The following is a 53,738-nucleotide window of genomic DNA, read 5'->3' as shown; positions in this document are numbered from 1 at the left end:
TAAAACCTTTGCGCACCTTGCGGTTAAGCACCTCAATCTTGGATTTCAAAATTGGAATTTAAAAAAATTTATCGCAAAGTTCGCAAAGTGTTTTTTTATTGGTGTGTTTGTGCTATGTTTTTAAGTTCGCAAGGCTTTATGAAAAAAAAAATACAAACCTTGCTTAATTCCTTTGCGCACCTTGCGGTTAAGTACCTCAATCTTGGATTTCAAAATTGGAATTTAAAAAAATTATCGCAAAGTTCGCAAAGTGTTTTTTTTATTGGTGTTTATGCTGTGTATTTAAGTTCGCGAGGCTTTATGAATAAAAATTTGCGCACCTTGCGTAAAACCTTTGCGCACCTTGCGGTTAAGCCCCTCAATCTGGGAATTTATTTTTTTGATTTATCAAAAAAAAGCATGACGTTTAAGTCATGCTTCATCTTGGTTATTATAGTTTGGTTTATAAATTATCTAATTTCTGCAAAAGTATCTCCCTGGTTAATGTCACCGGTTTTAAAACCTTTTTTAAACCAGTACATTCTCTGCTCTGATGATCCGTGTGTAAACGAATCTGGAACTACCTGTCCGCTCATTTTACTTTGAATGGCGTCATCTCCAACGGCATTGGCAGCGCTTAAAGCTTCGTCGATGTCATCGGTATCTAAGTTTTTCTGATTGTAGTGTGTCCATACTCCGGCATAAAAGTCGGCTTGTAATTCTAACGCAACGGAAAGTTTGTTTGCTTCGGTCTCACTTTTTCCCTCCTGAGCCTGACGCATTTTTGCTGACGTTCCAAGTAATGTTTGAACGTGATGGCCAATTTCGTGCGCTATAACGTACGCAATAGCAAAGTCCCCACCTTTGGCACCAAATTTAGTTTTTAGTTCCTCGAAGAAGCCCAAATCCATATAAACCTTTTGATCGCCCGGGCAATAAAAAGGCCCTGATGCAGATGATGCCCCACCGCAGGCAGTTTCTACCGAGCCTCTAAAAAGTACCAACTTCGGATTTTTATAGGTTATGCCTTGTTCTTCAAATATTTTGCTCCAGATGTCTTCGTTATCTGCAAGAATCACTCTCACAAAATCCCCCATTTCTTCATCTTCCTTGCTCAATGGAGCAGCGGCTTCAGTTTGCTGTTGTCCGCCCTGCATTTGTTCTAATGCTGATCCTACAGTTTGACCTGTTTCGCCACCAAAAACGTTTAATAACAAAATAATGATACCAATAACTCCGCCTCCAAGAGCGACTTTTCCTCCGGAAACACCTCTTCGATCTTCAACATTATCACTTTGTCTTCTGCCTAACCATTTCATAATACTTTGATTTTAAACTTTTTTAAGTTTTCTTTCATACGAATTTATGTATTTTTTAGCAATTACACATTAACAGAAACAATTTAGTTTAAATTATTTTAACCATTTCCGAATAGCTTCTTCAACAGTGCCTCTTATAATAGGCTTTGAGATATAATCATTCATTCCGGCTGATAAACATTTATTTCGTTCTTCTTTTTCAGCTCCGGCAGTTACGGCAATTATTGGTATACGTTTCCCTATTTCAGTAATTCTGATTGCTTTTGTAGCTTCGTAACCATTCATAATTGGCATTTGAATGTCCATAAAAACAAGATCCGGATTGATATTTTCAATTTGTTTGACGGCTTCATATCCGTTTTCGCATTCAAAAATAATAGCATTCAGGTTTAAATTTTTGACAATCGTTTTTAAAAGAAGCATATTTACTTTGTTGTCTTCTACAATCAAAATGCTTACTTTTTTTCGATTAGAACTATAACTTAAAGCATATTCGGGATTATTTTGTTTAGAAATTTCCTTGAATTTTTCATTAATGCTTTCATGGCTGGTTTTTAAGTTCAGATCAAAATAAAAATTACTGCCTTCGTTTATTTTGCTCTTAAGCTGTAAACCACTTTCCATTAAAGCTAACAATTGATTTGAAATGGTTAATCCTAAACCGGTTCCTCCAAACTTTCTTGTTGTGGAGCTATCTTCCTGAGAGAAAGCCTTAAATATTTTTTTCTGGTTTTTTTCTAAGATTCCAATTCCAGTGTCTTTGACAGAAAAACGAATGATATAATTCTCATCTGACTTTTTATCTAAAACAGTTACACTTAGTTTGATCGATCCTTCGTTTGTAAACTTGATTGCATTGGATAAAAGATTGATTAAAATTTGTTTCAAACGTACAATGTCTGTCCAGATGTATTTTGGAACTTCAGGATCGAGATTTAATTCGAGTTCAAGATTTTTTTGATTCGATTCGTAAATAATCAAATCAAATATTTGTCCTAATATTTTTTGAACATCATACAGATCAATAAAAAGCTCTAGTTTTCCGGCTTCAATTTTAGAGAAATCAAGAATATCATTGATGATTTCAAGAAGCGAATGTGCAGATTGATTGATGGTCGTCATGTACTTTTCCTGAATCTCTTCAAGATTTGTCTTCATCAATAAATGAGTAAATCCAATAATACCATTTAGAGGAGTCCTGATTTCATGTGACATATTGGCCAAAAAATCAGACTTGGATTTATTTGCAGCTTCTGCCAGTTCTTTGGCTTTAATCGCATCTTCACTTTCTTTAATTTTGGCAATATTTCTGTTTCTGTCTAAGGCAGAAGAAATGTTATTGGCTAATGTCTGGAAAATATAAATTTCATCATCGGTCCATTTTCTTTCTTTAGTACAATCATCGAAACCTATAAAACCAGAAAAAATATTGTTGGTAAACAGTGGTAATATTAATATGGATTTAATATTGTTGGCTATTAGTAATTGCTTGAAAAACGTGTCTTCCAGATCCCGGGTTCTTGTATTTAGTACTTTTCTATTTTGAGAATGAAGGATGATTTCTTTTAAATTGTCTTCGGTAAAATCTTGTAATTCGGTTATCTGATGTGCGATTCCGTCTCTCGACCATTTATACTGCTGACTTATAGTATTGGTCTCGAAATTTTTATCATGATAAAAAATATGATCTACTTTTGAAGCTTTTCCAATAATATCGAATGTCTCCTGAAACATTTTTTGCAGGCTCTTACTCAGCAAAAACTTTTCGGTACACAAAGCCAATGCCGATAATAAGTCACTTTTAAGCTCTAATTTTTTCTCTGCTTTTAGTCGCATCTGCGAAGAAATAGCCAATGAAATGACATCAGAAATAGTTCTGGCATAGTTGATGTCTTCATTGTCCCAATCTCTTTTCTCTCCTGTACTTTCAAAACAAACTACACCGGCCAATTGTCCATTTGAAAAAATAGGAACATCAAGCATCGACTTTATTTTATTCTTTTTGAAATAAATTTCCTGAAATTCAGAGGTTTCTAATTTGTCAAAAACATCCGGAGCGTTTATTATGGCTTTGTTTTTTAGTGTTTCAAAATAAATAGGATAAGATTCCTTGTCCAGAATGTTTTTATCACTTAAATTTTGATCATCACTGCTGAATAAATTTTTGCAAATAATAACATCGCCCGTAAATTTCCAGAAACTCACTCTGTTTGCTTTTGAAATGGTCGCCGCTTCTTTAATTATGGAATCAATTACGGTTTGCAGATTGTTATATTCCCGAAAATCTGTTGTCGATAATTTTTTGGTCGAATTATTATAGGCTTCAATTTTTTCTAAACGTCTTTTTTTCTCATTTTCAATATTTTTCATCTCCGTAATATCCCGGGCTATACCAGCAAAACCAATGATTTCGTCTAAATCATTTTTACGAACGATTACTTTTTGTGAGATCCATATTTCGCCTCCGGCTTTCTTTATAATCGGAATTTCGATTGTGGGATAATTGTTGCCATTTTTTTCCAGATTTTCATAGAAATCAACCGCATTTCTAATATAATCTTCGTGAATAAAATTAGAATAATGTTGTAAAATTACTTCATTTTCAGCATAGCCTAAAAGTGAAAAACCAAATTCATTGATAAAGGTAAAATACCCGTCAGCACTTATTTCAAAAATAATATCGGTCGCAGTCTGAATAAGGTTTTTGTATTGATCCTGTACAATAATTTGCTCTGTTACATCCTGACCGATACTGATAATTAAATCTTCTGAGAATTTTTTATCCTTCCATTGAATGTATTTAAATTCTCCGTTTTTATTTTTTAATTTTCTAATATATAATTTATTGTCGATGTAATTTTTCTGGTAATTTTCGCTATCAAATTCCTGGTCTTCTGTTAGTTTCCAAAATTCCATTCCTTTAACATCTTCTGGCTGATAGCCTAAAATTGAAGTAATGGTCTCACTGCAAAAAAGCAATTCTCCATTTTCATTTGTAGCAATTGTCAGGGAATTACCTTTATGAACAATTTCATTAGTAAATCTAAAGTTGTCCCTGCTGTTTAATAAAACAGCATACTTTACCTGATTGATAACGAAGGTCAGAATACTAAAATTGATTAGTAAAACAGATGATTTAATTGGAATTAAATGAAATACAATAGTTACAGTCAGAAAGGTAAAGGTGAGTGCAACAAATGCCCAATAAATTTTAATTGGTTTTAAAATGTTGTAAGAAAAGAAAAAGGAAATTAAAAAAGTAATAATAGGTACAACATCATTTGGGAGATAAATAATATTGCGGGCAACGTAACTTATATAAATGAAAAAGGAAACAATAAAAATTTCCTGAATTCTATCGCGGAGTACTTTTATTTTATCTGTAAGAGCGTAAACTATCAGTACTAAAACACCAATACAAACATTAAGTAGTAAAAGACTTTTTGGTCTGATTCTAAAGATTTCGTTAATGATTTCAATTAGAATAACGGCAATACCAAAAAATAAAATATACAACTGATACTCATTTCTTGCAGTGTCGGTTTCTCTTTTTTTCTCAATAAAACTACCAATTTTCGCTTTAATTCTAAAAAACTGATAAACCAGAATGCTTAAGAAACCAAAGAGCGATAACCCTAAAACAATGAACTTTGGATTATTGTAGAAAATAATTTCGGGATTAAACACATACCAATTTGTAATAACTGCTTTCAGGGTACTACCAAAATGGGTAATTCCTGAAAGCAGTGAATTATACAAACTATAGTTTGCTACCATAGTATTTGGGGTATGTTTGGTTTAGTAAATAGCGTTTTGAATTTTCTAAACAGAGTAGGTTAGGCTCTTTATTTATTTAGAATCTTCGTTTTATTCTAAATCCGACTGACCTATCGTGTCAATTGGATCTTCTTCTTCCATATTAAAAATTCCATAATAAGTCGCGTAGGTCATTGATGTATTAAAAGCAAGCGTGAAAATTATTCCAATGCAGCATCCAAAGAAACCGATGAAAGAGCCAATAAAACCAATAACAACCAGGGCAAAAATTATTAACGGATTTTTACTAATGATGAGTAAACATGATTTCAAGGCATCTAATGCCTTTAGATTCCCGAAAATTACCAGTGGAATAACCAAATAGGTAAGATAGGATATGATTAAATTTAATAATAATGACATTCCGATTATGCCCATTTCATTGAAATAAGCCCCTATAACTGTTGAAATTGCACCGCTAATAATGGCGATGATAAAACCAACTGTAAATATTTGTGAAAAGTGATGTGTTTTATAATAAGTAAAAATAGTCGCAACATTAAATTCCTCATCCTTGTCGGCACAGTCTGCCATTTTAAGAAAACCGGCACTAAAAGGAGCAACAAGACCACTTATTACCGAAGTAGCAAGTAGAGAAATAAGCATTTGTACAGAGGTTTGTTTCTGACTATCGAAATTTTCAAAAAAATCTTTACTCATACTTTCCACTCCATAGTAAGCAAAAAGTACACTAAAAAGGGCGAAAAAAAAGATAACTGAAAAAACTAGAATTATAAGCCCAAAATAAAGAGCTATTTTTTTATAATTTTCGAATGCATGGTTAAAGACAGTTGAGAAATCTAGGGAAAGGCCATGATTTTTAATGTCTTCGATTTGATCAAGTGTAGATTTCATTTTAATAGTAGAATTGTTTTATATTTTTTTTACGCTTAAGTTAATTACAGAAACGTAAATATAATATTTTTAATCAATTACCTATGATAATCTACAAAATATACACAAGGACTTTTTTGTTTGCTTACATCCAGTCTAATAAGCGTTTGAGAGAAACTAATTTATCTTTGTAAGGAGCATATCGCATAGGCAGATCTAACCAATTTCCTTTTTTGACAATAGCTTTATGATGAGAGAAAATATCGAAACTCAATTTGCCGTGATAAGCACCGATTCCGCTATGGCCAACTCCGCCAAAGGGTAATCTTTTGTTTGAAAAATGGACAACGGTATCGTTAATACAACCACCTCCAAAAGAATAATCTGCAATAAGTTTTTTGGCGAAAGAATGATTTTCACTGAAAATATAAAAGGCCAGCGGTTTTTCATATTTACTTATCACGTTATGAATTTCAGCTTCGGTCTCATAAGTAAGAATAGGTAAAATTGGACCAAAAATTTCTTCCTTCATTACAGGACTATCAAGTGCGGGTTCTTCAATTAAGGTTGGCGAAATAAAAAGTTTATTTGCATCCGTTTCTCCTCCAAAAATTACTTTTTCACGCTCGATCATACTGTCTAGTCGAAGAAAGTTTTTAGTGTTGATAATACGGGCAAAATCAGGAGATTTGTCTAGTTTTTTGCCATAAGATTTTATGATTTCGTCAATTAAAAAAGTAATAAAATTGACTTTCATGTTTTTTTGAATCAGAATATAATCCGGAGCGATACAGGTTTGGCCGGCATTGATGAATTTTCCCCAGACAATGCGCTTGGCAGCTAATTTTAAATTGGCAGTTTCATCTATAATACAAGGATTTTTTCCGCCTAATTCGAGCGTTACCGGAGTCAGGTTTTCTGCTGCTGCTTTGGCAACAACTTTACCAACAGCAACACTTCCGGTAAAGAAAATATAATCCCAGCGTTTTGCCAATAATTTATCAGAAACTTCAACACCGCCTTCGTGTACTTCAACGTGATTGATATGAAAAGTTTTTTCAATAATTTTCGCAATGATTGAAGAGGTATTCGGGGTGAGCTCAGAAGGTTTTAAAACCACTCTGTTACCTGCTGCAACTGCTGCTATAAGAGGGCATAAGGCCAATTGAAAAGGATAATTCCATGGTGCAATAACCAAAACGTTTCCGTAAGGTTCTTTGTAAATATAATCGGTAGAGGGAAAGTTGAGAAGGGAAGGGAAAATACGTTTGCGACCGGACCATTTGTAAATGTTTTTGATGGTGTCTTTCAGGTCTGAGATAACATAATTTGTTTCCGTTAATACAGCTTCAAATTCAGGCTTTTTAAAATCATCGTACAACGCTTTTACAATTAAATCTTCGCTTTTTTGTATGTTGTACAATAACTTTTTAAGCGTTTCTTTTCTGTATCCGATGTCGTTTTTATAGTCCATTTTTTGATCAACTTGTTTTTTTACTCTATGCAAGTTAATCGATAAAATTTAAAAAAGTAACAATTAAATCATAAAATCACAATGCATTCCAAATGGTTTCATCAGGAGTTGGTGCAATTATAGTAATTTTTTCTTTAGAAACCGGATGAACAAAAACAAGTTTTCTGGCGTGAAGATGAATACCTCCGTCGGGATTACTTCGATCAAAACCATATTTCAAATCTCCTTTAATTGGCGATCCAATAGCGGCTAATTGCGCACGAATTTGATGATGACGACCGGTATGAAGGTTAATTTCCAAAGCCACATAATTTTGAAGTTCTTTAAATACCGTATAATCTAAACTGGCAATTTTGCTATCCGGAACCTCTTTTAAATGGGCTTTTGAAGTATTATTTTTTTCATTTCTTTTAAGATAATGAACTAATTTGGCAGTTGTTTCCTGAGGTTTATTCTTCACAACTGCCCAATAGGTCTTTTGCGTTTCACGATTGCTGAACATTTCGTTCATTCGTGTTAAAGCTTTACTTGTTCTGGCAAAAACAACAATTCCGGTTGTAGGTCGATCCAAACGATGAATCACACCCAGAAATACATCACCAGGTTTGTTGTATTTGTCTTTAATATATTCTTTAACAACATCAGATAAAGGTTTGTCTCCGGTTTTATCACCTTGCACAATATCGCCTACACGCTTATTAACTACAATAATGTGGTTGTCTTCGTGCAGAATTTGGAGGTTATTTTTATCTGAAATTATTTTCATTATAGACTTGCTTAGATTTTTAGACTTACTTAGACTTCTTAGATTTTGGATTGAAAGAATTCGGCTAAAGCCTTTTTATATTAATAAAAAAGTCCTCCAGCTAAAGCTGGAGGCTATTTATTTTAAAACCTTTGAATCTTAGCAACTTAGAACCTTAGTACCTTAAAAATTAATACTGTTCCTTCTCGTTCGGAAAATCACTCGACTTAACATCAGTAACATACTGACCAATTGCAGAAGTCATTTCCTGATATAAGTTTAAATAGCGACGTAAGAAACGCGGACTGAATTCATTGTTCATTCCCAACATATCATGAATTACCAAAACCTGACCGTCAACACCACCACCGGCACCAATTCCGATAACGGGAATCGAAATACTTTTGGCTACTTTTTCCGCTAAATCAGCAGGGATTTTTTCAAGAACAATAGCAAAACAACCTATTTTTTCTAGTAATTTGGCATCTTCAATTAATTTTTCGGCTTCCTGATCTTCTTTTGCACGAACACTATAAGTTCCGAATTTATAGATAGATTGTGGTGTTAAACCCAAGTGTCCCATTACTGGAATTCCTGCGTTTAATATTTTTTTGATTGATTCTTTAATTTCTTTTCCGCCTTCCAGTTTTACAGCATGTCCGCCACTTTCTTTCATGATTCTTATAGACGAACGTAAAGCTTCTTTGGGATCAGACTGGTAACTTCCAAAAGGTAAATCTACTACAACCAAAGCTCTGTCGACAGCACGAACTACAGATGAAGCGTGATAAATCATTTGATCTAAAGTAATTGGTAAAGTCGTTTCATGACCTGCCATAACGTTTGATGCAGAATCTCCCACTAAAATTACATCGATTCCAGCAGTGTCAACAATTTTTGCCATCGTAAAATCGTAAGCAGTAAGCATAGAGATTTTTTCTCCGTTACTTTTCATTTCGATTAACGATTTTGTAGTTATTCTTTTATAATCTTTTTTAGCGACTGACATTTTGTTTTTTGTTTATTTTTTTGAAGATGTAAAAGTATTGAATAATTATAGATTGAAATCAGCAATAGAAGAATATTTCAGCAGAAAAAAGCTTTCTGTCTTTAAATACGCTTCTAAGTATACTGTCTTTTTCAATAAGGATATGGGGTTTTTATAGAAGTTGTGTTTTTTTTGCCACAGATTACAAGATTAGTGCAGATTACGAAATCTTTTTAAATCTTGTAATCTGTGGCAATATATACTTAGTATTCTAACAATCGGCCATATTTACGGCAATTGCCAATCCGCCTTCAGAGGTTTCCTTGTATTTGGAATTCATGTCTTTAGCGGTTTGCCACATTGTGTTAATTACTTTATCTAAAGGTACTTTTGCATTTTTAGAATCGGTTTCTAAAGCTAATTCAGCTGCATTTATGGCTTTTATAGCGCCCATTGTATTTCTTTCAATACACGGAATCTGAACCAAACCGCCAATCGGATCGCAAGTCAAACCAAGGTGATGTTCCATTGCAATTTCGGCAGCCATCAATACCTGAGCAGGACTTCCGCCCATTAACTCGCACAGTGCCGCCGCAGCCATTGAGGATGAAACACCAATTTCGGCCTGACAACCACCCATTGCTGCAGAAATAGTTGAACCTTTTTTGAAGATACTTCCAATTTCTCCGGCAACCATCAAAAATTGTTTGATTTCTTTTTCTCCGGCATTGTGATTTTCAATTACCAGATAATACATTAAAACAGCCGGAATTACACCAGCGCTTCCATTAGTTGGAGCAGTAACAACACGGCCTAATGATGCGTTTACTTCGTTCACGGCCAGTGCAAAACAACTTACCCATTTTAAAATCTGACGAAATTTAACTTCGGTTTTTCTAATTTCTTCCAGCCAGGATTGTGGATCTTTATAATTAGATAAACCAATTAGATTCTGATGCATATCAAAAGCTCTTCGGCGAACATTTAATCCGCCGGGAAGAATTCCTCCCGTATGGCAACCAATATACATACATTCTAACATCGTATTCCAGATGCGCATTAGTTCCGAATGAATTTCTTTTTCAGTACGCATCGATTTTTCGTTTTCATAAACAATCTCTGAGATCAATTTGTTTTCTGAAATCGTATAGTTTAAAAGCTCAACAGCATTTTGAATCGGGAAGGGGAAAGCACATTTAATCTCTTCTTTTATCTTGGCGTTGGTACGTTCTTCTTTAACAACAAAACCTCCTCCAATAGAATAAAAAGTAGATTCATATTCAGAATTATCCGTTTTATAGGCAGTGAATTTTAATCCGTTTGCATGAAAAGGAAGAAAGTCTTTATTGAAAACAATGTCCTGAAGAAAGTAAAACGGAATCGTAAACTGATTTCCTAAAATGATTTCATTGTTCGTTTCGATCGTTTTAATAATTCCGGCAATATTGTCTACCGGAATGTATTCAGGATCCTGTCCACTTAAACCAAGCATAACTGCCAGGTCTGTAGCATGACCTTTACCGGTTAATGAAAGTGAACCATATAAATCAACCCTGACTCTGGTAACTTGTTCTAAAACAGATTCGTTTTTTAACTCTTCTAAAAAACGTTCAGCAGCGCGCCACGGTCCCAAAGTATGTGAACTTGAAGGGCCAACGCCAATTTTAAGCATATCAAAAACAGAGATACATTCTTCCATTGTACAATTTTTATTAAGACAAAGATAATTGAATAATGCAATGATGTTTTAATTTCAATTATAAATCTTGCAGTTTTGTTAAAATAAATATTAAATATTAATAATTTGGCAAAGAAGTAAATTTAATTACTTAATATCGGGCTTTCATAAAAAGTTCGGGATTTTTTTAGGTATTTTTGTAAATAAGCTATTACTAGAAGAAACTGATCTTTTTAGTTTTTAATAATCGAAATAAACTGCAACTTTGGGTATTTTGTCTGAATGCTGAAAACGTCTTTCTTAGGACAATTAATATACCACACAGGAGCTAAAACCACATTATGATAGAATTTTTCAGAAATTTATTAGAAGAGTTTGAACTGCCACTTAGCAATCCAGTATTGATTTTTTCGTTAATACTTTTTATCATTTTATTATCGCCAATTTTACTGAAGAAAATTAATATTCCGGGAATTATCGGTTTGATTATTTCAGGTGTAATTATTGGACCTCACGGACTTAATATTTTGGCTAAAAATTCGGCTGTAGATCTGTTCTCAACAATTGGACTACTTTATATTATGTTTATTGCCGGTTTAGAACTCGATATGAATGAGTTTAAAGCCAACAAGAATAAGAGTTTACTATTCGGTTTTTTTACTTTTATTTTTCCGTTATCCATTGGTTTTCCGGTTTGTTTCTACCTTTTAAAATATGATTTTAACGCCAGTTTTTTAACGGCAAGTATGTTTGCGACGCATACCCTGGTGGCGTATCCAATTGTTAGTAAACTAGGAATTGCCAAAAATCAGGCTGTTGCTATTACGGTTGGAGGAACTATTTTGACAGATACTGCGGTTTTGATTATTCTTGCTGTTATTATGGGAAGTAGTCAGGGCAATCTGAATCAGGCTTTCTGGATAAAATTAGGAGTTTCATTGGCTATCTTCTCTGCCATTATGTTTTTAGTAATTCCAAGAGTTGCCAAATGGTTCTTTAAGAAATTGGAAAGTGAAAAACACGCCCATTATATTTTTGTACTTTCTGTAGTTTTCTTTGCGGCATTTTTAGCGCAGGTAGCAGGAGTAGAGCCTATTATTGGAGCATTCGTTGCGGGTTTGGCGTTGAATCCATTAATTCCGCAATCATCAGCCTTGATGAACAGAATTGAGTTTATTGGAAATTCGTTATTTATTCCCTTTTTCCTGATTTCAGTGGGAATGCTGGTAGATATCAGTGTGATTTTAAGTGGTCCGACAGCTTTAATTGTAGCCGGAACATTGAGTGTCGTTGCAATTTTTGGGAAATGGATTGCTGCATTTTTTACACAAATTGTTTTTAAATATACCAAAACCGAAAGACAGCTTATTTTTGGATTAAGTAGTGCACATGCTGCCGCTACTTTAGCCGTTATTTTAGTGGGATATAAAGCTGAAATTCTGGATGAAAATATCTTAAACGGAACTATTATTTTAATTTTAATTACGTGTATTGTTGCCTCTTTTGCTACAGAAAAAGCAGCAAAAAAAATTGCAATTTGCGAAGAAGAAGTTTCTCATGAAGATGCCCATAAAGATCAGATTTTAGACGAACATATTTTGATACCGTTGGCGAAAACTTCTGCAACATCAAGCTTGCTGGATTTTGCGCTTTTGATTAAAGATAAAAAATCATCAAATCCGGTTACTTTATTGACAATTGTTCCGAATAATGATCAGGCCGAAAAGAACATTTTAAGATACCGAAAAGCTGTTGATAAATTCGTAATTCAGGGTTCGGCATCTGAAGTAAAAATTAACACGATTGCCCGAATTGACCATAATCCTGCTAGTGGAATTGCAAGGACTTCAAAAGAAATTATGTCCGATATTGTGATTGTAGGCTGGCCGAGAAAAACAGGTTTCTTAGATAAAATTTTTGGTGAAAATGTAGATTCGATTATTAATAATGTAGATAAAAGTTTATTCATTTGTCGTTTCGAAAAAACCTTTATAGAAGAAAAAAGACTGGTTTTCATTTGCCCTCCTTTTTCTGAAAGAGGAGTTGGTTTTCATCTTTTGATGCAAAAAATCTCTCGCTTATCGCAGGAATTAAGTATTCCGATTGTAATTTATGCCGAATACAAAACACACCAATCTATTCAGCAAATTGCCAATTATTTGAAGCTGAACGCTAAATTAGGTTTCAAAAGTATTTTAGACTGGGATGATTTCGATGCTATCTCAGACGAAATAAAACCAACCGATTTGATTGTATTTAATTTATCCAGAAAAGGTTCTGTATCTTACCAATCGATCTTTGATAAATTACCTCAAAAATTCGAAAAATCATTCGATGAAAACAACTTGATTTTAGTCTATCCGCAAGACGATAACAAAGTAACTTCCATGGATGCTTATGAAGATTTTACCGCTACGCCATTAACAAAAGGTCTTGAAGCTATTGAGCAGATTGGTCGCGGTTTGGGGAATATTTTGAAGAAGGGGTAAGTTTAAAATTTTATGAGATATTCTAAAATATTATTTTTGGCAGCATTTCTTGTTTTGATTGGTTGTCAGAATAAAAATAAAAAATCTTCAGATTTAAATAAAAAATCAGCAAAAATTGAAACAAGCGAAAAATTTAATCAGTTTAATATACGTTTTCATTCCGATTCTATTTTTCAAATTTCAAGAATTGATTTTCCAATTGAAGGTTTGTCAGTTTCAGGTTTTGACAGGCACAAATGGACTAAAGAGAATTGGGAATTTATGATAATTCCTGTTTCAGAAAAAAATACAATTGATGAGTACGAACATAGTTTGATTAAAAATGATAGTCTGGTAATTGAAAGATTTTGGATTCCTGATAGTGGATTTGAAGTTGAAAGGCAATTCAAACTTATTAGAAACAAGTGGTTTTTAGTTTATTATAATGATATAAATTTATAAAACAGAATTTCAGGTATGAAGGCTCTAGAAAAGATAATATCAAAATATAGTTTTCCGAAAAGAGATGTATACGCAACTAGTAATGTAAATGATGTTGAATTGTATTCGAAGTTAAAACTTCCTGAGGATTACATTTTTTATCTCGAAAACTATCATGGAATCGATCAGTTTATTGGTGTTGAGTTTATAAATCTCTGGAGTTTAGAAGAAATTATTAAAACCAATATAAGCTATAATATTGTAGAAGAATTACAGCAGACGATCGGAATTGGATCAAATGGAAGTGGAGAATTTATTGGAATAACATTGGATCAAAACCAGAATGTGAAAATAATTCTTTCCCCTTTTATTGATTTGAATAGCAAATATCATATTGAAATCGGTACTTCTTTTACAGATTTTCTTGTTCGTTTGGATAATGGAATTGATTGGTTTTCTTAATTTTACTAAAAACTTCCTGAATTTTAAAGCTAAAAAAAAATGCAACATAAAGCTAAATCCATCCGACCATTCATAGGAGCTAAAGATTTTGAAATCTCCAGAAGTTTTTACCGGGATTTAGGATTTGAAGAAACGGTTTTAGATCCCAAATTTTCTGTTTTTAAAACCGATGAAATTGCTTTTTATCTTCAGGATTATTATGCTAAAGAATGGATAGAAAATACCATGATTTTCTTAGAAGTGGATGACGTCGATCGTTATTATCAAGGACTTTTGGCTTTAAATCTAACCGAAAAATACGGAGTGAAATTAACACCAACACGTCATTTAGATTGGGGAAGCGAATGTTTTTTACACGATCCTTCCGGTGTTTTATGGCATTTTGGAAAGTTTAAGTAAAAAGAAAAAAACTATAAATAGAAATCAGCCAGACTAATTGTTTTACTTTCCCGCTGATACCAATCATTATAGACTAATTCTAATTTAGTAACGGTAAATTCTCCAAAATTGCAATCTCGAAATTTTTCTGTAACGGCTATTAATTTCTCTGGATTTTCTAGTTTTTCCTGAAATCTCACAACGGTAGAATGTGCAGTTGCAATGGCATAACGGCTGTCGATACTCTGTTGTAAAGTTGATTTTTTGAAATTTTCGCGTAATGTATTTCTTAAATTATTCATAGATTCATCCGTTGGAAAACCCTGAATCATTATTGCCGAAGGTGAAGCTGTAATGCCTTTCAATTCAATTTTAATTTTATCTACATCAAGTAAACTTTTTTGAATGATTTCGATATATTCTTCAGTCTTAATTTTAGCCAAAGTAAAGCCTTCATAACAGGAAATAATCGACATTACCGTAATATGAATGTCTGAATTAGGATAGTAGTATTGTTTAGAATCAATTGCTCTCAGTTCGTTTAAAAACAACTGAATTTTAGCTTTGACTTCATCGTTTGGACGAATCAATAGTGTAATGCCGAATCGGGAATCCGATGCGTCATTAATCTGGTTATCAACTTTAGAATTTCCTTCTAAAATAGCTTTTGAAGATTTTGTATAAAGTTGACTATAATGTTCTTGTAAATTCATTGCTTTTATTTCTTTTTCGCTTTCTCCAGATTCTGTTTCACTCTGAATTTTACAATTTTTGTAATTAAATCAAATGGCATTGGTTTGTTCAAAGGAAATTGTACAGAACCTTTTCCGGATTTATATTGAGAAAGTTCTGCTGCAAAAGCTTCGTGACCACTGGGTAAAGCATACAAACCAATATGGTTTTTAAAAGCGGCAAAGTAAACTACAATTCCGTTTTGCTCAAAAGCCGGCATAGCATAACTGATTTTTTCTTTGGCATCTGGTGCAGCTTGCTGAATCGTTGCCCTGACTTTCTCCAAAATTTCCTGAACGTCATTTGGAAAAGCGCCAATGTATTCCTCAATATTTGCTGGTTTTTTTGTTTCCATTGTTGTTAGTTTTTTTTTGTTTCAGGTTTCAGGTTTCAGGTTGAAACGAACTTGAAACCTGAAACCTGAAACTTTTTTTACGCAAGTCCCTTCGGAAACCTGTCCAAAACTAAATTCAATAAAATATGATGTTCTAAATAGGCTTTTGCACCCGCCAAAACCAAGGTAAAACCTTCAGTTGAATTGCGAACCTGATCAATTATTTTATCTGAATCTCCTTTAAACCCAGAATTGGTGATGCTCACAAAGGTTTCATTTTCGTTTAATGGAGTAAAAACCCATTCCACCAAAGTGCTTTCTTCCGGGCCTCCCCATTCGATTACAATTTTTTTATTTTCCTGTAAAACATGAGTGGTGACCGTTAAGGAAAAACCATACATTTCCCAGGTCCATTCCGTTTTTTTATCTTGTTTTAATTTGCCTGAGCCTTTTGTAAACCAAAATTTACTTGTGATTTCCGGATCAGTAAAAGCCTGAAAAACTTCTGAAACAGGTTTTCTAATAAGCATTTCGGCTTTCGCGTATTTATTATTTTCTGTTTTCATCTTTAATTGTGAATTGTGAATTGTGAATTGTGAAACTTAAAACTTAAAACTTGAAACTTGAAACTTGAAACTTGAAACTTGAAATAATTTTTTTCGGGTAACTAATTTAAGAATAATACTTTACACTTCATCCTTATCAATCCATTTTCCAACTGAAGGTGGCGTATAATTTCTCATTTGATGTAATAAATCGGGAATAGTATCACTAACCAAAAGCATTTTTTGATTTGCTTCTTTTAGTAAACCTTTTTTAGTCATGTTTTCAGTTAATTTGATTAAAGAATCATAAAAACCATTGATGTTTAGAATCGCGATTGGCTTTTTATGAAGTCCCAATTGTGCCCAGGTTAACATCTCAAAAAGTTCTTCCAATGTTCCAAAACCACCCGGAAGCGCAATTACACCATCACATAAATCATTCATTTTGGTTTTGCGTTCGTGCATGCTTTCGACCAAAATCAATTCGGTTAAACCGAGATGCGCAATTTCTTTTGATCTTAAAAAGTTGGGTAAAACGCCAATAGCTTTTCCGCCATTATTTAAAACACCATCTGCGACAGCGCCCATCAAACCTACATTTGCGCCGCCGTAAACCAGTTGTATGTTTTCTTTGGCAAATGTTTGACCAAGTAAAATCGCTTGTTCTGTATAAATTGCTTCGGTTCCAGAACTTGAACCGCAGAAGACAGTAATTCTTTTCATTAGTTTTTTTTATGTGAAATGTGAAATGCAAAAAGTAAAGTATCAAAGTTTTTTGATCTTCATCTTAAGAATCTCTCATTTCTTTTTCAATTCATATTCAAAATACGGCACGTCAACACCATTTATAGTAAATATCACATCATTTATTTTTTCTGCTCCAAGCTTCAAAACGGCTTTTTGCGAACGAAAATTTTCTGATCCGATATGAAAAAGCACTGAATTAACATGCTGAAAAGCATAATCTATCAATAATTTTTTATTTGATTTATTATATGGCCCTCCCCAATATTTTCTTGTAATAAAAGTGTAGCCAATTCCAACGCTCGATTTTTCGGGATTGTAATCGTAGAAGCTAGTTGTTCCCATAACTTCGCTGGTTTGTTTATCGAGAATTAAAAAACCTCCTTTTTTATTAATTATAATGTCAAAATAAGTTTTAAAACCTTCTTTTGTGTATCGGTCTTTTGAGGGATTCTGTTCCCAAATCAGGGGGTCAGAAGCTGCTTTAAACAACACTGCAAAATGTTTTTCTTCTAACGGAATTAACTTTGTGATTTCGTTTTCTAAGAAATCGGGTTGTAAATTGAAATTTGTAGTTATCATTTTTGAAGTTTTAAATTTGTATTTGATTACTGGCATTTATCAAGTATGTCATTTCGACGAAGGAGAAATCCCCGCAAGTAGCTCTGCAAAGATTGTCCGCCTTTCTGTGTGGAGTTACTTGCGGGGATTCCTCGTGCCTCGGAATGACAAAAAATAATAAATACTATAATTCTGGCGCAATTTGGTTATATCCTTTTAACCTGAACACAAGAAACGTTTTCCATTTTAATCTCGTTTCCAATTTTCCTTAGCAAACCTGTTTTTTCGTTTCTTTTAAAAACGACAACATTTCCAGTTAATACATTACTGGCAACAAGAAATTTTCCACTTTCATCCAAAGCAAAAATTCGTGGATGTTTTCCTAAAGTCGATTGATAACCAATGTTTTTCAGAATACCATTTTCGTCAATAGAAAAAATGGCAATGTTGTTTTCTTTGCCCCGGTTTGTAGCGTACAAAAACCTTCCATCGGGCGAAATATGAATGTCAGAACTTTCAAAACCTTCTGTGATTTTATCAGGATGTGTGTTAATGCGCTGAATCTTTTTTAATGTTCCGTCGTTGTATTGGTAAACACTAATCGCGCCCGCCATTTCTTCAATACAATAACCAAACTTCTGATTTGGATGAAAAGTGAAATGCCTTGGCCCGGCCTCTAAATCTGTTTTGGTAAACGGATTTTTTGTTTCCACCAATGGCTGTTTTTGCGTTTCATCAAATTTATAACAACGTATTTTATCGGCACCTAAATCAGGTAAAAAAAGATAATCATTTTGAGGCGAAAAGACAGCCGAATGCACATGCGATCTGGTTTGTCTTTCTTTATGAACGCTTCCATCTGAATATTGAAAATTCTGCGCAAGCGAATCTATTTTTCCGTTTTTTAAAAGAGGATGAACGGAAACACTTCCTTCTGTATAATTAGCATTCACCAACCATTTTCCGCTTTTGTGAACCGAAACATAAACCGGGTTTTCGCCCCCGCTTTTTTGTTTGTTTAAAAAAGTCAGGGTTTTGTTTTCAGGATTAAATTCAAAACTGCTAACATTTCCGTCATTTGGTGTTTTGGTTTCCGTGCAGGCATACACATATTTTCCGTTGGGAGAAACGGTTAAATAGGACGGATTTATAACATTTTTTGCCGAAGTCACCTTCGTTAGTTTTCCTTTTAAGGTATCTAACTGATATATCTGAATTGATTCGGCATTCTTATCTTTGTTATAACTTCCCAAAAAGACATACGTATTCTGAGAGAATATATTTAAAGTTACCAGAAAGGCAATGGCTACAAGGTTGATTTTTAGTTTCAAGGTTTTTTTAGTTTCAGGTTTCAAGTTTCAGGTTTCAGGTTGGATCAAAAATCTATTTTCTATTTTCTATATTCTATTCTCTATATTCTATATTCTATTCTCTATATTCTATTCCCTATTTTCTAAAACTATCTAACTCCTTTCCACCATTGTTGAAACACTTGATTTTCGTTTTTCAACTCCACTAATTCTCCAATCTTTGGTGTAATCAACGGAATAGGATTTTCTGAATTAGCATTCAATTCGGTTACTTTAATCAAAGGTTCATCCCAGGAATGCAGCGCTAAAGGAAATTTTGAATTATGTACCGGAAATACTCTTTTTGCTTTTAAGTCTTTCATCGCTTTTATTACATCTTCCGGTAAATTGTGGATGTATTTCCAGGCCGGATTGTATTGGCCATTATCGATAAGCGCAATATCAAAAGGGCCATATTTATTACCAATTGTTTCATAGTGAGAATCATAACCACTATCTCCGCCCAAATACATTTTGAAATCTTTGGTTTCTAAAATAAAAGAAGTCCAAAGTGTATTACAGCGTTTGATACTTCTGCCAGAAAAATGTCGTGACGGAGCCGTATAAAGTGTCAAATTCTGATCTAATTCTATTTTTTCATGCCAGTCTTTTTCGATACTATTTTCTTTCGAAAAGCCCCAAAATTCAAAATGTGAACCAACGCCAAGTGCCGTAATTACTTTTTTTATTTTTGGTTTCAGTTCCATAATGGTTTTATAATCTAAATGATCATAATGATCGTGTGTGATCAGCAAATAATCAATTTCCGGAATATCATCATAGGTATAAATATCAGTTCCTTTAAAGGCCTTTGTAGTGCCATAAATAGGAGAAGCGTTGCCGCTGAAAACAGGGTCAATTAAAAAACGTTTGCCTTCAAGCTGAATGAAATAGGAGGAATGTCCAAACCAGATTAAAACATCCTGATTTAAAGGCAATTCTTTTAAATTGGTTTTTACTGAAGGAATAAGATCGGTTGGTATTTTTCGGTCAACCTTTTTAAAGAAAAAATCTTTTAAAACGTCATAATAGCCATAACCTTCTGCAAGTTCCGGAGTAAAACTTTCATTTTCAAATTTTCCATTTTTGTATTGAGGTGATTTTTGTATTAATGCGAGTCTTTCGCCAGAAGGTTGTTTTCCATATCTTGGATGAAATAAAAAATACAATAGGAAGGCTAGTAAAAGTAATATTAGGGTTAGGATCATTTTTTTTTATTTAGAAGGATATAATTTATTCAAATTTTCAACAGAAAGCGAAACCATTTTTTTGAGTATTTCAATATCAATATCAGCTAGTTTTTTGACATAGATACAGCCTTTTGAAGGTTTAAATTTTCCGAATTTCGGAAGTAAATCCGCTCTGTTTTCAGCAGTCAGATGAAGATATAATGATATAGCACCTTTTCTTGGCGAAAAACCTGCAAGTGTCGAATCACCCTCGTGTCCACTGGCATATTTGTAATGATAGCTTCCGAAACCAATAATGCTTGGTCCCCACATTTTAGGTTCAAAACCAGTTACTTTCTGCATTATTTTAATAAGCTCAAAAGAGTCATTTCTTTTTGTTTCATCGTCTACAAAAGTGTTGATAAAATCTAAAACACTGGTTTCTGTTTCTGTCGTTTTATTTTTTGCCATGATTTATTTTTTTGAATGAAGTAAATCGCTTTTAAAAAGAATGTTTCTGATTTTAATTTCCGTGGCATAAAATAAATCCATATCAGCATTAGATTGATTTTCCAATACAATCATACTTAAATCGCTTTTTGGAATATATAGATTAACCGAAGAAAAGCCATCTCCTAAACCGGTATGCCCAACATATTTTATAACATCTTTTTCAATAATTCTGATGCCTAAACCATAACCTTCTTTTTCTCTTCCAAAAAAGCCGTGTTGTGCTGTTATATCGTATTGAAACATTAACTGGTAGCTTTCTGGTTTTAGCAGTTTTCCTTTATGTAAATTTTGATTCCAAATTGCCAGATCACCAACAGTTGAAATAACACCATTTGACGCGATGCTTTCTGTCGTAATCATTGTTTTTTCTACTGGTTCGAAAACATTATTCGTATTAACATAACCGGAAACAACATCTTTCATTTTATCTTTAGAATAGCAAAAAGTATTTTTCATTTTTAATTCTTTAAAAAACGCATTCGCTATTTCTGAGTAACTTTTTTTAGAAGTAACTTCAATTATTTTTCCCAATAAACTATAGCCTAAATTTCCGTACTTAAATTCGGTTCCCGGTTTAAATAAAAGCGGTTTTTCTACGTCAACTATTCCATGCGTGTGATTTAATAATTGATGAACGGTCACAGAATCTGTCCAGCTTTGTTTCAGTTCCGGTAAATATTTTTTGATTGGCGCCTGCAAATCAATTAAACCCTTTTCGACTTCTTTCAAAATTAAAACAGCTGTAATCTGTCTTGTATTCGACATAATTTCAAACTGGCTGTCAAATTGTAAAGGTTTTTTAGTTTCAAAATTTTCAAAGCCATAAGCTCTGTTGTATAACGTTTTTCCGTTTTGAGCAATCAGAATTACACCATTAAATTTAGGATCGGCAACTTTAATTAAACTGTCGATACTGGCGGCATAATTGCCTTTTTTTTGCGCAAATGAATTACAGTTTGAAAATAGAAAAATGATAGAAAGAAGGGAATAGAATCTGGTAATGGCGTTCATTAAGAGGTTTTAGGTTTTTTAGTTTTTTTGTTTCAGGTTTCAGGTTTCAGGTTTTCAGTCTCAGTCTCAGTCTCAGTGACAGTTTTCAGTAACAGTTTTCAGTAACAGTTTTCAGTCTCAAATTTTAGTCTCTGTTTTCAACTGCAAACTGCGACTGCAAACTGCGACTGTTTAACTCCGACTGTAAACTTTTTTAAAAAACTCCGTTTTCGTTAACGGTTACTTTTGGAATCGGTTGTCCTAAATCCCAAAGTTCTACTATTTTGTCTGCTTCAAATCTAAAAATATGCACGACTGCCGTACCTAAATCAGTTGAATTTTGTTTAACACAGGAGTGTACTGCCACCAAATCGCCATCTCTTAAGGCATGATGAATTTTAAAAGTCTTATTCGGATTTTTTCTTGAAGACTCTTCCATGGCTATCATTAAAGTATTGGCATCGCCTTTAAAATACGCATTATGGTGCTTAAAATTCTCGCCTATATAAAGCCGGAAAGCTTCGTGTGAATGCCCATTTGCAGCGAGTTTTAAAAATTCCTGGGCAATATATTTCTTAGTCATGACTCTAAAATTAAAAACAAACTAAGTTATGAAATTTAGAAGTAGGTTTTCAAGGAAATAAAGCGTGAATTGGAAGTTTTTTTACAGGTTTTCTGATTTGATTTGAGAAAGATCAAGACCTAATTTTTCGAATTCTTTTTGACCTGATTCGGTAATATAAAAATGTTTATCAGAAAGCTTTTTTTTGGCAATCCAGCCCTTATCTGCAAAAAATTCTGCAAGCAATTGACCGAGTTTTCCACCAATATGTTCGTAACACATTTTTGCAGGTTTTATTTTGGTGGATTTTTCCATTATGATGTCAATTAAAAGACTGTCTAAATTCTAAAGGCGAAATATTGGTCTTGGTTTTGAATAACTTACTGAAGGATTGCTGATGCTCAAAACCCAATTCAAAAGCAATTTCACTAATCGATAAATCTGTAGTCGAAAGTTTTTCTTTTGCCTTTTCAATCAATTTATTGTGAATATGCTGTTGTGTGCTTTGTCCTGTATGGAGTTTTAATAATCCACTTAAATAATTGGGCGAAACATTTAGATTTTCTGCAATATAATGTACGGTTGGTAATCCTTTTTTTACCAGAGAAGCATCAGTAAAATAATCTTCCAATAGTTTTTCTAAACGTTCCAAAATCTGATGGTTACTTATTTTTCTGGTAATAAATTGTCGGTTATAAAAACGTTCGGCATAGGTCAGAAACAATTCAATTTGTGCAATAATAACGTCCTGACTGAATTTGTCAATATTAGACTGATATTCCTGGCGAATATTTTTGATAATACCAATAAGCATATTTTCTTCCTTATCTGAAAGATGCAGCGCTTCGTGAACGGCGTAACCAAAGTATTCGTATTGTTTGATTTTCTTGGCAAGTGGTGTATTCCACAAAAAATCAGGATGGATCAGTAATGACCATCCTGTATGTTGTAATTCGGCATTGCCTTCTATAGAAAATACCTGTCCTGGCGATATAAACATCAAAACACCTTCGTTAAAATCATATTCCTGCTGACCATATTTCATTTTGGCATTGGAATTTCTTTTTAGCGCAATCGAATAAAAATCAAGCATCAGACTCTTAGGTTCGTCTTCATTAAGATATTTAAGATCTTCAAAATTATAGACGCTAACCAGAGGGTGTTCCGGTTTAGGCAAATCTCTAAATTGATGAAATTCGCTTATCGTTTTAATACGGAGAGGTTGCTGATTTGCCATAGTACAAGTTACTTAATTTTGATTATAAATCGCAGCAAATTCTTTGGCGTAATCTGTCAGTTTCATTTTTCCCATTACAGCAGGTCGGTTATTGTAATAATCTTCACCCAATTGACCATTGTAAAGTCCGGCGTACATTTCGACCAAACCCTGAGCAATTTTTGGCTGCATTCCAATCGAAACCAAACCATTTAAAGTTTCTTCATCACTGATTAATTTCCATTCCAAATCGGGTTTTCCAATAGCTTCTCCTAAAATACGAGCCGTTTCATCACCTGTAACTTCTTCGCTTGCAACATAACGAACTTTTTTCCCGTCAGGCGGAGTTGTTAATTCTTCAGAAATAGCTTCAGCAATATCGTTTGGAGAAACCCACGGTATCATTTGATCTGCGCCATAATTTGCAGCAATAATCCCCGCATTTTTTATCATCGGAATGTAAGCCAGTAAATTGTAATAAAAAGAAGTTGGACGCATAAACGTAATCGACACATCCTGAAGTTGCTTTAAAACGGCTTCAATTTCATTATAACGCTGAATAATCCCGGAATTTTCTTTTAAATGCGCCCCAATGCTGCTCAAAAATACCACACGTTTTATGCCTGATTTTGAAATCGCTTCAGCATAATTATTTCCAATTTTACGTGTAAAAGCATCGAGATCAAGATTTGGATCGAAATAATTCGCACGCGGAATCATGCAATAAACGGTATCTGCACCTGTAAAAGTTGTGGTTAAAAACGTTACATCTTCAACAGATCCAATGGCTGCTTTGGCACCTAAAGCTTCAATCGAAGTTTGTTTTTCGGCATCGCTGGTAATTACCGTAATGTCGTGTCCTTTTTGCACTAACGCTGTGGCTAGTGGCTTGCTAATGTTCCCTAAAGAACCTGTAATTATAATTTTCATCGTATTAATTTTTTGATGTTACAAAGTTGCGCAACATCAAAAGGAGAATTGTAGCCAAATCTACTATTCTCTTAGCCAAAAAAAAGGAGAATTACTTCGCGCTCAGTTGCTTTTCGTTTTCTGTTTGCGGTTTGTCTTTGCCGTTTGGCTGGCCTTTTCCGGTCGTAATTAGTTTTTTTAAACTGTTCTGAATGTAATTGGTCCAGGAATCCCTGCAAATATCATAACATTCATCATCAGGAACTAAACCAACATGTGTAAATCGAAGTGCTGTTTTTCCGTCTTTTTCCGAAATCTCAAAAGTAGGTTTTGTACCTGTCCACTCCGTTTCGTCTTGTGTGAATTTGAAGTAATTTTTCTCCACCAGCCAAACAATTTTCTGATTCGGAATCACCTCAATCAATTTGACTTTGCAGCGATGCACATCTTCATAATGATAATCAAATTCGTCGTTCAATTGGGCTGTATGGCCTTCAATTTGTTCAGACCACCATCCGCGAACATTTGTAACGGCATTAAAAACTTCTTCCGGAGATTGGTCAACTATAAGGGTCGTGGTAAAATCTTGCGCACTCATCGTATATCGTTTTTAGAAAGTTAGATAACAAATTTACGATCTAAAAATCAATATGTTAGGGTATTTGTGAGACAATTATAAGGGGTGAATCAGACAAGTTAGAATTTTAGATTTTTGGAATTTGGAATTTAAATTTTGGAATTTAATTTTCAGGAGCAGAAGAGTCATTTTCATAAGAATGACCTGTCCCGCTGTCCACTATATTCCCAATTAACAAAAACTACGGCTAAAAAGCCTTGTTTTTCTAAATCGGGAGATGCCGTTCCCATCGGGGCTAGATTAGAGGTTTAGTTTTAAAAGAAATGAAAACTTTCTACTCTCTCATAATATCCATTCTGGTTATTTTTTGATCTTGTATTTCAAAAATAACGACTTGTTCTTTTTTCTCATTAATTCCATTTCGTCCATAAACATATTCATGAACGATTGCTTTATTAGTAAAGTAAATGGTTTTTATAAAATCGGCATTCAAATCCGGCGATTGCTCGAATAGTTTCACAAACATTTCCTCACATTCTTTTTTACCATTAATTACTAATTCATGATCTGAAAAAGTATAAATCTTTGTATCCTTGGTATATAAAGACATCATGTTTACAATATCCTTGTTATTGAATGCAGACATTTGTCTGTCAACGATTTCTTCTATTGTCATTTTAGTTTAGTTGAATTAATGTTTTCGAACCTTGCGGTTAAGTTATGTTTTATTGCGTTTAGTTCCTCTCAGCAGTCCAATCAATAAATTAATAATAAAAATTGGCATCCCCATAAAAGTTATAATTAACGATTCTAAAACTAAAGTTATATTTATAACTTGATCTTTATAATTGAGTAAAGGAAAATTAGGGTCAATTACAAACAATTTATCATCGAGAAAAATAATTAACCAATAGCTTATAAAACTTCCAATCAAAATAGTAGAATGAATTATAGTTAAAGGTTTTATAAGCTGCTTTTGAGGCAGTTTTTCAAATAGCAAATATAGTAGTCCCGTCAAAAAGTAAGTAGTAAACAAAACTAATGTACAATCATAATTGGATATTACTAAATAAGTTGAGTGAATATTAATATCTAAACCTGAATTTGGATCATTACTTCGATGCATTCCTATCAATAAAATAAGTATAGAAACAATTAAAAATAAGTGGTGGGCTTTTATTTTTTTAAGAATCATAAGTTATTTAAATTGTAAGAAATTGTAGGTAAATACGAAAATAACAATTTTATATTCACTGCAACAATAAGTACAAAACTTATTTAAGTAAAGTAAAAAACAAATCAGCTTAAATCTGCAAAATCTGCGTGCAACTTAATCGCAATATTTACGAATACGATCAACAACTTCTTCAATCTCAAGAAAATGCCTGCCCATTACTTTTTCTAATTCCAACGTTCCTCCCAAAATCAACATTTCTTTATTTTCAAATCGTTTTCCAAGACGGTCTTCGAGCATAATAGTTTCCATGCTTTGTGCCATATTAATTTCTTCTAAAAACGCGTTTGGATGCCCAGCTGTGCAAATCACAAGACCAAAGGGAACGGTTTTCATTTTTTGAGAAGTTTCATTCTGTCCGTAAGCATATCCAACAGAATAAACCCGATCAAACCAGCCTTTGAGTTTCGCCGGACAATCGCTCCACCAAACCGGATAAAGAAAAATAATGCAATCTGCTTTTTCAATTTTTGCATGTTCATCTAATACGTCATTAGAAATAGGAAGTTCCGTTTTTGCAAAACCTTCTCTTTCATACTCTTGTTCCGACATATCGCTCTGAAAATTCATGCCGTATAAATCGGATAGTTCAAGATTCCAGTTTTGATTTGAAATTTGAGATTTTAAATGTTCCAAAACCTGAAAAGTATAAGACTTTTTACTCGGATGACTGTAAACGATTAAGATATTCATAATTTATATTTTGAAATTAAGGCTTATGAAATTGTCTTTTATAAAACGAAAATACAAATTAAAACAAGATTAAAGATAACTATGCTAAAAATCAAATTCTGAATAAATAATGCAATGTTTTACTTAAAAGAGTATTATTTATTTCGATTTGTAGGTCGTTGTAAAGTTAATTCTTATTTTTAACCATCTACAAATTCAATTCACTTATGAAGAAAACATTTTGCGCCGCAGTATTGCTGTTTATTACTTCTTTTTCTGTTTTTGCACAATTAAAAACACCATCAGAATTTATCCCGAATTACGGAAAACAAATCAGTTACTATCATCAGGTAGAAGATTATTTTACCTATCTGACTGAACAATCTCAGTTTATTAAAAAACAGAAATACGGTGCAACAAACGAACAGCGCGACCTGAATGTCTATTATATTTCGACTCCGGAAAACCTCGCGAATCTGGAGCAAATCAGAAATAATAATTTAGCTGCAATTGGTTTGTCCGGAAATAAAAGCGCCACAGTCGATGATAAAATCATTGTCTGGTTGAGTTTCAATGTTCACGGAAATGAATTTGCCGGAACCGAAAGCGCTTTAACAGTGGCCTACGAACTTTTGAATCCGTCAAACGAAGCCACTAAACAATGGCTAAAAAATACTATTGTAATTTTAGATCCCTGCATCAATCCTGATGGCTATTCGAGATACGGAAACTGGCTTAGAGAAGTCACAGGCAAGAAAAACCACCCCGGTTTATACGACAGAGAACATATGGAAGTCTGGCCAGGCGGACGCTACAATCATTATCTTTTCGATTTAAACAGAGATTGGGCATGGCAAACACAAGTCGAATCACAGCAGCGCATTAAATTATACAATCAATGGATGCCGCAAGTACATACAGATGTGCACGAAATGAGTTATAATTCACCTTACTTTTTCCCTCCGGCAGCAGAACCTTTGCATGAATTTATAGAACAATACCAAAAAGATTTTTATAATGTTTTAGGGAAAAATATTTCGCAAAAATTCGACAAGCAAAACTGGATGTACAATACCAGAGAACGTTTCGATTTGTTTTATCCAAGTTATGGTGACACGTATCCAACGTATAATGGATCAGTCGGACTAACATTGGAACAGGGCGGAATAGGAGCAGGCCGTGAAATAACAATGGAAAACGGAGCGAATGTAACAATTAAAGATCGTTTAACACATCATGCAACGGCGGTGTTGACAGTGGTAGAAAGTGCCGCTTCACAAAAAGATGTACTCTTAAAAGGTTTTAGGGATTTTCATAGCAATGCACGTATAAAGGCAAAAGGCGTTTACAATACTTATGTTTTAAAAGCAAATCCAAAACTGGATCAATTAGCAGAAATGCTAAAGAAGAATGATATTGAATTCAGCTATGCAGACGGTTCAGGAAATGCATCCGGGTTTCATTATCAAAATAAGAAAAACGAAAGTTTTAAAATTGAACCAAACGATTTAATCATTAAAGCCGATCAGCCAAGATCAGTTCTGACACAGGTTTTATTTGAACCCAATCAAAAATTAAACGATAGTTTATCCTACGATATTACTGCTTGGGATTTACCCTTGGCATACGGAGTTGAAGCTTATGCTGTCAAAAACAATCTTTCGGTAAAAACAAAAGCTAAAATAGAAACAGCAGCAAAGACAGTCCCGGCCAGTGTGTATGCATTTTATGTGCCTTGGAATAACAGAAGTTCAGCACAGGTAATTTCACTATTACACCAAGGCGGAATTAAAGTACGTTCTGCTATGAAAAAAGCGGTTTTCGGAAGCATTACTGTCGAACCGGGCGGACTAATTATCAGCCGCGCCGACAATCCTAAAATAGCCGATTTCGAGAAAACAGTTTCTGATATTATTAAAATCAAAAGCGATTATAGTTTTATCACAACCGGATTTTCTACCAATTCTAAAGACATAGGCGGAGAGAATTTTGTGCTGCTAAAAGCGCCTAAAATCCTGATGTTATCAGGCAAAGGAATTGTTTCAACCGAATTTGGTGCCACCTGGTATTATCTCGACGAAACAATAAGTTATCCGGTTAGTATTGTCGAAACCAGTAATTTTAATAGAGTAAAATTATACAATTACAATACTTTAATTCTATGCGACGGTTCTTATGATTTCTCAGACGATCAGAAAAAACAAATAGACGAATGGATTAAAAATGGCGGAAAAGTAATTGCCATGAGCAGTGCGATTTCGTTATTTCAGGATCGTGAAGGTTATGCCTTGAGTTTGTTTGCGAGTAAAGAAGACAAAGAAAAATCAGAGAAAGAAGAGAAAGAAATCGAACTTAAAAAACGCTTTTTAGATTTCGAAGGATCGGAGCGAAGAGAGATCTCAGGTTCGATTCCGGGCGCCATCATCGAGAATAAACTGGATAAAACGTACCCAATGGCTTTCGGTTTAGGAAACACCTACTTTAGTCTTAAAACCAACGAAAGGTCGTATTCGCTTTTAAAAAGCGCCATCAATGTGGCGTATGTTCCAAAAGGCTATATCAGTTATGGTTTTGTTGGCAACAATATCAAGAAGAAACTCAACGAAACCGTAAGTTTTGCCGTAGATAAAAGAGGCGATGGTTCCGTAATTTATATGATGGATAATCCGCTTTTCAGAGGTTTCTGGGAAAACGGAATCCTCTTATTCAGTAATGCACTGTTTTTAGTCAATTAATAAAAATGCTCTTCTAGAATTATTCAGAAGAGCATTTTTTTATTTTGAAGCAGACTTGTTCGTTTTCATAAGAACCTTCAGTCCCGCTGTCCGCTGTATCTTTTATGGCCTCGTTAAAAAGACGAGGCCATAAAAGGATGCCGCTCCCATCGGGGCTAAGCCAGAACTTTTAGTTTTCATAAGAAACCAAAAAAAGAAATGTAGTAATTTATTGTCGCACAAAATACAAATTAGCACCATCAACGTAAGATAGCCCCAAAATCATTTCTCCTTTATCAGAAATTTCATAAGTCATTTTTGAGCCACCATCTATAATAACTAATGGGCCTTTTTCTTCTGCAGCCGAAGGAGCTCCAGATAGATAGTCAACTTTATATTCGTATTTGAGTGTTTCTTTTTCTCCATTTTCGCTGATGGTCAAAGTATTCCTTGCATCAAAGGTGTAAATAATGTTTTTATCTGAATAATCAGTGATGGATGCCCAAGGAAGTGGATGTTCAGCATTCGGAAATTGTAAACTCGTAGCTTTTACTAATTTCCAGGTTCCAACAACGGGGTTTGCTTTGTCATCATCATCAGTACAGTTTGTAAAAACAAGAAGAATTAAAAGAATCGGAATTATTCTTTTCATGATACTGTTTTGATTTAGTTTTGAAAACTTATTTTGCACGAACATAGACAGACCCAAAACAGTCATTACATTCCTCATTTAGATGTAGTTTATCGCCTATAATTTCAAAAGATATTGCTCCAAAATCTTTAATAGGATTATCACTTACAAGCATTGGTTTTTCACCGCCAAAAATAGATTTTTGAGTTTTGATGATAAACGTAAGATCCGCAGACAATGTTCCATTACTATATTTCTTAAAAGAATTACCTGAAAATTCAATATAAACCACCTGATTGGAAGATTCGGGCGTGCTGGTTGTTCCGGCAAATCCGCCAGTAGATTGAACCCAATTCCACTTGCCATCTAATGATTTGTTTTTAGAAACGCTGGAATTTTTGCTACTGCAGGAGGTTAGGATTATAAAAACAAAAAATAGTAAAGCGTTTTTCATTGGTCATTAATTATATATCTATTTAATAGATGTAAATTTTGTTAAATGGTTGCGTTACTTGTTTTTGTTTTATTAAATAATTACTTTTTAGTGGTATTGTTTCACTTCAGGTAAAAGCATTTTTCTACCTTCCAAAATCATTCTGATACCATAAGAAATGGTTGCAAGAGCGCATCCCAAACTTACAATCACATTTGCAAAGCTCGGAGCTGTGATTTTTTGTGTTATTAAATAAACGCCGATAATGGCAAACAAACAGGTCCATGTTCCCATATAAAGATCAAAAGTGCGTTTGAATATTTTTCCGAGTGGAAAAAAATGTAACCCAACAATCAAAACAAAAAAAGAAATAAACAATTCGTCGTGATTGATATTCATCAAAATATTTTTGGCAATCAAAATTCCAAGCCCTTCCAGACCGAAAACGATTAAAAACCATTTTTCATTCTTTTTTCTTCATCAGTTTTTTCAACGTTACTTTCTGGTAGATTTTTTTGAGCTTTTGTAAATTTCAAATAAAAGTATAAAAAGCTCGAAATGACTAATCCTAAAAGGATACCTACAAGACGTTGGTCTTTATTTTCAAGATAATATTCGGTAATAAAAGCCCAAATAGAGGTGTTTATAATCATAAAAAATAAACCTCCAATTGGTTTATCGATGTCTTGTTTTGTTGGGATATTCATTTGAAGAAAAGTTATATTTATTTTAAAAGATATTTTTGAAAAACGCTGGTTCTGATTTTATTTCCTCAATGGATAAAGTCGCCGGAGTCGGGTCGTTTTCCTTGATTCTCATCTTGCATATTTTTTCAATTTCATATACATTTTCAATTGCTGCAATGTAAATAACATCCGGAATAAATTTATCCGATTCGTTTTTTCTGCTTTGCAGTTTTCCTGTTCTTAATTCATATTCTAAATCGCCAAAATTGTTTTTAGCATTTATTTTTACATTCCCGGAAAACTGTTCCCAATCTGTAATGGTAGATTTTCCATTTCGATACTGAATCATTCGGGTTTGCGTTCCAACAAAATAACCTCCTTTTTGAAAGAACATATAAAAGGCAGAAATCATAAGTCCTATTCCAACAATTACAAATAGGCCTATAATCATGCCCGGTACTACCAACTCGCTTAAATCATCCCAACTTGCCGTTACCGGAACATCGTTGGATGTAAAATGAACTTCTTCATTTTTTAATAAGGGACCAAAGAAAGCGACAACAAAAATACTGACAAATGCACAATAAGCTATGCCGAAAATTAGACGGCCAAATGCTTTACTAAGAGGGTAATTTCGTTTTGCTTTTACAGAAAAATCGATTCTTTCATTTTCAATTAGTTTTTTTAGGTCGATTGGTAATTCGGTTACATTCATTTTTTTTGATTGGGTTATTGATTAGTTTTTTCAAGCTATAAAAGCCAAAATAAATGTATTTTTAATAATAAAAAAATACCTTAATTGGTTGTTGATATATGTTTTGATTAAGTTTATTTTTACTTTTATTTTAGATCAAGTTTTATTTGCAAAAATTATTTATATAATTTCTTACTTCAAATTTTGTATTATTTCCAACAAGATGAAAAATTTCACAAGCTTCCACTTGATTTCCACTTGCTAGGTATGAAATTCCTAATTTCACATAAGCGTTTTCAATTGTTGTTTTGAATCTATTGTTTTTAATTTCAAGTTTCCTTATTTTATTGTAAGTAGTTATGGCATTTTCAAAATTATTATTGCTGTAATATTTGTTACCAAGATCTATGAGCTCCAATAATTCTTTTTCTTTTGGATCAGTTAAGTCTTCAAAGAATTTCAAATTGTTAACTTCTTTTGTAATTAATAGGTCGTATTTAGTATTATTTCTCAGAAATTTTTCTGCTTTTTTAAGTGCATTAATGTAGTCATTATCATATCCTTTTGAAATTGAGTGCAAAACCTTTATATCCCTTAATGTATTATTTTTTGATAAAATAAATTCAACTTGAAAATATAAATTAGGTAAACTTTTTGCTTGTCTATCCGGCTTATTTGAACTTATAAAATCATCAAGTCTTTCTTCCTTTTGAAAATCATAATCGGCAAGTTCATTTGCGACAAGAATGGTATCGTTATCCCTTACATTTTTTTGTAATGTAAATTCAGGGTACTTAGCAATAAAATCATCAGTTTTTAAAAAGTAACTTATTTTATTATCATTTGGTTCTTGAATTTTTAAGTAATTATTTTCTAAAGTATAATTTATAATTCTATAATCATTTTTTATTTGCTTTGTGCTGTAGTTAGCTTTAAAGTATTGATCATTAATTTTTAAAGAATTTGGTGATATAAAATATTTTAATTCAATTGAATATTGACCATTATTTATTTCTAAATCAGTTCCATCCTGGTACACTATTTTATCTAATATCCATTTTCCTTTTAACTCTTGACTTTGAGAATATATTGAATTGATTGAGAGTATAGTAAGTAGTAAATATAAAATCTTCATTTATTGTTTTCTATTTTAAAGCCTTAGATTCATTCTCCAGCATTTTTTCAATATTAAAGTAAATACCGTCTACTTTATATTTTCCTTTTTCAAAGCTTAGATAATCACAATTACCAACTAAGGCTTGAGATTTACTTTCGATTTCAAAAACATTTAGCATTAAATATTCATGCTCAACAAGTATAACATGAAAACCGGTTTCACAAACTTTTCCGTCTCCTGTTGACAAGATTGCGTTTAGAATGCTGTGGAATTTTAAAGAAGCCATTTTAGCCGCTTCTTCGTCTCCTTTTAAGTGATAGATATAACTCAGGAAATTAAGTTGTTTTAAATCAAAAGGAAAATCACTTAGAGAATGATTGGCTAATTTGATGATTTCATCATAATCTGTGCTGCCAAGCTGTTCTTTACCATAAAATTCGCGAAGCTTTTTTTCGTCAGGAGATCTCCAGAATGCATTGTATTTTGGCTGAAAAACATAACCAAGATACAAATGTTGGTACTCTTCATTAGTTAAAAGGGTATCATTTTTCACTAATCTTTCCATTAATTTGGGATAATAGTAAGAGGAATTTTTATCTTTAATTTCTTTTTCGATCGCTTTATAATCCGGAGTTTTAAAATCTGGCCCTTGGGCAAAAGCATTTATTCCGATTAAAAATAATAGTGATAGCAGAATTTTTTTGATCATAATTTGCTGTTTAGTTGGTTGTTTTTGGTTGAGTTAAAATCTTTGTTATTATCATTCTTTAATAAAAATGTTGCATTATTTCAATCGCTCTAAAAGACCTTTGCGTTTGACAATGTTTTTATAATCCCACTGTATATCTATTGCTTTTTTGAGCCAGCGTTCTAAATCTTCTTTGTTGATTTGTTCTGCTGAAGTATAGCGAAATTCCGCTGCTTTAAAAGAACCTTCGTTTAAAAGTTTTTCTTCGTCAAAAGATTGACCACTCCAAAAGAGCAAACGAACATTATTTTTGAGTTTACTATATCCAACGATTGGATTTCCTTCTAAAAACCAAACCGGATGCGCGTGCCAGATTTTGTTTTCAGCATCAGAAAGATTTTTATTTATTATAGTAGCAATCTGATCACAGATTTCTTTATCTGAATCATTTTGTAAATTGTTATAGTCTTGTACGGCTGAATTCATAGTAATATATTTTTTAAAAAATAGCCTGTAAAATTTTTTAATGGTTTAATTCTGAAACTAAAATAGTCTTTTTTTTATTACAAAAAATTAAGAAAAAACACGTTCTTATGAAAACAGGACTGCGTGAGGGATAGGAGTAAGCTACCGAAGTAGCACGGATAGCCCGACAGCATCCCGATAAGACGGCTTATACGCGCAAAGATAATTTGCCCTCTTATCGGGATGGTGGCCCGCCCAAATAAAAAATCCGACTTGCTTTCACAAATCGGATTTTAATATTTTCTTTGAATTAAAATTACAACTGAATTACTTTTCCAGTATGAACATCATAACGCATGGAAACGATTTTTACCTGATGTTCTTTTACAATCGGATTGTCCTGAATTAATTTCACAGAATGCTGAATGTTAGCATTAATTGCACCCAAGTAGTTTGTCGCTTTTGGAGTAGTTTTATCAGCTTCAATTTCTTCATTTTCCTGCGAAATGGTTTCGACAATATTATCGATATGATTAAAATGCTTTTTGTAAGCACCATCTTTATCATTGATATACGCTTTTATAGCACCACATTCGGTATGACCTAAAACAACAATTAATTTGGTATCTAAATGTTCTACAGCATATTCGATACTTCCCATATCGATATCTGAAATTAGATTTCCTGCGTTTCTAATTACAAATAAATCGCCAATTCCCTGATCAAATACGATTTCGGGAGAAACTCTGCTGTCTGAACATGTTATTACAACAGCAAAAGGTTTTTGTCCATCCTGGTTTTCTAAAACTGTTTTCTTGTTTTGACGCGGATGAATTGATTTTCCATTTAAAAATCTTTCATTCCCACTGGTTAATTGTTCTAAGGAATTTAAGGTTTTAACTTCTTGTGGAACACGATGTTTTTTACAACTAATGGCAAAAAAAGAGATTAATGCTACGATTGCGATTCTTGTTTTCATTTTGTGATTTTTTAAAATAAGTGTTATTCGCTGTTCTATGATAGAACTGCGCAAAATTATTTTCCTTTTATACACAAATTAGCCACAAGAAGGTTTTATAATATCAATTAAATCTGTTTTTTGAATGTGTTGAAAGTGGCTGAAATATTGGCTACAAATTCTTTTGTGTATTGTCCGGTCGGATCTAAATCAGGATCTAAAATGGTAATTTCAAGTCCCGATAATTTTTCGCTTTGAAATAAATAAGAGGTAAGTTCATTAAATTCATCATAAGTAAGACCATCAGGTGTACGGCTGTCTACGCATGGCATTATAGCATCGTTTAAAACATCGACATCAATATGAAGCCAAAAACCATCCAGATTTTTTGTTTCAATTTCTGAAAGAAAAGAATTGATGCAGTTTTTAATGCCTTGTTTTCGCAACATTTCAAGACTTAAATAGGTGGCCGCTGAATTCCGAATCTCATTTTCGTATGCTTCATCATATTCGCGATTACCCACACACCAAAGGTTGTCTTCTTTTATGTAAGGTGATAAATTGAGAATATTAGTTAGTTTTTGGTGCCCGTTTCCGGTTACGATTGATGCTGCCATGCCGCCAACGCCTCCAGTTTCAGACAAGGAAACATTCATGAAATCAGTATGGCCATCGAGATAAAATAATCCGTAAGTACCTTTTTGTTTTAATGCCATTGCCGATCCTAAAAGTATGCTGCAATCGCCTCCCAATATAAAAGGAAATTTATTTTGAGTCAGTAAATTATTGATTAAATAAGCTTGTTCTCTAGCGTATTCAACAAGTGAATTTACATTGAGAATTTTTGTTTCGAGGTCCTTACTGTTAGAATATTTTGGAGGATCAAGTCGTATAACATCTTTATGCGGAATGAATTTATGCAAATTGTTTTTCCATAACCAGTCAGGTAATTTTTTTACGCCGGGTTCTTTTCCGGGTTGAGGTTCCTTTAAACCCAAATTTGATGGAAATTCAACAATGTATACTTCTTTCATGACATCTTAATTTAGTTATAAAGTTATTAAAATACTTAGATCCCGGTAAAAAAATAACTTTGTCGAATGAAATGCTGGGTGATATTTTTACTCCAGTTTTTTTGCGAGTTGACTTGTACCTTCTTGTAAACCTTTGTAATAATCGCCTTTTTTTAGTTCTGGAATAATATAAGTAGAAACTATATCTTTTATTTCCTGATCACTCATTTTAGAACGCAATTTATTAACTCCCTGAACTTTAATTTGCCTTAATTGCTTGCTAACTACAATTAAAACAGAGGTGTCTACATTTAATTTAGAAATTAGATATTTATCTAAATCTAATGCATAATCGTTTAGATCGGTGTACGGAGTTATGGAAGCTGTTGTTACAATCATGATTTTATTTTTGCTTTTGGCTTCATTTGATTTTAAAAAATCGGCTAGTGACTTAATTTGATTTGGAGTAAGAATTTTTTCGAAATCATTTACATAACCGTATGACTTTGCAAAAACATTTTGTGAGGTAACTTTTGTTTGTGCAAATAAGTGATGCGTTAAAAAAAGAAAAATGGCTAAAAAGAACGCTATTTTTTTCATGGTAGATTTGTTTTGAGTACTGCAAAATTAGGGCTTTATTATTAAAATGTACTTTTCTCTTTGGTACTATAAATTAATATTTATTGCTATAGAATTGTGCAAACAAAAAATCCGACTTGCTTTCACAAATCGGATTTTTAAATTGAAAATTTTATGTAACCTTAAAATGGTTTTGTATTACAAGTGAATTACTTCGCCATAAGCATCTGCAACAGCTTCCATAACAGCCTCGCTCATTGTTGGGTGAGGGTGAATAGATTTTAAGATTTCATGACCTGTAGTTTCTAGTTTACGAGCTACAACTGCCTCAGCAATCATATCAGTAACACCAGCACCAATCATGTGGCATCCTAACCATTCTCCGTATTTAGCATCGAAGATTACTTTTACGAATCCGTCCGGAGTTCCGGCAGCTTTTGCTTTTCCTGAAGCTGAGAATGGGAATTTACCAATTTTTAATTCGTATCCTTTTTCTTTAGCTTGTTTCTCTGTTAAACCAACAGAAGCGATTTCAGGAGTTGCGTAAGTACAACCAGGAACGTTTCCGTAGTCAATTGGGTCTACGTGTAAACCAGCAATTTTCTCTACACAGTTAATTCCTTCAGCAGAAGCTACGTGAGCTAAAGCTTGTCCAGGAGTCACGTCTCCAATAGCATAATATCCAGGAATATTTGTAGCATTGTAAGCGTTTACTAAGATTTTATCTCTGTCAACAGCGATTCCAACTTCTTCCAAGCCAATGTTTTCAATGTTTGTTTTGATACCAACAGCAGAAAGTAAAATATCAGCTTCAAGAACTTCTTCTCCTTTTGCAGTTTTAACAAATGCTTTTACTCCTGCACCTGTTGTATCAATACGCTCAACAGAAGAGTTGGTCATAATTTTAATTCCGGCTTTTTTCAAAGAACGCTCAAATTGTTTTGAGATATCTTCATCTTCTACAGGAACTACGTTTGGCATAAATTCTACAATAGTAACCTCAGTTCCCATTGAGTTGTAAAAGTGTGCAAATTCAACTCCAATTGCTCCAGAACCTACAATGATCATAGATTTTGGTTGTGTTGGTAAAGTCATTGCCTGACGGTAACCAATTACTTTAACTCCATCCTGAGGTAAGTTTGGCAACTCACGAGAACGAGCTCCCGTAGCAATAATAATATGGTCAGCACTGTATTCAGTAACTTTATTATCTTTATCTGTAACGTCAAGTTTTTTACCTGGTTTTAGTTTTCCAAAACCTTCAATAACGTCAATTTTGTTTTTTTTCATTAAGAACTGAACTCCTTTGCTCATTCCTTCAGCAACACCACGACTACGTTGTACAACTGCAGGGAAATCTTTATCGAATTCAGAAACTTTCAATCCGTAGTCAGAAGCGTGTTTTAAGTAATCAAAAACCTGAGCTGATTTTAATAATGCTTTCGTTGGGATACATCCCCAGTTTAAACATACACCACCAAGGTTTTCTTTTTCAACTACAGCTACTTTAAAGCCTAATTGTGAAGCTCTAATCGCTGTTACATATCCGCCAGGACCACTTCCTAAAACAATAACGTCGTATTTCATTTTTTTGGTTTTTAGTATTTATAACCGAAAATGAGGTTTATAATTCCGAAACTCACTCTTCGATTTTTCTTTTGTTATTTGTGATTGCGAATTTAAGGATTTATTTTAAAAAAATAGTAAGATGTAAAAAAGTAAAAAGTAAAATGTAAAATGTGAAAAGTAAAAAAGGTAAAATGTGAAATGCAGATTAAATAATCCTACATTTCACATTTTACCTTTAACATTTTACTAAAATAATTATACTTTAACGTGTCCCCAGTTTTCTCCACTGGCGATGCGTCTTATTTGCATTTCGCTTACGCCAAATTGTTTGGCGATCATTTTCAAGCGTGTTTTTTGTTCAGGTCTGGATAGGATTTTCTTGATCAACATTACTTTTGTTGTCGTTAATTTTCTTCCGTCCGCTTTTAAGTTGTGTTCGATTAGATTTTTCTTTGCCTGAATTACACGTGGACTTTTGCGGCTGTGTGCCATCATTTCCGCTTTTGTTGCCCAGCGTAAATTACTAACATCGTCATTACTTCTGTTGTAATCTAAATGCAGAACATAAGTTTGCTCTTCAGAATCTTTAGGAAGGAAATATTGGGCTACTAATTTGTATAAAAACAAGTATTTGTTGGCAATTGTATCTTCTTTTTTAACTTTAAATCTGAAGGTAGGATAACCATCGCTTAAACCGCCTTTAAGGAGACGGCCATTTTCAATTTCGTCAGTAAAACTTATTAAACGACCTCTGTTTGAGATGGCGTAACGTAATTGTAATGAAGCGTTTATTTCTATTTCTTTGAATTGTTCGTTTGGGTAAAATCTGTTTTGTGGCATTTTCTTTTACATTTGATTTCTATTATCTCAAAGATAAAAAAATCAAAAGTTAAAGATGTTATATAATTTCGTGTCAACATTACATTTATGATTCCTATAACGCTAATTTAACTTTTTTAAGAACTTTTTTAGCATTTCGCCATCTAGTTTGCTACTGAAAATTGCGAGTCGTATAAATTTTTGTAATAACCTTCTGCCTTATTCAATAATTCCTGATGTGTACCTTGTTCTACAATTAATCCTTTGTCCATTACAACAATTTTATCTGCATTTACAATCGTTGCCAATCGATGCGCTATAATAATCGAAGTTCTTCCTTTTGTGATCGTTTCGGTAGCGCGCTGAATCAATTCTTCTGAATAAGTATCAATAGAGGAAGTGGCTTCATCCAAAATTAAAATACTAGGATTACTCACATACGAACGTAAAAAAGCAATTAATTGGCGTTGTCCGGACGATAACATTACACCACGTTCTTTAACATCAAAATCATAATTATCAGGCAAGCTCATAATGAAATCGTGTACACCAATTTTTTTGGCAGCATTTAAAACCTGCTCACGTGTAATCTCAGGATTGTGTAAAGTGATATTATTATAGATAGTATCAGCAAACAAAAATACGTCTTGCAAAACCACGGCAATTTGCTTTCGTAAGGAGGCTAAAGTATAATTCTCAATATTATGTCCATCAATAAATATAGTTCCGCTGTTAATCTCGTAAAAACGATTCAGCAAATTAATAATCGTCGATTTTCCAGCTCCTGTTGAACCAACAATGGCAATGGTCTGACCAGCGGCGACCGATAAATCAATTCCTTTAATAACTTCTTCTTCCGGAATGTAACTAAAACGTACGGCCGCAAACTCTATACTTCCGTTAAAAATTGGAGCTTCAAGTGTTCCGGTATCCTGAATATGATCTTGTGTATCGATGATATCAAAAACACGATTGGCCGCAATCATTCCTAATTGCATCTCATTGAATTTATCTGCAATCTGACGCAAGGGGTTAAACAACATCCCAATGAACATCGTATACGAGAATAAATCCCCAAACGTCGTAAAATGATCGCCGTTCAGGATTTTAAATCCGCCATAAACCACTACTAATCCTAAAGTGATAGAGGAAATAATATCAGCAATGGGAAAAAATATCGAGTTATATAAAATCGTTTTGATCCATGCAACGCGATGTTTGTTGTTGATTTCTTTAAAGTTTTCGGCCTCAATTTTTTCGCGGTTAAAAAGTTGTACAATTTTCATTCCCGTAACACGTTCCTGTACAAAAGAGTTCATATTGGCAATTTGCGTACGAACTTCTTCAAAAGCAACCTGCATTTTGCGCTGGAAAATTCGGGTAATATAAACCAGAATTGGCATGGCAACAATTACAATCCAGGTCAGTTTCCAGTTCATATAAAACATGAAAATCAGTACCACCAGCATTTTCATCATATCACTGATAATCATGAATAATCCCTGACTGAAAATACGGGCAATCGATTCAATATCTGATACTGACCGGGTCACCAGTTGTCCAACCGGAACCAAATCAAAATATTTCATTCTAAAGCTCAATATGTGCTTGAAAAGTTTGGTACGAATATCTTTTACAATATCCTGCCCTAGCCAGTTAGCCCAATAGACAAAATAGAATTGGGAGAAAACTTCACATAAAAGTACGACTCCCATCAAAATAATATACATCAACAAACCATGTTTGTCGTGTGTCTTAATATAGCCGTCGACCGTTTCTTTTAACAGGTAAGGTCTAAGCGCTGCAAAAACAGAAAGAGAAACCGCAAAAATAATAACGCCATAGTAGCGCCATTTATAAGGCTTTGTATAGGTTAAAATTCGTTTGAATAATCCGGTATCGAATGCTTTTGCTTTCATTTGTTTTTTTAGGAGCTATTTCCTGCTTTCCTTTTCAAGTTTTTCTCAAAAATATGTTTTTGTATAATTTTTATAAAGCTTCCGTTGGTCGCTCCATAAAAATTACAAAAACAATATTTTTTTCAAAAAAGCTTTCCACTGCAATCAGGGCTATTTTATGATGTAATCGTATTTAATTTCGGTTAAATATAATCCGTGTGCAGGAACCGAAAAACCTGCTTTTTCTCTGCTTTTACTGGCAATGATATTTTCAAAATCATCCAGAGCAATTTTATGTAAGCCAATATTAACCAAAGTTCCCACAATACTGCGTACCATATTTCGTAGAAAACGATTCGCCGAAATGGTAAAAATTAATTTACTATTTTCTTGTTTCCAGTACGCTTCAAAAATCGTGCAATCAAATGTGTTGACATCTGTATTTACTTTTGAAAAACACTGAAAATCGGTATGACTCAACAAAATTTTTGCCGCTTCATTCATCAAAGCTACATCTAATTTTTGATTAAAATACCAACTCAATTCCTGCAAAAACGGATTTTTAACAGTGTTGATATGGTATTCATACGTTCTTTTGGTTGCGTCAAATCGGCAATGTGCATCGTCCTGAACCAATATAATGTCAAAAATGGCAATGTCCTTTGGCAGATAGGAATTTAGTTTATGTATCAAGTTCGCAACATCCAATGAAGTTTCAAAATCAAAATGACCATACATTTCCTGGGCATGAACTCCCGTATCGGTTCGTCCGGCACCCATAACATTTATAGGAGCATTCAATAAAACCGAAAGTGCTTTGTTTAAAGTTTCCTGAACAGAAGCCGCATTCGGCTGAAATTGCCAGCCATGGTAATGTGTTCCGTTATAAGCAAATTGAATAAAATATCTCATTTTAAGGTGCAGAGGTTCTGAGGTGCAAAGGTACAAAGGTTTTTTTTAAAAGTTGCTAAGGTTCTGAGATGCTAAGGTTCTGAGGTTTTTTTGAAGATGCTAAGATTCTAAGGTTCTGAGATTCTAAGGTTTTTTTTATTTTTATTGTAGAGGAGCACAGCAGTAGTTCTAACATTAGAAGAGAAAATGTTATAATAATTGTTTTGCAAATTTCTAAAAAGAAAACTTAGTTCCTTAGCATCTCAGAACCTTAGAACCTCCATAATAAACTGTTAAAACCCAAAATACCAATCATAGTTTATCCGGCAAAAAATCGTGTCAGAAATTGACAATTCCAACGATATAAAATCAGTTAAATTTTAACATTTTTTGCTAAAAATCGTCAAACGTTAATTTTGAAAATATTTCATTTTAACAGGAAGTATTTCTCCTATGTTTGTAATCTAAATATCAAAAACTATGAATGAAATTACTTCTTATTGGTGGATAATTTTAATCTTATTCTCCATTATTTTTTACAAATTTATTTTACGCGTTTTCTTTGGGATGGTAATAGTTCCTGAGGATAAAATTGGTCTGGTGACCAAAAAATTCGTTTTATTTGGAACGGATAGATCGCTTCCTGATGGTCGTATTATTGCAACAAAAGGAGAGGCTGGTTATCAGGCTAAAACGCTTGCCCCGGGTTTGTACTGGGGAATGTGGATCTGGCAGTATTCAATCGATATGAGCGGATTTACAGTTATTCCGGAAGGAAAAATTGGATTGGTTTTAAGTAAAGACGGACAGGAAATCCCAACCGGACGAATCTTAGCCCGAAAAGTAGATAGTGATAACTTTCAGGACGCTACTTTTTTCTTAAACAATGGCGGACAAAAAGGACGCCAAACCGCTTTTATCACAACAGGTTCGTATCGTATTAACACCTTTCTTTTTGAAATTGTTATTGCAGACCAAATCAAAATTTATGAGAACATGATTGGTATTGTAACGGCTTTGGATGGAGAACCAATTCCGCAGGGACAAATTGCCGGTAAGTTTGTTGAAGGTCATAATAACTTTCAGGATTTTGATAAATTTTTAGATACTGGCGGAAATCGTGGTTTGCAGCCTCAGGTAATGTTAGCAGGTTCTTATTATATTAATACATGGGGAATTCTGATCGAGCAAAACCCAATGACCGATGTGCCAATTGGATATGTAGGTGTTGTGATTTCTTATATTGGAGAAGACGGACAAGATGTTACCGGAGATACTTTTAAACACGGAAATATTGTTTCAAAAGGACAACGTGGTGTTTGGATGGAGCCTCTTGGTCCTGGAAAATATGCGTTGAACAAATACACAACAAAGTTAGAAGCTGTTCCTACGACCAACTTGGTTTTGAACTGGGCAAATGCCAGAAGCGAATCACATGATTTAGATAAAAATCTTTCTACTATTACCGTTCGTTCAAAAGATGGTTTTCCATTCAATTTAGATGTTGCTCAGATCATTCACGTTCCAGCAGCTGAAGCGCCAAAAGTAATTGCCCGTTTTGGAAGTATGAATAACTTGGTTTCTCAGGTTTTAGAACCTACAATTGGTAACTACTTCAGAAACTCAGCTCAGGACAGCGATGTGATTTCTTTCTTAAGTACCAGAAAAGAACGTCAGGAATCGGCTAAGAATCATATTAAATTGGTTCTTGACGAATACAACGTAAATGCAGTTGACACTTTAATTGGAGATATCGTTCCGCCAGATTCATTGATGAAAACATTAACGGACAGAAAATTGGCAGAAGAGGAGCAGAAGACTTATCAAACCCAAAGAATGGCGCAGGAACAACGTCAGGGAATGGAGAAAGAAACTGCGATTGCGGATATGCAGAAAGAAATCGTTCGTGCCTCACAAAGTGTTGAAATCGCACAAAGAACGGCAGATGCAACGGTTAAAAAAGCAGAAGGAGATGCCACCAGTTTAAAACTGAATGTAAATGCTGAAGCAGAGGCAACAAAAATGCGTGCGAATGCAGAAGCCGAAGCAACAAAAGCAAGAGCAGGAGCGCAGGCAGAAGCTACGAAGTTGAATGCTAGCGCTGAAGCAGAGAGAATCTCGAAAACAGGTTTAGCTGAAGCAGAGAAAATCATGGCAATTGGTAAATCGACTGCAGAATCATACCAATTGCAGGTTAGCGCAATGGGTGGAGATAACTTTACAAGATATAAAGTTACCGAGGAAATTGGTAAAGGAAATATTAAAGTAATTCCGGATGTGTTAATTTCAGGAAATGGTGGTTCTGATGGTTCTATAAGTGGTCTGTTAGGATTAAAACTAATGGAAATGATGGATACAAAAGATTTAAAGGATGGTAAAAATTCTAAGAATTAAGTAAATCTGGATGTTATCTAATAATACCTAACAGGTTTCGAAAACCTGTTAGGATACAAATCCGGTTTGCGAAAGCAAACCGGATTTTTTATATAAAAAACTTAGAACCTTAGCAACTCAGAACCTTAGCAACTCAGAACCTTAGCACCTTAGCACCTTTTAAAAAAACCTTTGTACCTTTGCACCTAAGAACCTCTGTACCTCAAAAAAAATGACCAAAATCCTTCTCCTTTCCGATACTCACAGTCATATTGACGATACTATTTTAAAATATGTGGCGCAGGCCGATGAAGTTTGGCATGCGGGAGATATTGGAGATTTGCATGTTACGGATACGATAAAAAAGCTGAAACCTTTACGTTGTGTTTATGGTAATATCGATGGGGCAGAAGCACGAATGGAATTTCCGTTGCACAATCGTTTTTTATGTGAAAATGTTTCCGTGTGGATTACACACATTGGCGGTTATCCGGGGAAATACAATCCGGCAATTAGGGAAGAAATGACTTTAAATCCTCCAAAGCTATTTATCTGTGGCCATTCACATATTTTAAAAGTAATGTTTGATAAAAAGAATAATTTACTACACATGAACCCTGGTGCGTGTGGGAAAAGTGGTTTTCATCAAATGCGTACAATGTTGCGGTTTGTTATTGACGATGATAAAATTAAAGATCTTGAAATTGTTGAAATAGGAAAGAAATAACGCTCTTAGTTAGTGAGGAAGCGGAATCTTAATTTTAACCATTGTTCCTTCATTGGGTTTCGAATCTACAGTAAAACTTCCTTTGAATTTTTTAATTCTCGCTCTAATTCGGTTAAGACCAAATCCTTCTGCATCTTTTGTTTTTTTAGTGCTAAAACCTTTTCCGTTATCATGAATTGCAATAACGAATTGATTGTTTTTTTCGACTAGTGAAAGTGTAGTTTTTTTTGCTTCACTGTGTTTTATAATATTATTGAAAAGCTCAGAAACAATGAAGTAAAGCTTCATTTCAAATTTTTCGATATATCTTTTTTCTATCGGGATTGTGCTTGAAAATTCAAAAGCAATATTCGAATTCGAATTTCTTTCGCATAAATCTTCCAAAGCATAAATTAACCCAAAACGAACTAAAAGCGCAGGAACAAGATCATGTGACATGTCACGTAAAAGATCATGAGCTTCTGCAAGAATCGCTTTTGTTTTTTTTATTTCTTCTGAGTTAATATTATTTTGGGTAGTGAAAACATTCAAATGTAATCCTGCTGATGATAACAGAGCGTTGACATTATCATGTAAAAAAGCAGCTATTTTTTTTTGTTCCATTTCCTGATTGTCAATTCCGGCATTGATAACATTGATTAGTATTTTTTGCTTGATGTCTTTACGTTTAATTTTCTGCTTCAGTTTATTATTTTGATAAAAGAAATAAAACAGAAAAAACAAGATGATGATTAAAATAACAGACAGGCTAACAACTTTTTTATTTCTTAATTGTTCGTAAGTACGGAGTTCTGCAACAGGATTTTTTTTTGATCTGCAAAATGTTTGAATGGCTTCTTTAGCGTTTTCTTTTTGTTGACTAAAAATTGGATTTCCATTAGAGGAAAGGAAAAAGAGAAGTAAAGTGAAAAATCTGGTAAAAAACATTTAAGGATTAATTAAATTGTTCTTTAAAGCGTATTTAACCAGACCAATAGTATTTTTAGTCTGTAATTTTCTCATAATATTTTTTCGATGGGTTTCGACTGTATTGGTACTAATGAAAAGGCGTTCGCTTATTTCTTTTCCGCTGTATTCCAATGAGATTAAGGTAATAATCTCAACTTCACGTGGACTTAGAATCGGATTTTCAATGTAAATATTTTTATTTAATTTAGGATTGGAGTGTGCAAAAGTATTGAAGATTTTTTCTCTTACAGCATCTGAAAAATATTCCTGATCCTGATAAACAGCTTCTATAGCTTCGATGATATTTTCGCCAGCACATTTTTTGGTCAAATAACCTTTTGCGCCTAATTTCATTACTTCTTTAATGATTTTTAGTTCCTCATAGCTGGATAAAATAATGACTTTACATAAACTGTTATTTCTATGAAATTCCTGCAATACTTTGATGCCGTCTTTTTCAGGCATACTTATATCGAGAACTAAAATATCAGCATCGTTTTGTAGAACATCATCATAAACAGTTGTACCGTTCAATGAATTTCCAACGACTTCAAAATTAGGAACCGTTTGTAATAAATTGGTAAGACCATCGATCAGTACCTGATGGTCATCGGCAAGATGTATTCTTATTTTATTCGTTGTCATTGTTTTGGAAATGAAAATGCAAAATTAAAAAGAAGTTAGGCATCCAATTTACCTCGATAAAGCTACTTTGTGTCATTTTAAGCCACAAAAAAACCCGAATGTAATTCGGGTTCTCTTCGCACAAAAAAATTAAGTTTATAGGTTTATCTCAAACGATCTACAGATTTTACGAGATCTTCATCCTTCTTGATGGCCTTATTAGCTAAAACTAATAACACGATAGCAACAATCGGTAGAAACATCCCAATACCTTTCTCTGAAACAGCGTTAACTGTCTCTCCAGATACATTTAGAGAGCGATATACAAATAATCCTAATAAAATTAAATTTAATATTATGTTCAGTCTGTTCATCACAAACTGATTTTGTCTTTTTTTGAATGAAATAATACTAACAATTGTAAGCATTGTACTCAGACCTAATAAAATGGTATAAAACTGGTCTTGCATAAAATAGAATGCTTTCCCGGTGTTTAATGTCCAAAGCGGAATAAAAAACATTAAAACCCCTGTTACAACAAAGGTAAGAAGTAAATAAACGGTTTGAATTCTTTGTATCATGGTCTAAAATTGTTTTACAAAAATATATTTTCTTTTTTATAAATACTATTGTATGATTAAATTTTATTCGTATTATTGCATCATAATACCGTAAGCACTTCATACTGCGGTCAATTGAAAACAATTATCTACCTATTCTTTTTACAGTATTTCCTTTAAAATAATTAAATTCATAGAATATTCATGTTTGATATTTCTGCATTAAAAGAAATGAAGCTTTCTGAGCTTCAAGAAATAGCTAAGTTAGCTAAAACTATAAAGTTTAATGGCGTTAAAAAAGAGACTTTAATCAGTCAGATTTTAGCACATCAGGAAACGACTGAAAAGCCGCCTGTCAATGTTGCGCCTCAGGCAGAAATAGAAGATGATAAGCCTAAGAGAGCAAGAATTGTTCCGACTAAAAAAATAGCACCTAATAAAAATGCTCCTGTTTTAGAATTTGATAAGGTAGAGGAAACAGCTGAAAAGACAGAGGAGACACCTGAAAAAGTGGTAACACCTAAAATTTCTAAACCAAATGCAAAAATTCAGCCGGCTCCACAAGTTCATGAAGCGGCAGATTCAGCATCAGTAGAGAAAAAAGGACCAAAAATCGTAAAATTTAATAAATCAGCTTACGAGAAAAAGGTTGCTTTACAAAAGGAAAAAGAAGTTGCTTCCGAACAAACAACTGAAGGAGAGATTGAGACAGAAGTTGTAGCTTCTGTATCTGCTGCCGAAAAAGTGGAAGGAGCTGCTCCGGTAAAAAAGATCAATCCAAATCAGAATAAAAATCAAAATCCGAATCAAAACCCAAACCAGAATCCAAACCAAAATGGAAATGGTAACGGTAATGTAAATGGAAACAGCAATAACGGAAATCAAAATCCGAATCATAAAAATAAAAAGAATAATTTCAGGGATTCAGACTTTGAGTTTGACGGAATTATCGAAAGTGAAGGTGTTCTTGAAATGATGCCTGACGGATATGGTTTCTTACGTTCATCAGATTATAATTATTTAGCCTCTCCGGATGATATTTATTTATCAACTTCGCAAATCAGATTATTCGGTCTTAAAACCGGAGATACTGTAAAAGGAGTGGTTCGTCCTCCAAAAGAAGGCGAGAAGTTTTTCCCTTTAGTTCGTGTACTAAAAATTAATGGGCACGATCCGCAGGTTGTTCGCGACAGAGTTTCTTTCGAACACCTGACTCCGGTTTTTCCTTCTGAAAAATTCAAATTAGCTGAAAAAGGCAGTTCAGTTTCAACTCGTATTATCGATTTATTTTCTCCGATAGGAAAAGGACAACGTGGTATGATAGTCGCACAACCGAAAACCGGTAAAACAATGTTACTAAAAGACATTGCAAACGCGATTGCAGCCAATCATCCTGAAGTTTATTTGATCGTTCTTTTGATTGATGAGCGTCCTGAAGAGGTTACAGATATGCAAAGAAGTGTTCGTGGAGAAGTTATCGCTTCGACTTTTGACAGAGAACCACAAGAACACGTAAAAATTGCCAATATTGTTTTGGAAAAAGCAAAACGTTTAGTAGAATGTGGACATGATGTTGTAATCTTATTAGATTCAATTACGCGTTTGGCAAGAGCTTATAATACAGTTCAGCCAGCTTCTGGAAAAGTATTAAGTGGAGGTGTTGATGCTAACGCATTGCAAAAACCAAAACGTTTCTTTGGGGCAGCAAGAAATGTTGAAAACGGTGGATCATTAAGTATCATCGCAACAGCATTGACTGAAACAGGTTCTAAAATGGATGAGGTTATCTTTGAAGAATTTAAAGGAACCGGTAACATGGAACTTCAATTGGATCGTAAAATCGCCAACAAACGTATTTTCCCTGCGATTGATCTTACATCTTCAAGTACACGTCGTGACGATTTGTTATTAGACGAAAAAACATTACAAAGAATGTGGATTATGCGTAAATATCTGTCTGATATGAACCCTGTAGAATCTATGGATTTTGTTAATGAACGTTTCAAGAAAACCAGAAATAATGAGGAGTTTTTGATTTCTATGAATGACTAAGAGGAAGGTGCTAAGTTGCTGAGGGACTAAGGTTCTGAGGGTTTTAACTTACTATATATAAAAAAGGGATGAGTTTTAAAACTCATCCCTTTTTTGTTTTTATCTTAGAAATGTAAGTAATTTTAATTAAAATATCTACGATTTCACATTTCAAATATAGCCCACGGTTTCAACCGTGGGAGAGGTATTATGATAACGCATTTTGACAATATTATGTCCCCACGGTTGACACCGTGGGCTATGTCTGTAAATGATAAATATTTTATTATTCAGTCTTAAAAAAAATCTCAGTACCTCAGTACCTCAGAACCTTATTTCTTATCCACTACCGGTCGATTCTCTCTATTCGCTAAATCCCAGGCTACAACAAATGCTAATTGTGCTCTTTTTGTTAAAGCGTCGTATTCTATTTTTTGAGGTTCGTCACCTTTTTGGTGATAATCTTCGTGAACACCGTTGAAGAAGAAAACAGCAGGAATACCAAATTTCGCAAAGTTATAATGATCAGAACGCTCGTAGAAATGATTCGGGTCTTTAGGATCGTTAAATTTAAAATCTAAATCTAATTTAGTGTATTTGTTATTTTGAGCCACAACAGCATTGTGCAAATCTGATGAAAGTCTGTCGGCACCAATTACATACACATAATTGTTTGTTTTAGCATGTTCTACGTCACGACGTCCAATCATATCGATATTGATGTCACTAATAGTGTTTGCAATTGGAAATAATGGATTTTCGGAATAATAACGAGAACCGTGTAAACCATGTTCTTCACCAGTTACATGCAGGAATAAGATAGAGCGTTTTGGTCCGTGTCCGTCTTTTTTTGCTTTTGCGAATGCTTTTGCGATTTCGATAACCGCTACAGTTCCGGAACCATCATCATCAGCTCCGTTATAGATTTCTCCATTTTTGATTCCAACGTGATCGTAATGCGCTGAAATTACCAGAACTTCATCTGGTTTTTCAGAACCTTCAATGTAGGCCCAGATATTTTCAGAGTCAGGCAGATTTTCGTTGCGTTTTGCATTCAAAAATGCTGCAGGAATGTGTTGGTAATAATCAGTTGCTCCTTTAGGAAATGATACACCATTTTTTTTGTATTGGTCAATCATATACAGACCTGCTTTTTTCTGACCTTTTGACCCGGTTTCGCGACCTTCCATTTCATCAGAAGCTACGACATAAAGCATTTTTTTTAGATCTTTCTCCTTAATAACATTTAAGTATTTAGTGGGGTCTGAGTTATCTTTAGAAGCAACCGCCTGTGTGTTTTTACAAGAAAACGCCGATGCAACTAATAATAGAACTACAATTTTTTTCATTGATTAGTTAGTGTAAGTTGATAAATATATATAGCATATAAAATACAAGTAAAAATAGGATAAAAAAGAAGTTTATAAAAAATAAGATAAAACTTTTAACAAATGAAACAATTCTGCTTTCTCCATAAAAACGGTGATGTGCCGGATAAAAATAGTAAGACATCCAGACAATACCTGCGAAAGTAATAATATTACCTACGACCGTAAGAGGAGTGTCGTCTCCAAATAAGCCAATTACTTTGTTGATAATAAATAAAATGAGAAATATTAAAAGTAAAAAGGAGAAATAATGTAAAGTAAAAATACCGTGATCAAAATAGTACCATTTCTTTTTATTATGAAAAAGCCATAGGAAGAAAGCAAAGAAAGGCATTATAATGAAAAGAATTTTGGGAATATTATGGAGAAAAGACTCTATGAATTTTTCGATAATTTCCTTTTTGGTATTGTGTTCAGTAACATGAACGGCCTTTTCGTAAATCCAATATTGAAATTCTGTAAGTTTTTCACTTTCCTTACCATACTTTTGAACAGAATCGATCTCTTTCATTGACTTTAATTGAAAGTATTTTTTATCGAGTTGTTTCATCGTTTTTTCCTGCAGGTAGTTTTTATCACTGTGATCTTTAGTTTTGTCTTTGCTTGGTCTTTCAAAATTTGAACTAATTTCTTCCTGACTTTTGTTTAGGTTCTCACTTACTTTATTTGGGAATAAAGCAATCAGAAGAAAAGTAATAAAACTGATAAAAATATAAAGACGAACCGGAGCCAGATAAGACAAACGTTTCCCTGACAGATATTCTTTGGTTAAAGTAGAAGGTTTAAAAAGTAAGTTTTTAATGGTTTTCCAGAATGCATTTTCATAATGCGTTAAATCTTCAAAGAAATGGATAAACAAATGGTGAAATGTTTTTCGGCTATCTGTATTTTCCTGCCCACAGTTTGGACAAAAATTTTGTTCGACAACATGCCTGCAATTTAAGCACGTTTTGTCTTTTCTAATCGGACTATGTGACATTGGTTGATTTATTGAATGATTTGGTTTATGGTTTAGTTTTATGTTTTTGCCCACGGATTTAATGGATAAAAACGGGTTTACGATGGTTTCTTTTTAGTGGGTAATAAGAGTAAAAGAATTATCAGCGTAAATCCGTTTAACCTGCGTTATCCGCGTGACATTAAAGCAAATTATTATTTTTTCAATACTTCATTCAGAAAAAGCTGTAAATGTTCGAATGCTCTTTTGGCTGCAACAGGATTGTACGCTGCTCCTTTAGAATTATCATTTCCAGCTTCCGGATTAGTAAAAGAGTGTACCGCATTTGCATAATAGATCATTTGCCAGTCTGCTTTTGAATCGCGCATTTCTTGTTGAAAAGCAGTAATTTCTTCTTTAGATTCGTAAGGATCGTCGGCTCCATGGCAAATTAAAACTTTCGCAGTAATGGGTTCTACTGGTCGTTTTGCATCTTTTCCTAAACCTCCATGAAATGAAGCTACGCCTTTTACATTCAAATGACCGCGTGCAGCTTCAAGAACGCCTGTTCCTCCAAAACAATAACCTATTGCTACAATATTATCTGCATTTGCCCCAGATTTGATTAGTTCCTGCAATGCGGCATTAATTCTTTTCTGATACGCTTCATAATTCGTTTTATAGAAACCAGCTTGTTTTCCTGCTTCGGCAGTATTTTTCGGGTAATTTCCTTCGCCATAAATATCAGCGATAAAAACGGTATAGCCTAATTTTGACAGGTCTTCTGCAATTCCTTTTGAAGCATTGTCTATTCCAAGCCAGGCTGGTAAAAGTAAAATTCCTGGATTATTACTGCTTTTTTTAGCAGATTTTATAGATAAACCATTTAATTTCTGATCGCCATCAGCATATTTTACAGGTTTTAGTTGTGCATTTATAGTGTTTGAAAACAATATAGTAGCAAAAATAATTAGGGCCGAATTTTTCATTTCTTACAATTTTTAACAAATATCAGAAATATTATGTTACAAAAAAACCTCAAAAGCTATTTCTGGTGAGGTTATTTAACAGATATCATAAAAAGTGATTATTTACCGGGATGATAGGTTTTTTCTGCGTTTTTTTCAACCTCTTCTTTGTAGAATAAAACGTCTTTAAATTGCCCTTTTTGATACATTTCAGCCTGATCGATAAAATGTTTTGAGTTTTCATCACCGCTGTTTCCTCCTGCCAATAATGATTTTGCTTTTATTCTTGGTCCAAATTCAACAGCACAGACAAAACTGTTTCCGTTATAGCCATAGCGTTTTTTAGAATCCTTTTGGTAACTACTTTTAAAAGAAGGTAAACTTCCCCAGGATCCCGGGCCATAACCAATTGGTAAACTTGGTCTGTCATCATCATATTTTAAATCGATAGCGCCACTGGAACGCTGAAAACGATTAATTTCCCCCCAGGCCACCTGCCAGTTTCCCCATTTCGATTTTAATTCTTTTAGGACAGTTTGTAATTGGGGAATCAATTGGTCAACTCCTGCAGTTGTAGCGAATTTTTTAGTGTTTTCAACCTGATCTAATTCACCTTCATCGATATAAGCTTTTAGAATAATGGGATCTAATTTATATCCCCATTCAACTGCCAGAGTGGTTGCTACTGAATTTTCTTTGGCATAATAATCCCAGTTTTTCAAGATTGTAACTGCTTCTGATAATTCGCTATAATTAGGATAATCTGGTTTAATATTTTTTTCGAAGACATTTATCAAACTCGGAATCAAAACTTCAAAAATGGATAATTTAGAATCGTAACCGTCAGCAATTACCTTGTCTAAAGTATATTTATCGCCTTTGCTAAAGATTCGAACAGCATTTATTCCTCTGAAATTTTCTCCGTCTGGTGCCATGTAAGGCAGGTAATTTTCTCTTTTCGGACTGTTTTCTCCTGCAACGGAGTAGGGCGTAGAATTACAATTCTGAAGCCAGCCGTTTACAGGATTATATAAATGAACCGTTTCATCCACTTCGTGTAAGCCTTTCCATTGTGTTGATGAAATCGAACCATCAACTACTTTGGACCAATTCAGATTTTTATCTCTTATCGGAATAAAATTACCGTGCCAATATGCAATATTTCCTTTACTGTCGGCGTAAACCGTATTGTTGGAGGTATTGGCTTTTAAATCCATTGCTTTTTTGTAATCGTCAAAGTTTTTCGATTTTGTACGCACCCAACTCTGAATCAAACTGGTCATCGAGCGATTATTCGATTTTAAGCTGATCCATTTTCCGTCACGTTTGGCCATAATG

General features: G+C 33.6%; 54 protein-coding genes (1 of these 54 running past the window's edge). 8 read left to right on the top strand and 46 right to left on the bottom strand.

Going from position 1 to position 53,738, the window contains the following annotated elements; genetic code table 11:
• Positions 1-449: 449 nt before the first annotated feature.
• From ypfJ to B0A65_RS07380, 7 genes are all read right to left on the bottom strand, one after another.
• Positions 450-1,298, bottom strand: coding sequence for a KPN_02809 family neutral zinc metallopeptidase (gene ypfJ, locus B0A65_RS07410; RefSeq protein WP_074658700.1), 849 nt, complete (start codon positions 1,296-1,298; stop codon positions 450-452).
• 93 nt (positions 1,299-1,391) lie between these two features.
• On the bottom strand, positions 1,392-5,075 hold the full coding sequence (locus B0A65_RS07405; RefSeq protein WP_074658698.1) for a response regulator: 3,684 nt from the start codon (positions 5,073-5,075) through the stop codon (positions 1,392-1,394).
• Positions 5,076-5,165: 90 nt separating this feature from the next.
• Complete coding sequence (locus B0A65_RS07400; RefSeq protein WP_242670249.1) at positions 5,166-5,774, bottom strand: hypothetical protein; 609 nt, start codon at positions 5,772-5,774, stop codon at positions 5,166-5,168.
• Between the two features lie 319 nt (positions 5,775-6,093).
• Positions 6,094-7,422, bottom strand: a complete 1,329-nt coding sequence (locus B0A65_RS07395) for an aldehyde dehydrogenase (RefSeq protein WP_074658694.1) — start codon at positions 7,420-7,422, stop codon at positions 6,094-6,096.
• A gap of 76 nt (positions 7,423-7,498) precedes the next feature.
• Entirely contained in the window at positions 7,499-8,188 is a 690-nt protein-coding gene (locus B0A65_RS07390; protein ID WP_074658692.1) for an RluA family pseudouridine synthase, read from the bottom strand.
• A gap of 169 nt (positions 8,189-8,357) precedes the next feature.
• Complete coding sequence (gene panB / locus B0A65_RS07385) at positions 8,358-9,176, bottom strand: 3-methyl-2-oxobutanoate hydroxymethyltransferase (RefSeq protein ID WP_074658691.1); 819 nt, start codon at positions 9,174-9,176, stop codon at positions 8,358-8,360.
• Positions 9,177-9,426: 250 nt separating this feature from the next.
• On the bottom strand, positions 9,427-10,854 hold the full coding sequence (locus B0A65_RS07380) for an L-serine ammonia-lyase (protein ID WP_074658689.1): 1,428 nt from the start codon (positions 10,852-10,854) through the stop codon (positions 9,427-9,429).
• A gap of 320 nt (positions 10,855-11,174) precedes the next feature.
• On the opposite strand from B0A65_RS07380, the gene B0A65_RS07375 reads away from it, so the two are divergent.
• Genes B0A65_RS07375 through B0A65_RS07360 form a run of 4 tightly spaced genes read left to right on the top strand, consistent with a single transcriptional unit; the run spans position 11,175 to position 14,603 of the window.
• The gene (locus B0A65_RS07375) at positions 11,175-13,322 is read left to right on the top strand and encodes a cation:proton antiporter (protein WP_074658687.1); all 2,148 of its coding nucleotides are present in this window, start codon (positions 11,175-11,177) and stop codon (positions 13,320-13,322) included.
• Between the two features lie 36 nt (positions 13,323-13,358).
• The gene (locus B0A65_RS07370; RefSeq protein WP_123890295.1) at positions 13,359-13,763 is read left to right on the top strand and encodes a hypothetical protein; all 405 of its coding nucleotides are present in this window, start codon (positions 13,359-13,361) and stop codon (positions 13,761-13,763) included.
• 15 nt (positions 13,764-13,778) lie between these two features.
• Positions 13,779-14,204 carry an SMI1/KNR4 family protein gene (locus tag B0A65_RS07365; protein WP_074658684.1) on the top strand — a complete coding sequence of 142 codons (426 nt, stop codon included), beginning with the start codon at positions 13,779-13,781 and terminating at the stop codon, positions 14,202-14,204.
• A gap of 39 nt (positions 14,205-14,243) precedes the next feature.
• Positions 14,244-14,603 (top strand): VOC family protein, encoded by a 360-nt coding sequence (locus B0A65_RS07360; protein ID WP_074658682.1) that lies wholly within the window; start codon positions 14,244-14,246, stop codon positions 14,601-14,603.
• Between the two features lie 11 nt (positions 14,604-14,614).
• Here the strand turns inward: B0A65_RS07360 and B0A65_RS07355 are convergent, their stop codons facing one another.
• The 17 genes from B0A65_RS07355 to B0A65_RS07275 form a co-directional block, all read right to left on the bottom strand.
• On the bottom strand, positions 14,615-15,295 hold the full coding sequence (locus B0A65_RS07355) for a 2'-5' RNA ligase family protein (RefSeq protein WP_074658681.1): 681 nt from the start codon (positions 15,293-15,295) through the stop codon (positions 14,615-14,617).
• A gap of 5 nt (positions 15,296-15,300) precedes the next feature.
• Complete coding sequence (locus tag B0A65_RS07350) at positions 15,301-15,669, bottom strand: iron chaperone (protein ID WP_074658679.1); 369 nt, start codon at positions 15,667-15,669, stop codon at positions 15,301-15,303.
• Positions 15,670-15,746: 77 nt separating this feature from the next.
• Complete coding sequence (locus B0A65_RS07345; protein ID WP_074658677.1) at positions 15,747-16,214, bottom strand: SRPBCC family protein; 468 nt, start codon at positions 16,212-16,214, stop codon at positions 15,747-15,749.
• Between the two features lie 120 nt (positions 16,215-16,334).
• Positions 16,335-16,916 (bottom strand): LOG family protein, encoded by a 582-nt coding sequence (locus B0A65_RS07340; RefSeq protein ID WP_074658675.1) that lies wholly within the window; start codon positions 16,914-16,916, stop codon positions 16,335-16,337.
• A 75-nt stretch (positions 16,917-16,991) separates the two neighbouring features.
• Positions 16,992-17,519 carry a GNAT family N-acetyltransferase gene (locus B0A65_RS07335; protein WP_074659227.1) on the bottom strand — a complete coding sequence of 176 codons (528 nt, stop codon included), beginning with the start codon at positions 17,517-17,519 and terminating at the stop codon, positions 16,992-16,994.
• Positions 17,520-17,704: 185 nt separating this feature from the next.
• Positions 17,705-18,829, bottom strand: coding sequence for a lactonase family protein (locus tag B0A65_RS07330; RefSeq protein ID WP_074659226.1), 1,125 nt, complete (start codon positions 18,827-18,829; stop codon positions 17,705-17,707).
• A gap of 128 nt (positions 18,830-18,957) precedes the next feature.
• Positions 18,958-20,055, bottom strand: a complete 1,098-nt coding sequence (locus tag B0A65_RS07325) for an MBL fold metallo-hydrolase (RefSeq protein WP_074658674.1) — start codon at positions 20,053-20,055, stop codon at positions 18,958-18,960.
• A 6-nt stretch (positions 20,056-20,061) separates the two neighbouring features.
• Complete coding sequence (locus tag B0A65_RS07320; protein WP_074658672.1) at positions 20,062-20,487, bottom strand: DUF1801 domain-containing protein; 426 nt, start codon at positions 20,485-20,487, stop codon at positions 20,062-20,064.
• A 3-nt stretch (positions 20,488-20,490) separates the two neighbouring features.
• A complete protein-coding gene (locus tag B0A65_RS07315; protein ID WP_074658671.1) occupies positions 20,491-21,540 on the bottom strand; it encodes a serine hydrolase domain-containing protein in 1,050 nt (349 codons plus the stop codon).
• 193 nt (positions 21,541-21,733) lie between these two features.
• On the bottom strand, positions 21,734-22,102 hold the full coding sequence (locus B0A65_RS07310) for a nuclear transport factor 2 family protein (protein ID WP_074658669.1): 369 nt from the start codon (positions 22,100-22,102) through the stop codon (positions 21,734-21,736).
• A gap of 81 nt (positions 22,103-22,183) precedes the next feature.
• The gene (locus B0A65_RS07305) at positions 22,184-22,396 is read right to left on the bottom strand and encodes an ArsR family transcriptional regulator (protein ID WP_074658668.1); all 213 of its coding nucleotides are present in this window, start codon (positions 22,394-22,396) and stop codon (positions 22,184-22,186) included.
• 7 nt (positions 22,397-22,403) lie between these two features.
• The gene (locus B0A65_RS07300; protein ID WP_074658666.1) at positions 22,404-23,318 is read right to left on the bottom strand and encodes a helix-turn-helix domain-containing protein; all 915 of its coding nucleotides are present in this window, start codon (positions 23,316-23,318) and stop codon (positions 22,404-22,406) included.
• 12 nt (positions 23,319-23,330) lie between these two features.
• Positions 23,331-24,227, bottom strand: a complete 897-nt coding sequence (locus B0A65_RS07295; RefSeq protein WP_074658664.1) for an NmrA family NAD(P)-binding protein — start codon at positions 24,225-24,227, stop codon at positions 23,331-23,333.
• A 91-nt stretch (positions 24,228-24,318) separates the two neighbouring features.
• The gene (locus tag B0A65_RS07290) at positions 24,319-24,804 is read right to left on the bottom strand and encodes an SRPBCC family protein (RefSeq protein WP_074658662.1); all 486 of its coding nucleotides are present in this window, start codon (positions 24,802-24,804) and stop codon (positions 24,319-24,321) included.
• Between the two features lie 313 nt (positions 24,805-25,117).
• Positions 25,118-25,459 carry a nuclear transport factor 2 family protein gene (locus B0A65_RS07285; RefSeq protein WP_074658661.1) on the bottom strand — a complete coding sequence of 114 codons (342 nt, stop codon included), beginning with the start codon at positions 25,457-25,459 and terminating at the stop codon, positions 25,118-25,120.
• Positions 25,460-25,501: 42 nt separating this feature from the next.
• A complete protein-coding gene (locus tag B0A65_RS07280; RefSeq protein ID WP_074658659.1) occupies positions 25,502-25,978 on the bottom strand; it encodes a hypothetical protein in 477 nt (158 codons plus the stop codon).
• A gap of 135 nt (positions 25,979-26,113) precedes the next feature.
• Positions 26,114-26,710, bottom strand: coding sequence for an NAD(P)H-dependent oxidoreductase (locus B0A65_RS07275; RefSeq protein ID WP_074658657.1), 597 nt, complete (start codon positions 26,708-26,710; stop codon positions 26,114-26,116).
• 206 nt (positions 26,711-26,916) lie between these two features.
• Between B0A65_RS07275 and B0A65_RS07270 the strand changes: the two genes are divergently transcribed.
• Complete coding sequence (locus B0A65_RS07270) at positions 26,917-29,424, top strand: M14 family zinc carboxypeptidase (RefSeq protein WP_074658655.1); 2,508 nt, start codon at positions 26,917-26,919, stop codon at positions 29,422-29,424.
• A gap of 208 nt (positions 29,425-29,632) precedes the next feature.
• Here B0A65_RS07270 and B0A65_RS07265 read toward each other — a convergent pair whose 3' ends face one another.
• The 15 genes from B0A65_RS07265 to truA all read right to left on the bottom strand — a co-directional run bounded on the left by B0A65_RS07265 (position 29,633) and on the right by truA (position 41,865).
• Positions 29,633-30,055 carry a hypothetical protein gene (locus tag B0A65_RS07265; RefSeq protein WP_074658653.1) on the bottom strand — a complete coding sequence of 141 codons (423 nt, stop codon included), beginning with the start codon at positions 30,053-30,055 and terminating at the stop codon, positions 29,633-29,635.
• 28 nt (positions 30,056-30,083) lie between these two features.
• Positions 30,084-30,488, bottom strand: coding sequence for a hypothetical protein (locus tag B0A65_RS07260; RefSeq protein ID WP_074658651.1), 405 nt, complete (start codon positions 30,486-30,488; stop codon positions 30,084-30,086).
• 87 nt (positions 30,489-30,575) lie between these two features.
• Positions 30,576-30,866: a hypothetical protein gene (locus tag B0A65_RS07255; protein ID WP_123890293.1), complete on the bottom strand. Its 291-nt coding sequence runs from the start codon at positions 30,864-30,866 to the stop codon at positions 30,576-30,578.
• A gap of 50 nt (positions 30,867-30,916) precedes the next feature.
• A complete protein-coding gene (locus tag B0A65_RS07250) occupies positions 30,917-31,174 on the bottom strand; it encodes a hypothetical protein (RefSeq protein WP_074658648.1) in 258 nt (85 codons plus the stop codon).
• 22 nt (positions 31,175-31,196) lie between these two features.
• Positions 31,197-31,868: a hypothetical protein gene (locus B0A65_RS07245; protein ID WP_074658647.1), complete on the bottom strand. Its 672-nt coding sequence runs from the start codon at positions 31,866-31,868 to the stop codon at positions 31,197-31,199.
• Between the two features lie 142 nt (positions 31,869-32,010).
• Positions 32,011-32,982, bottom strand: a complete 972-nt coding sequence (locus B0A65_RS07240) for a tetratricopeptide repeat protein (protein WP_074658645.1) — start codon at positions 32,980-32,982, stop codon at positions 32,011-32,013.
• A 10-nt stretch (positions 32,983-32,992) separates the two neighbouring features.
• Positions 32,993-33,673, bottom strand: a complete 681-nt coding sequence (locus B0A65_RS07235; protein ID WP_074658643.1) for a DUF4919 domain-containing protein — start codon at positions 33,671-33,673, stop codon at positions 32,993-32,995.
• A 75-nt stretch (positions 33,674-33,748) separates the two neighbouring features.
• Positions 33,749-34,138, bottom strand: coding sequence for a DUF1801 domain-containing protein (locus B0A65_RS07230; protein WP_074658641.1), 390 nt, complete (start codon positions 34,136-34,138; stop codon positions 33,749-33,751).
• A 295-nt stretch (positions 34,139-34,433) separates the two neighbouring features.
• Positions 34,434-35,096, bottom strand: coding sequence for a carbonic anhydrase (locus tag B0A65_RS07225; RefSeq protein WP_074658639.1), 663 nt, complete (start codon positions 35,094-35,096; stop codon positions 34,434-34,436).
• A 107-nt stretch (positions 35,097-35,203) separates the two neighbouring features.
• On the bottom strand, positions 35,204-36,109 hold the full coding sequence (locus B0A65_RS07220) for an arginase family protein (protein WP_074658638.1): 906 nt from the start codon (positions 36,107-36,109) through the stop codon (positions 35,204-35,206).
• 87 nt (positions 36,110-36,196) lie between these two features.
• Positions 36,197-36,688 carry a TPM domain-containing protein gene (locus B0A65_RS07215; RefSeq protein WP_074658636.1) on the bottom strand — a complete coding sequence of 164 codons (492 nt, stop codon included), beginning with the start codon at positions 36,686-36,688 and terminating at the stop codon, positions 36,197-36,199.
• 177 nt (positions 36,689-36,865) lie between these two features.
• Positions 36,866-38,254, bottom strand: a complete 1,389-nt coding sequence (gene lpdA, locus B0A65_RS07210; RefSeq protein WP_074658634.1) for a dihydrolipoyl dehydrogenase — start codon at positions 38,252-38,254, stop codon at positions 36,866-36,868.
• A 237-nt stretch (positions 38,255-38,491) separates the two neighbouring features.
• Positions 38,492-39,076, bottom strand: a complete 585-nt coding sequence (locus tag B0A65_RS07205; protein WP_074658632.1) for an NUMOD4 domain-containing protein — start codon at positions 39,074-39,076, stop codon at positions 38,492-38,494.
• Positions 39,077-39,219: 143 nt separating this feature from the next.
• Positions 39,220-40,974: an ABC transporter ATP-binding protein gene (locus B0A65_RS07200; protein WP_074658630.1), complete on the bottom strand. Its 1,755-nt coding sequence runs from the start codon at positions 40,972-40,974 to the stop codon at positions 39,220-39,222.
• Positions 40,975-41,124: 150 nt separating this feature from the next.
• The gene (truA, locus tag B0A65_RS07195) at positions 41,125-41,865 is read right to left on the bottom strand and encodes a tRNA pseudouridine(38-40) synthase TruA (protein ID WP_074658628.1); all 741 of its coding nucleotides are present in this window, start codon (positions 41,863-41,865) and stop codon (positions 41,125-41,127) included.
• A 459-nt stretch (positions 41,866-42,324) separates the two neighbouring features.
• Here truA and B0A65_RS07190 point away from each other — a divergent pair, with 459 nt between their 5' ends.
• Both B0A65_RS07190 and B0A65_RS07185 read left to right on the top strand, forming a co-directional pair.
• Positions 42,325-44,238 (top strand): SPFH domain-containing protein, encoded by a 1,914-nt coding sequence (locus B0A65_RS07190; protein ID WP_074658626.1) that lies wholly within the window; start codon positions 42,325-42,327, stop codon positions 44,236-44,238.
• Between the two features lie 211 nt (positions 44,239-44,449).
• Positions 44,450-44,944: a metallophosphoesterase family protein gene (locus B0A65_RS07185; RefSeq protein ID WP_074658624.1), complete on the top strand. Its 495-nt coding sequence runs from the start codon at positions 44,450-44,452 to the stop codon at positions 44,942-44,944.
• Positions 44,945-44,953: 9 nt separating this feature from the next.
• Here the strand turns inward: B0A65_RS07185 and B0A65_RS07180 are convergent, their stop codons facing one another.
• The 3 genes from B0A65_RS07180 to B0A65_RS07170 form a co-directional block, all read right to left on the bottom strand.
• Positions 44,954-45,871: a sensor histidine kinase gene (locus B0A65_RS07180; RefSeq protein ID WP_074658622.1), complete on the bottom strand. Its 918-nt coding sequence runs from the start codon at positions 45,869-45,871 to the stop codon at positions 44,954-44,956.
• Entirely contained in the window at positions 45,872-46,537 is a 666-nt protein-coding gene (locus B0A65_RS07175; protein ID WP_074658620.1) for a response regulator, read from the bottom strand.
• A 143-nt stretch (positions 46,538-46,680) separates the two neighbouring features.
• A complete protein-coding gene (locus B0A65_RS07170; RefSeq protein ID WP_074658619.1) occupies positions 46,681-47,097 on the bottom strand; it encodes a DUF4293 domain-containing protein in 417 nt (138 codons plus the stop codon).
• A gap of 183 nt (positions 47,098-47,280) precedes the next feature.
• Between B0A65_RS07170 and rho the strand changes: the two genes are divergently transcribed.
• Complete coding sequence (gene rho / locus B0A65_RS07165) at positions 47,281-49,128, top strand: transcription termination factor Rho (RefSeq protein ID WP_074658617.1); 1,848 nt, start codon at positions 47,281-47,283, stop codon at positions 49,126-49,128.
• A 311-nt stretch (positions 49,129-49,439) separates the two neighbouring features.
• Here rho and B0A65_RS07160 read toward each other — a convergent pair whose 3' ends face one another.
• From B0A65_RS07160 to B0A65_RS07145, 4 genes are all read right to left on the bottom strand, one after another.
• The gene (locus B0A65_RS07160; RefSeq protein WP_074658615.1) at positions 49,440-50,456 is read right to left on the bottom strand and encodes a M28 family peptidase; all 1,017 of its coding nucleotides are present in this window, start codon (positions 50,454-50,456) and stop codon (positions 49,440-49,442) included.
• Positions 50,457-50,463: 7 nt separating this feature from the next.
• The gene (locus B0A65_RS07155) at positions 50,464-51,474 is read right to left on the bottom strand and encodes a DUF3667 domain-containing protein (protein ID WP_074659225.1); all 1,011 of its coding nucleotides are present in this window, start codon (positions 51,472-51,474) and stop codon (positions 50,464-50,466) included.
• Positions 51,475-51,647: 173 nt separating this feature from the next.
• Positions 51,648-52,421, bottom strand: a complete 774-nt coding sequence (locus tag B0A65_RS07150; protein WP_074658613.1) for a dienelactone hydrolase family protein — start codon at positions 52,419-52,421, stop codon at positions 51,648-51,650.
• A 98-nt stretch (positions 52,422-52,519) separates the two neighbouring features.
• Positions 52,520-53,738: the 3' portion of a penicillin acylase family protein gene (locus tag B0A65_RS07145; protein ID WP_074658611.1), read on the bottom strand. 983 nt of this gene lie beyond the right edge of the window; the window shows 1,219 of its 2,202 coding nt (coding positions 984-2,202); its start codon lies beyond the right edge, outside the window — the gene reads right to left on this strand; its stop codon occupies positions 52,520-52,522.

This window comes from Flavobacterium frigidimaris, assembly GCF_002217275.1.
Lineage (GTDB): Bacteria > Bacteroidota > Bacteroidia > Flavobacteriales > Flavobacteriaceae > Flavobacterium > Flavobacterium aquidurense.
Note: the sequence above shows the minus strand (reverse complement) of the source record. Positions and strands in the feature narration are given on the sequence as shown.

Excerpts from the sequence above, each read along its gene's own strand:
- ypfJ (WP_074658700.1), bottom strand. The coding sequence starts at position 1,298 with ATGAAATGGTTAGGCAGAAGACAAAGTGATAATGTTGAAGATCGAAGA.
- B0A65_RS07405 (WP_074658698.1), bottom strand. The coding sequence starts at position 5,075 with ATGGTAGCAAACTATAGTTTGTATAATTCACTGCTTTCAGGAATTACC.
- B0A65_RS07400 (WP_242670249.1), bottom strand. The coding sequence starts at position 5,774 with ATGAGTAAAGATTTTTTTGAAAATTTCGATAGTCAGAAACAAACCTCT.
- B0A65_RS07395 (WP_074658694.1), bottom strand. The coding sequence starts at position 7,422 with ATGGACTATAAAAACGACATCGGATACAGAAAAGAAACGCTTAAAAAG.
- B0A65_RS07390 (WP_074658692.1), bottom strand. The coding sequence starts at position 8,188 with ATGAAAATAATTTCAGATAAAAATAACCTCCAAATTCTGCACGAAGAC.
- panB (WP_074658691.1), bottom strand. The coding sequence starts at position 9,176 with ATGTCAGTCGCTAAAAAAGATTATAAAAGAATAACTACAAAATCGTTA.
- B0A65_RS07380 (WP_074658689.1), bottom strand. The coding sequence starts at position 10,854 with ATGGAAGAATGTATCTCTGTTTTTGATATGCTTAAAATTGGCGTTGGC.
- B0A65_RS07375 (WP_074658687.1), top strand. The coding sequence starts at position 11,175 with ATGATAGAATTTTTCAGAAATTTATTAGAAGAGTTTGAACTGCCACTT.
- B0A65_RS07365 (WP_074658684.1), top strand. The coding sequence starts at position 13,779 with ATGAAGGCTCTAGAAAAGATAATATCAAAATATAGTTTTCCGAAAAGA.
- B0A65_RS07360 (WP_074658682.1), top strand. The coding sequence starts at position 14,244 with ATGCAACATAAAGCTAAATCCATCCGACCATTCATAGGAGCTAAAGAT.
- B0A65_RS07355 (WP_074658681.1), bottom strand. The coding sequence starts at position 15,295 with ATGAATTTACAAGAACATTATAGTCAACTTTATACAAAATCTTCAAAA.
- B0A65_RS07350 (WP_074658679.1), bottom strand. The coding sequence starts at position 15,669 with ATGGAAACAAAAAAACCAGCAAATATTGAGGAATACATTGGCGCTTTT.
- B0A65_RS07345 (WP_074658677.1), bottom strand. The coding sequence starts at position 16,214 with ATGAAAACAGAAAATAATAAATACGCGAAAGCCGAAATGCTTATTAGA.
- B0A65_RS07340 (WP_074658675.1), bottom strand. The coding sequence starts at position 16,916 with ATGAAAAGAATTACTGTCTTCTGCGGTTCAAGTTCTGGAACCGAAGCA.
- B0A65_RS07335 (WP_074659227.1), bottom strand. The coding sequence starts at position 17,519 with ATGATAACTACAAATTTCAATTTACAACCCGATTTCTTAGAAAACGAA.
- B0A65_RS07325 (WP_074658674.1), bottom strand. The coding sequence starts at position 20,055 with ATGATCCTAACCCTAATATTACTTTTACTAGCCTTCCTATTGTATTTT.
- B0A65_RS07320 (WP_074658672.1), bottom strand. The coding sequence starts at position 20,487 with ATGGCAAAAAATAAAACGACAGAAACAGAAACCAGTGTTTTAGATTTT.
- B0A65_RS07315 (WP_074658671.1), bottom strand. The coding sequence starts at position 21,540 with ATGAACGCCATTACCAGATTCTATTCCCTTCTTTCTATCATTTTTCTA.
- B0A65_RS07310 (WP_074658669.1), bottom strand. The coding sequence starts at position 22,102 with ATGACTAAGAAATATATTGCCCAGGAATTTTTAAAACTCGCTGCAAAT.
- B0A65_RS07305 (WP_074658668.1), bottom strand. The coding sequence starts at position 22,396 with ATGGAAAAATCCACCAAAATAAAACCTGCAAAAATGTGTTACGAACAT.
- B0A65_RS07300 (WP_074658666.1), bottom strand. The coding sequence starts at position 23,318 with ATGGCAAATCAGCAACCTCTCCGTATTAAAACGATAAGCGAATTTCAT.
- B0A65_RS07295 (WP_074658664.1), bottom strand. The coding sequence starts at position 24,227 with ATGAAAATTATAATTACAGGTTCTTTAGGGAACATTAGCAAGCCACTA.
- B0A65_RS07290 (WP_074658662.1), bottom strand. The coding sequence starts at position 24,804 with ATGAGTGCGCAAGATTTTACCACGACCCTTATAGTTGACCAATCTCCG.
- B0A65_RS07285 (WP_074658661.1), bottom strand. The coding sequence starts at position 25,459 with ATGACAATAGAAGAAATCGTTGACAGACAAATGTCTGCATTCAATAAC.
- B0A65_RS07280 (WP_074658659.1), bottom strand. The coding sequence starts at position 25,978 with ATGATTCTTAAAAAAATAAAAGCCCACCACTTATTTTTAATTGTTTCT.
- B0A65_RS07275 (WP_074658657.1), bottom strand. The coding sequence starts at position 26,710 with ATGAATATCTTAATCGTTTACAGTCATCCGAGTAAAAAGTCTTATACT.
- B0A65_RS07270 (WP_074658655.1), top strand. The coding sequence starts at position 26,917 with ATGAAGAAAACATTTTGCGCCGCAGTATTGCTGTTTATTACTTCTTTT.
- B0A65_RS07265 (WP_074658653.1), bottom strand. The coding sequence starts at position 30,055 with ATGAAAAGAATAATTCCGATTCTTTTAATTCTTCTTGTTTTTACAAAC.
- B0A65_RS07260 (WP_074658651.1), bottom strand. The coding sequence starts at position 30,488 with ATGAAAAACGCTTTACTATTTTTTGTTTTTATAATCCTAACCTCCTGC.
- B0A65_RS07255 (WP_123890293.1), bottom strand. The coding sequence starts at position 30,866 with ATGAATATCAATCACGACGAATTGTTTATTTCTTTTTTTGTTTTGATT.
- B0A65_RS07250 (WP_074658648.1), bottom strand. The coding sequence starts at position 31,174 with ATGAATATCCCAACAAAACAAGACATCGATAAACCAATTGGAGGTTTA.
- B0A65_RS07245 (WP_074658647.1), bottom strand. The coding sequence starts at position 31,868 with ATGAATGTAACCGAATTACCAATCGACCTAAAAAAACTAATTGAAAAT.
- B0A65_RS07240 (WP_074658645.1), bottom strand. The coding sequence starts at position 32,982 with ATGAAGATTTTATATTTACTACTTACTATACTCTCAATCAATTCAATA.
- B0A65_RS07235 (WP_074658643.1), bottom strand. The coding sequence starts at position 33,673 with ATGATCAAAAAAATTCTGCTATCACTATTATTTTTAATCGGAATAAAT.
- B0A65_RS07230 (WP_074658641.1), bottom strand. The coding sequence starts at position 34,138 with ATGAATTCAGCCGTACAAGACTATAACAATTTACAAAATGATTCAGAT.
- B0A65_RS07225 (WP_074658639.1), bottom strand. The coding sequence starts at position 35,096 with ATGAAAACAAGAATCGCAATCGTAGCATTAATCTCTTTTTTTGCCATT.
- B0A65_RS07220 (WP_074658638.1), bottom strand. The coding sequence starts at position 36,109 with ATGAAAGAAGTATACATTGTTGAATTTCCATCAAATTTGGGTTTAAAG.
- B0A65_RS07215 (WP_074658636.1), bottom strand. The coding sequence starts at position 36,688 with ATGAAAAAAATAGCGTTCTTTTTAGCCATTTTTCTTTTTTTAACGCAT.
- lpdA (WP_074658634.1), bottom strand. The coding sequence starts at position 38,254 with ATGAAATACGACGTTATTGTTTTAGGAAGTGGTCCTGGCGGATATGTA.
- B0A65_RS07205 (WP_074658632.1), bottom strand. The coding sequence starts at position 39,076 with ATGCCACAAAACAGATTTTACCCAAACGAACAATTCAAAGAAATAGAA.
- B0A65_RS07200 (WP_074658630.1), bottom strand. The coding sequence starts at position 40,974 with ATGAAAGCAAAAGCATTCGATACCGGATTATTCAAACGAATTTTAACC.
- truA (WP_074658628.1), bottom strand. The coding sequence starts at position 41,865 with ATGAGATATTTTATTCAATTTGCTTATAACGGAACACATTACCATGGC.
- B0A65_RS07190 (WP_074658626.1), top strand. The coding sequence starts at position 42,325 with ATGAATGAAATTACTTCTTATTGGTGGATAATTTTAATCTTATTCTCC.
- B0A65_RS07185 (WP_074658624.1), top strand. The coding sequence starts at position 44,450 with ATGACCAAAATCCTTCTCCTTTCCGATACTCACAGTCATATTGACGAT.
- B0A65_RS07180 (WP_074658622.1), bottom strand. The coding sequence starts at position 45,871 with ATGTTTTTTACCAGATTTTTCACTTTACTTCTCTTTTTCCTTTCCTCT.
- B0A65_RS07175 (WP_074658620.1), bottom strand. The coding sequence starts at position 46,537 with ATGACAACGAATAAAATAAGAATACATCTTGCCGATGACCATCAGGTA.
- B0A65_RS07170 (WP_074658619.1), bottom strand. The coding sequence starts at position 47,097 with ATGATACAAAGAATTCAAACCGTTTATTTACTTCTTACCTTTGTTGTA.
- rho (WP_074658617.1), top strand. The coding sequence starts at position 47,281 with ATGTTTGATATTTCTGCATTAAAAGAAATGAAGCTTTCTGAGCTTCAA.
- B0A65_RS07160 (WP_074658615.1), bottom strand. The coding sequence starts at position 50,456 with ATGAAAAAAATTGTAGTTCTATTATTAGTTGCATCGGCGTTTTCTTGT.
- B0A65_RS07155 (WP_074659225.1), bottom strand. The coding sequence starts at position 51,474 with ATGTCACATAGTCCGATTAGAAAAGACAAAACGTGCTTAAATTGCAGG.
- B0A65_RS07150 (WP_074658613.1), bottom strand. The coding sequence starts at position 52,421 with ATGAAAAATTCGGCCCTAATTATTTTTGCTACTATATTGTTTTCAAAC.